Source organism: Stenotrophomonas sp. YJH_SMC_110 (genome assembly GCF_059369255.1).
This window is the reverse complement of sequence record NZ_JCAFSM010000009.1, coordinates 113,812-171,482: the sequence shown is the minus strand read 5'-3', so window position 1 is coordinate 171,482 and position 57,671 is coordinate 113,812. Positions and strand designations below refer to the sequence as shown.

General features: G+C 67.5%; 44 protein-coding genes (2 of these 44 only partly in view). 21 read left to right on the top strand and 23 right to left on the bottom strand.

Annotated features, from left to right (window positions below):
- The 3 genes in view from AC5P6H_RS16615 to AC5P6H_RS16605 are tightly spaced (at most 49 nt apart) and all read right to left on the bottom strand, a layout consistent with a single transcriptional unit that may run on beyond the window.
- Positions 1–424: the 5' portion of a YceI family protein gene (locus tag AC5P6H_RS16615; protein WP_014645483.1), read on the bottom strand. It extends 194 nt beyond the left edge of the window; the window shows 424 of its 618 coding nt (coding positions 1–424); the start codon lies at positions 422–424; the stop codon falls past the left edge of the window.
- Positions 425–428: 4 nt separating this feature from the next.
- Positions 429–905, bottom strand: coding sequence for a SixA phosphatase family protein (locus tag AC5P6H_RS16610; RefSeq protein WP_014035499.1), 477 nt, complete (start codon positions 903–905; stop codon positions 429–431).
- Positions 906–954: 49 nt separating this feature from the next.
- Positions 955–1,584, bottom strand: a complete 630-nt coding sequence (locus AC5P6H_RS16605; protein WP_005420986.1) for a nucleotide-binding protein — start codon at positions 1,582–1,584, stop codon at positions 955–957.
- 123 nt (positions 1,585–1,707) lie between these two features.
- Here AC5P6H_RS16605 and AC5P6H_RS16600 point away from each other — a divergent pair, with 123 nt between their 5' ends.
- Positions 1,708–3,192: an AAA family ATPase gene (locus tag AC5P6H_RS16600; RefSeq protein ID WP_014645482.1), complete on the top strand. Its 1,485-nt coding sequence runs from the start codon at positions 1,708–1,710 to the stop codon at positions 3,190–3,192.
- Positions 3,193–3,664: 472 nt separating this feature from the next.
- Here AC5P6H_RS16600 and AC5P6H_RS16595 read toward each other — a convergent pair whose 3' ends face one another.
- Positions 3,665–4,300, bottom strand: a complete 636-nt coding sequence (locus AC5P6H_RS16595) for a tetratricopeptide repeat protein (protein ID WP_049441698.1) — start codon at positions 4,298–4,300, stop codon at positions 3,665–3,667.
- 169 nt (positions 4,301–4,469) lie between these two features.
- Here AC5P6H_RS16595 and AC5P6H_RS16590 point away from each other — a divergent pair, with 169 nt between their 5' ends.
- Positions 4,470–8,156: an indolepyruvate ferredoxin oxidoreductase family protein gene (locus tag AC5P6H_RS16590; protein ID WP_495202895.1), complete on the top strand. Its 3,687-nt coding sequence runs from the start codon at positions 4,470–4,472 to the stop codon at positions 8,154–8,156.
- A gap of 73 nt (positions 8,157–8,229) precedes the next feature.
- Here AC5P6H_RS16590 and AC5P6H_RS16585 read toward each other — a convergent pair whose 3' ends face one another.
- Positions 8,230–8,844, bottom strand: a complete 615-nt coding sequence (locus tag AC5P6H_RS16585) for a DUF938 domain-containing protein (protein WP_111205516.1) — start codon at positions 8,842–8,844, stop codon at positions 8,230–8,232.
- 762 nt (positions 8,845–9,606) lie between these two features.
- Here AC5P6H_RS16585 and AC5P6H_RS16580 point away from each other — a divergent pair.
- The 9 genes from AC5P6H_RS16580 to AC5P6H_RS16540 are packed head-to-tail and all read left to right on the top strand — an operon-like array spanning position 9,607 to position 21,958.
- Positions 9,607–11,238: a TldD/PmbA family protein gene (locus AC5P6H_RS16580; protein ID WP_032957606.1), complete on the top strand. Its 1,632-nt coding sequence runs from the start codon at positions 9,607–9,609 to the stop codon at positions 11,236–11,238.
- 30 nt (positions 11,239–11,268) lie between these two features.
- Entirely contained in the window at positions 11,269–12,903 is a 1,635-nt protein-coding gene (locus tag AC5P6H_RS16575) for a TldD/PmbA family protein (RefSeq protein WP_329768355.1), read from the top strand.
- A gap of 21 nt (positions 12,904–12,924) precedes the next feature.
- Positions 12,925–14,259, top strand: coding sequence for a TldD/PmbA family protein (locus AC5P6H_RS16570; protein ID WP_014645476.1), 1,335 nt, complete (start codon positions 12,925–12,927; stop codon positions 14,257–14,259).
- Positions 14,259–14,966 carry a DUF4159 domain-containing protein gene (locus AC5P6H_RS16565; RefSeq protein ID WP_005411842.1) on the top strand — a complete coding sequence of 236 codons (708 nt, stop codon included), beginning with the start codon at positions 14,259–14,261 and terminating at the stop codon, positions 14,964–14,966. The genes AC5P6H_RS16570 and AC5P6H_RS16565 overlap by 1 nt, the downstream gene beginning before the upstream one ends.
- 16 nt (positions 14,967–14,982) lie before the next feature.
- Positions 14,983–15,966, top strand: coding sequence for an AAA family ATPase (locus tag AC5P6H_RS16560; RefSeq protein ID WP_014645475.1), 984 nt, complete (start codon positions 14,983–14,985; stop codon positions 15,964–15,966).
- 7 nt (positions 15,967–15,973) lie between these two features.
- Complete coding sequence (locus AC5P6H_RS16555) at positions 15,974–16,870, top strand: DUF58 domain-containing protein (RefSeq protein WP_495202894.1); 897 nt, start codon at positions 15,974–15,976, stop codon at positions 16,868–16,870.
- Positions 16,867–17,988, top strand: a complete 1,122-nt coding sequence (locus AC5P6H_RS16550; protein ID WP_049442516.1) for a BatA domain-containing protein — start codon at positions 16,867–16,869, stop codon at positions 17,986–17,988. Before AC5P6H_RS16555 ends, AC5P6H_RS16550 begins: the two co-directional genes overlap by 4 nt.
- On the top strand, positions 17,985–20,153 hold the full coding sequence (locus AC5P6H_RS16545) for a hypothetical protein (RefSeq protein WP_495202893.1): 2,169 nt from the start codon (positions 17,985–17,987) through the stop codon (positions 20,151–20,153). The genes AC5P6H_RS16550 and AC5P6H_RS16545 overlap by 4 nt, the downstream gene beginning before the upstream one ends.
- Positions 20,150–21,958 (top strand): hypothetical protein, encoded by a 1,809-nt coding sequence (locus AC5P6H_RS16540; protein WP_126411572.1) that lies wholly within the window; start codon positions 20,150–20,152, stop codon positions 21,956–21,958. Before AC5P6H_RS16545 ends, AC5P6H_RS16540 begins: the two co-directional genes overlap by 4 nt.
- Before the next feature lie 59 nt (positions 21,959–22,017).
- Here the strand turns inward: AC5P6H_RS16540 and AC5P6H_RS16535 are convergent, their stop codons facing one another.
- Together AC5P6H_RS16535 and AC5P6H_RS16530 are read right to left on the bottom strand one after the other, a co-directional pair.
- Positions 22,018–22,692, bottom strand: a complete 675-nt coding sequence (locus AC5P6H_RS16535; protein ID WP_014645470.1) for a hypothetical protein — start codon at positions 22,690–22,692, stop codon at positions 22,018–22,020.
- Positions 22,693–22,732: 40 nt separating this feature from the next.
- Entirely contained in the window at positions 22,733–23,251 is a 519-nt protein-coding gene (locus AC5P6H_RS16530; RefSeq protein ID WP_495202892.1) for a hypothetical protein, read from the bottom strand.
- A gap of 212 nt (positions 23,252–23,463) precedes the next feature.
- Between AC5P6H_RS16530 and AC5P6H_RS16525 the strand changes: the two genes are divergently transcribed.
- The 3 genes from AC5P6H_RS16525 (at position 23,464) to AC5P6H_RS16515 (ending at position 27,365) form a co-directional block, all read left to right on the top strand.
- A complete protein-coding gene (locus tag AC5P6H_RS16525) occupies positions 23,464–25,953 on the top strand; it encodes a DEAD/DEAH box helicase (protein WP_401727957.1) in 2,490 nt (829 codons plus the stop codon).
- Positions 25,950–26,972, top strand: coding sequence for a ribonuclease H-like domain-containing protein (locus AC5P6H_RS16520; protein WP_049404226.1), 1,023 nt, complete (start codon positions 25,950–25,952; stop codon positions 26,970–26,972). The genes AC5P6H_RS16525 and AC5P6H_RS16520 overlap by 4 nt, the downstream gene beginning before the upstream one ends.
- 78 nt (positions 26,973–27,050) lie before the next feature.
- A complete protein-coding gene (locus AC5P6H_RS16515) occupies positions 27,051–27,365 on the top strand; it encodes an I78 family peptidase inhibitor (RefSeq protein ID WP_495202891.1) in 315 nt (104 codons plus the stop codon).
- Between the two features lie 66 nt (positions 27,366–27,431).
- Here AC5P6H_RS16515 and AC5P6H_RS16510 read toward each other — a convergent pair whose 3' ends face one another.
- Positions 27,432–29,432, bottom strand: coding sequence for a M56 family metallopeptidase (locus AC5P6H_RS16510; protein ID WP_495202890.1), 2,001 nt, complete (start codon positions 29,430–29,432; stop codon positions 27,432–27,434).
- Between the two features lie 3 nt (positions 29,433–29,435).
- Positions 29,436–29,822 (bottom strand): BlaI/MecI/CopY family transcriptional regulator, encoded by a 387-nt coding sequence (locus AC5P6H_RS16505; protein WP_014645465.1) that lies wholly within the window; start codon positions 29,820–29,822, stop codon positions 29,436–29,438.
- Positions 29,823–30,013: 191 nt separating this feature from the next.
- Here AC5P6H_RS16505 and AC5P6H_RS16500 point away from each other — a divergent pair, with 191 nt between their 5' ends.
- Positions 30,014–31,081 (top strand): serine hydrolase domain-containing protein, encoded by a 1,068-nt coding sequence (locus tag AC5P6H_RS16500; protein WP_227864077.1) that lies wholly within the window; start codon positions 30,014–30,016, stop codon positions 31,079–31,081.
- Between the two features lie 110 nt (positions 31,082–31,191).
- Here the strand turns inward: AC5P6H_RS16500 and AC5P6H_RS16495 are convergent, their stop codons facing one another.
- The 4 genes from AC5P6H_RS16495 to AC5P6H_RS16480 form a co-directional block, all read right to left on the bottom strand.
- Positions 31,192–31,875, bottom strand: a complete 684-nt coding sequence (locus AC5P6H_RS16495) for an HlyD family secretion protein (RefSeq protein WP_495202889.1) — start codon at positions 31,873–31,875, stop codon at positions 31,192–31,194.
- Positions 31,872–32,435, bottom strand: a complete 564-nt coding sequence (locus AC5P6H_RS16490) for an HlyD family secretion protein (RefSeq protein WP_495202888.1) — start codon at positions 32,433–32,435, stop codon at positions 31,872–31,874. Before AC5P6H_RS16490 ends, AC5P6H_RS16495 begins: the two co-directional genes overlap by 4 nt.
- Positions 32,432–34,552, bottom strand: a complete 2,121-nt coding sequence (locus AC5P6H_RS16485) for a peptidase domain-containing ABC transporter (protein WP_495202887.1) — start codon at positions 34,550–34,552, stop codon at positions 32,432–32,434. Before AC5P6H_RS16485 ends, AC5P6H_RS16490 begins: the two co-directional genes overlap by 4 nt.
- Positions 34,553–35,436: 884 nt before the next feature.
- Positions 35,437–36,543, bottom strand: a complete 1,107-nt coding sequence (locus tag AC5P6H_RS16480) for an SDR family oxidoreductase (protein ID WP_014645462.1) — start codon at positions 36,541–36,543, stop codon at positions 35,437–35,439.
- A 217-nt stretch (positions 36,544–36,760) separates the two neighbouring features.
- On the opposite strand from AC5P6H_RS16480, the gene AC5P6H_RS16475 reads away from it, so the two are divergent.
- Positions 36,761–37,069, top strand: coding sequence for a hypothetical protein (locus AC5P6H_RS16475; RefSeq protein WP_111206355.1), 309 nt, complete (start codon positions 36,761–36,763; stop codon positions 37,067–37,069).
- Here the strand turns inward: AC5P6H_RS16475 and AC5P6H_RS16470 are convergent.
- Entirely contained in the window at positions 37,057–38,115 is a 1,059-nt protein-coding gene (locus tag AC5P6H_RS16470) for a DNA topoisomerase IB (RefSeq protein ID WP_014645460.1), read from the bottom strand. The genes AC5P6H_RS16475 and AC5P6H_RS16470 overlap by 13 nt on opposite strands.
- A 111-nt stretch (positions 38,116–38,226) precedes the next feature.
- Between AC5P6H_RS16470 and AC5P6H_RS16465 the strand changes: the two genes are divergently transcribed.
- From AC5P6H_RS16465 to AC5P6H_RS16455, 3 genes are all read left to right on the top strand, one after another.
- Positions 38,227–38,616: an I78 family peptidase inhibitor gene (locus tag AC5P6H_RS16465; protein ID WP_014035471.1), complete on the top strand. Its 390-nt coding sequence runs from the start codon at positions 38,227–38,229 to the stop codon at positions 38,614–38,616.
- Between the two features lie 174 nt (positions 38,617–38,790).
- Complete coding sequence (gene gltB, locus AC5P6H_RS16460; protein ID WP_075075920.1) at positions 38,791–43,245, top strand: glutamate synthase large subunit; 4,455 nt, start codon at positions 38,791–38,793, stop codon at positions 43,243–43,245.
- Between the two features lie 61 nt (positions 43,246–43,306).
- Positions 43,307–44,752, top strand: coding sequence for an FAD-dependent oxidoreductase (locus tag AC5P6H_RS16455; RefSeq protein WP_032962391.1), 1,446 nt, complete (start codon positions 43,307–43,309; stop codon positions 44,750–44,752).
- Here AC5P6H_RS16455 and AC5P6H_RS16450 read toward each other — a convergent pair.
- The gene (locus AC5P6H_RS16450) at positions 44,738–47,146 is read right to left on the bottom strand and encodes an ATP-binding protein (protein WP_053496117.1); all 2,409 of its coding nucleotides are present in this window, start codon (positions 47,144–47,146) and stop codon (positions 44,738–44,740) included. The two genes, AC5P6H_RS16455 and AC5P6H_RS16450, sit on opposite strands and share 15 nt — an antisense overlap.
- Before the next feature lie 166 nt (positions 47,147–47,312).
- Here AC5P6H_RS16450 and AC5P6H_RS16445 point away from each other — a divergent pair, with 166 nt between their 5' ends.
- Positions 47,313–48,179: a methylglyoxal synthase gene (locus AC5P6H_RS16445; protein ID WP_049404244.1), complete on the top strand. Its 867-nt coding sequence runs from the start codon at positions 47,313–47,315 to the stop codon at positions 48,177–48,179.
- Positions 48,180–48,500: 321 nt separating this feature from the next.
- On the opposite strand, the gene AC5P6H_RS16440 is transcribed toward AC5P6H_RS16445, so the two are convergent.
- The 3 genes from AC5P6H_RS16440 to ttcA are packed head-to-tail and all read right to left on the bottom strand — an operon-like array spanning position 48,501 to position 51,202.
- Positions 48,501–49,280 carry a M48 family metallopeptidase gene (locus AC5P6H_RS16440; RefSeq protein ID WP_032962385.1) on the bottom strand — a complete coding sequence of 260 codons (780 nt, stop codon included), beginning with the start codon at positions 49,278–49,280 and terminating at the stop codon, positions 48,501–48,503.
- A gap of 59 nt (positions 49,281–49,339) precedes the next feature.
- The gene (locus tag AC5P6H_RS16435) at positions 49,340–50,245 is read right to left on the bottom strand and encodes a recombination-associated protein RdgC (RefSeq protein WP_005411825.1); all 906 of its coding nucleotides are present in this window, start codon (positions 50,243–50,245) and stop codon (positions 49,340–49,342) included.
- Positions 50,246–50,281: 36 nt separating this feature from the next.
- Positions 50,282–51,202, bottom strand: coding sequence for a tRNA 2-thiocytidine(32) synthetase TtcA (gene ttcA, locus AC5P6H_RS16430; protein ID WP_197605510.1), 921 nt, complete (start codon positions 51,200–51,202; stop codon positions 50,282–50,284).
- A 91-nt stretch (positions 51,203–51,293) separates the two neighbouring features.
- Here ttcA and AC5P6H_RS16425 point away from each other — a divergent pair, with 91 nt between their 5' ends.
- Positions 51,294–51,497, top strand: a complete 204-nt coding sequence (locus AC5P6H_RS16425) for a YdcH family protein (RefSeq protein ID WP_032962381.1) — start codon at positions 51,294–51,296, stop codon at positions 51,495–51,497.
- Between the two features lie 87 nt (positions 51,498–51,584).
- Here AC5P6H_RS16425 and plsB read toward each other — a convergent pair whose 3' ends face one another.
- The 5 genes from plsB to AC5P6H_RS16400 form a co-directional block, all read right to left on the bottom strand.
- Entirely contained in the window at positions 51,585–54,221 is a 2,637-nt protein-coding gene (gene plsB, locus AC5P6H_RS16420) for a glycerol-3-phosphate 1-O-acyltransferase PlsB (RefSeq protein WP_032962379.1), read from the bottom strand.
- On the bottom strand, positions 54,221–55,174 hold the full coding sequence (locus AC5P6H_RS16415) for a hypothetical protein (RefSeq protein WP_014645453.1): 954 nt from the start codon (positions 55,172–55,174) through the stop codon (positions 54,221–54,223). The genes plsB and AC5P6H_RS16415 overlap by 1 nt, the downstream gene beginning before the upstream one ends.
- A gap of 316 nt (positions 55,175–55,490) precedes the next feature.
- Positions 55,491–56,312 (bottom strand): S1 family peptidase, encoded by an 822-nt coding sequence (locus tag AC5P6H_RS16410; RefSeq protein WP_032962376.1) that lies wholly within the window; start codon positions 56,310–56,312, stop codon positions 55,491–55,493.
- 218 nt (positions 56,313–56,530) lie between these two features.
- Positions 56,531–57,256: an orotidine-5'-phosphate decarboxylase gene (gene pyrF / locus AC5P6H_RS16405; protein ID WP_014645451.1), complete on the bottom strand. Its 726-nt coding sequence runs from the start codon at positions 57,254–57,256 to the stop codon at positions 56,531–56,533.
- On the bottom strand, positions 57,253–57,671 hold the 3' portion of the coding sequence (locus AC5P6H_RS16400) for a 5'-nucleotidase, lipoprotein e(P4) family (RefSeq protein ID WP_032962372.1). 505 nt of this gene lie beyond the right edge of the window; 419 of the gene's 924 nt are visible here — the last part of the coding sequence; its start codon lies beyond the right edge, outside the window — the gene reads right to left on this strand; its stop codon occupies positions 57,253–57,255. The genes pyrF and AC5P6H_RS16400 overlap by 4 nt, the downstream gene beginning before the upstream one ends.

The window sequence follows — 57,671 nt, the reverse complement described above, 5'->3', positions numbered from 1 at the left end:
GGGTCAGCCGGCCGTTGATGGCGCCGCCCTGCTCCACGGTCTCCGGCCAGTAGGGCAGCGAGTCGAACTCGACCACCGGATGGCGCCCGGCATCGAAGAACTCCTCGCCGCGCATCCAGCCGGTATAGCGCGCCTTGCCGGGGATCTCCACCGAGCGGGTGAACATCTTCAGGTGCACCTGGTGACGGCCGTCGGACAGGATCTCGATACGCCCCTCGAAGTGCGGGAACACGCCTTCGATGCGCTGGCCGAATCGGGTGCGCACCTCGAAGCCGATCCGCGAGCGCTGGGTATCCAGGCGCAATACCCGTGGCGCCTCGGCGGACACGGGCGGCAACGGGGTCGGTGGGGGCGCCGCGGCCCAGGCCGGGCCGAGCGCCAGCAACGCGGGCAGCAGGAAGCGGCTGCGCCGCGCCAGGCTCATCGGATCACGGCCACCAGAACGCGTTCAGGCTGGCCACGCCGGGTTCGATCGAGGCCTCGCGCGGGAAGCCAAGCACGGCCACGCCGCCCGGCGGCATGCCGCGATAGTCACTGCTGGTGCCGTCGGTCATCAGGGCCACCAGCTGCTCCAGGCCCGGGTTGTGGCCGACGATCAGCACCCGGTCCAGGTCACGACGCTCGTCCACCAGCGCCGCCAGGGTGCCCGGGGTGGCTTCGTAGATCCGGTCTTCCAGGCGCTTTTCGACATAGCCGATGGCCGTCATCACCGCTTCCAGGGTCTCGCGGGTACGTCGCGACGGCGAGCACAGCACGCAGTCGGGCAGCAGGTTGTTTTCCTTCAACCACTTGCCGGCGGCTTCGGCCTCGGCGAGCCCCACCGGCGACAGCGGCCGGTCGAGGTCGGCCTGGCCGGAAACGGCGGGTTCGGCATGGGCATGGCGCAGCAGGATCAGTTCACGCATCGCGGGTTTCCATGGAGAAGAGGATGCAGCAGGAGAAGTGAGGCAGGCATCAAAGCTTGAGCCAGGACAGCAGCGGCTCCCAGTCGGCCTGGTGTTCGCGCACCTGGGCGGAGCGATAGTCGAACAGGCTGCGGCCCAGGCCGGTCATGACCACGTAGCTCTGGCTGTCACGCAGCTGCGCGACCACCGGGTATGGCCATTCGGCCAGCATCTGCAGCGCCTGCTGCGAGGTCTGGGTCCAGGGTTTGGTGCGGTTGAGGACCAGCCCCACCGGCAGCTTGCGGCTGTGCACGCGCGGGTTCTGGGCCAGGCTGTTGAGGAAGCCGACGATGGCTTCGATATCCAGCGCCGAGGGCAGCACCGGCACCACCACGGCGTCGGCCGCGTCCAGGAAATGGGGGATATCGTCGGCCAGCGCACCGGCCGGTGCATCGATGATGACGGTATCGGTACCGTCGGGCAGCTTCTGCGCCCACTGCTTCTTCCGATACACATCGATGGGGAGCACCGCGCTTTCCAGCCCTGCACGCCGTTGTGCCCAGCGGGTGCTGGAGCCCTGCGGGTCGGCATCGGCGATCACCGTGGCCTTGCCCTGCAATGCCGCGTACGCGGCCAGGTGGGTGGCGACGGTGGTCTTGCCCACCCCGCCCTTGGAACCGGCCACCAGGATCGTCTTCATGCCAGCCTCGCTTCCGGGTACGTGCCCCGAGCGTACACCGGCGGTGGTGACGGGAGGTAGCACCGTGCTGAACCAGTGGCCATCGCCTTTGCTATCGTGGCGCCCCCGAAGGATCGAACCGGCATGAGCGAACTGCAGGACCTGAGCGCACTGATCCGCGCCAATACCCCCCTGATCGTGATCGAGACCCAGGATGAGGCCCGCATCGTCGAGCTGTTCCGGCAGACGCTGATGCACGTGTGGCGGGCCCTGCACCGCTGGTCCATCACCGAGGGCCTGCGTCGCATCGACCTGGACCGCGAGGACCCGCCGGTCGGCCCGCCCGATGCCAGCGCCGCCCTGCAGATGATCCGCCAGGCCGATCAGCGGGGTGTCTACCTGCTGCTCGATTTCCACCCCTACCTGGGGTATGCCAGCCACCAGCGCGCGCTGCGCGACCTGATCCAGCGCCGCCATAGCGAGCCGCATGTGCTGGTGCTGATCGGCGCCAAGGTCGAGCTGCCGGCCGAGCTGGAGGCCCTGGCGGTGCGCTTCAACCCGCGCCTGCCCGATGCCAACGCCCTGCTGAAGATGCTGCGCGAGGAGGCCGACGCCTATGCGCGCGAACACGGCGGCCGCCGTGTCGAGGTCGACAGCGAGGCGGTGAAGAAGATCCTGAAGAACCTGCAGGGCCTGAGCCTGGTCGATGCCCGCCGCATCGCCCGCCAGCTGATCTACGCCGATGGTGCGCTGCGCGACGACGACCTGCCGCAGCTGGCACGGCTGAAGTTCGAGCTGCTCAACCGCAGCGGCCACCTGTTCTTCGAGCATGACAGCGCGCGCTTCGGCGACGTGGCCGGTGCCAACCGGCTCAAGCGCTGGATCAGCCAGCGCCGGGTGGCCTTCATCGCCGGCTCGGCACCGGCCGGCCTGGATCCGCCGCGCGGCATGTTGCTGCTGGGCGTGCAGGGCTGCGGCAAATCGATGCTGGCCAAGGCCACCGCCGCCGGCTTCGGCGTACCGCTGCTGCGCCTGGACGTGGGCGCGCTGTACAACAAGTACCACGGCGAGACCGAGGCCAACCTGCGCCAGGCGCTGGCCTCGGCCGAGCAGCTGGCGCCCTGCGTGTTGTGGATGGACGAGATCGAGAAGGGCCTGGCCAGCGGTGGCGAGGACGGTGGCGTATCGCGCCGCGTGCTCGGCTACCTGCTGACCTGGATGGCCGAACGCAAGGCGCCGGTCTTCATCGTCGCCACCGCCAACCAGGTACACGAGTTGCCGGCCGAACTGCTGCGCAAGGGCCGCTTTGACGAGATCTTCTTCGTCGACCTGCCCACGCCTGAGGTGCGTGTGGAGCTGCTGCGGCTGCACCTGGGGCGACGCCAGCTCAACGGCGACGACTTCGCGCTGCCGGCGCTGGCGGCCGCGGCCAATGGTTTCTCCGGCGCCGAGATCGAGCAGGCGATCGTGGCCGGGCTGTATGCGGCGCACGCCGAAGGCCGGCCGTTGGATACCGAGCTGCTGATGAACGAGATCCGTGCGACGCGGCCGCTGTCGGTGCTGATGGCCGAGCAGGTAGAGGCATTGCGGGCATGGGCGTCGGGGCGGACGGTTTCCGCGGACGATTGAGGGGTTCCGGCGAACGGCGCAGCCCCTCGTGGCTGGTTGCTGAAAGCAACAGCTGCGGTTGGCGATCAGCCACGTGGAAGAAAGAAAAAGAGCAGAAGCAAAAGCAAAAGCGGTTGGCTGGCTGCTCTTGAGGCCCTGGGGTCAGATCCGTTTTCCAGAGGAAAACGGATCTGACCCCAGTTCGATTTCTATCCCTGGCAGATCTCATCCACGCATGGCATGGACCTACCGTGTCGACCAAGGTCGACACCTACCAACAGCCGCCGGAACCTGTCGAAGGCGGGGCACTGTGGGTTTGCGGGGTGTGAGCCGCATGGATGCGGCGACCAAGCCCCCATGGATGGGTTTACGGCGGCCCCGCAAACCCACAGTGCCCCGCCATCCCGCAGGAAGCCCGCTGTTGCTTCGGCTGCTGCAGTTGCTCCAGCCGTTGCCTCTGCGGGTGCCGGGTGCAACCCGGCCCCCCCCTCCCTCAGGGCCAGGCCGGCGGCGCGGCCGCCCAGGCCTGCTGCACTTCCGCCAGCGAGGCGCGCTCGTCGTCACGCCACAACGGCAACAACTGCGCAAAGCGGCTGCTGTCGCTCCATTGCGTCGGCTCGGTACGCACCGCTGCGGCATACCACTGCACCGCCTCCTGCTTCTGCCCGGCCCGCCACAGCGCCAGCGCATAGGTGGGTGGCAGCCAGCCCGGCTTGCTCAGCGAACCACCGGCAGCGGCCTGCCATTGCTCCAGGGCGGCTTCGGGCTGGCCCTGACGCAGCAGGTCCCAGCCGTAATTCCAGCGCACGCTACGGCCCAGGCTGCCCTGCACCGGCGCATCCTTCAGTGCTTCGCGATACAGCTGTTCACCCAGCTCGGTGCGGCCCTGCGCAATGGCCACCGACGCCAGCTGCACGGTGGCCTCCACGGTACGCCGGCCGCGCTCGCGCTGTTTGAGCAGCTGCGCCACCAGCGCATCCCCGTCGGACTGGACCACGATCATGGGCACGGCGGCCGCATCGCTGTCGAAGTAGAACTCCTGTGGTGCCGGCACCGCCGGCGCGGCCCACACGGGGGCCGTTCCCGAGACCAGCAACATGCTGCCCAGGATCTTTCCTGCAACTGACATCCCTTCTCCCCAGGCCGCAACCGCAGCCTCCCTCTCTCTCCCCGATCCTAACCCCAGCATGGCCGCCGGCGCGAGTGCCGGGGCGGTCGGGCCTCGCTGCTACAATTCGCGCCTTTCCCGCCGCGTGCCTGCACGCGGCCGGTGCCAGCCGATCCTGACCGGGCCAGCCATGACCAGTACCGCGCAACTCACTTCGCCCTCTTCCGCCGACCTGATCGACCGTGACTACACGCTCGACCACAAGTACACCCGCAACGAGGGGCGGATCTACCTGAGTGGCGTGCAGGCGCTGGTGAAACTGCCGTTGATGCAGCGGCTGCGCGACGCGCACGAAGGCATCGACAGCGCCGGTTTCGTCAGTGGCTACCGTGGCAGCCCGCTGGGCGGCTTCGACCTGGAGCTGTGGCGCGCGCGCAAACACCTCGACGCGGCCAAGGTGAAGTTCACCCCCGGCCTGAACGAGGACCTGGGCGCCACCATGGTGTGGGGCACCCAGCAGACCAACCTGTTCCCCGGCGCCAACGTGCAGGGCGTGTTCGGCATGTGGTACGGCAAGGGCCCGGGCGTGGACCGCTGCGGCGACGTGTTCAAGCACGCCAATGCCGCCGGCACCTCGCGCCATGGCGGCGTGCTGGCGCTGGCCGCCGATGACCACGCCTGCCGCAGTTCAACCCTGCCGCATGGCAGCGAGGACGAGTTCGTCAGCGCCATGATGCCGGTGCTGAACCCGGCCGGCGTGCAGGACATCCTGGACATGGGCCTGCTGGGCTGGGCGATGAGCCGCTACACCGGCCGCTGGGTCGGCTTCAAGACGATCGCCGAGACGGTGGAATCGTCGGCCTCGGTCGAGGTCGATCCGATGGCGCGCCGCATCGTGCTGCCGGAAGACTTCGAGATGCCGACCGGCGGCCTCAACATCCGCTGGCCGGACCCGCCGCTGGACCAGGAAATGCGCCTGCACCGCTATGCGGTGAAGGCTGCACAGGCGTTCGCCCGCGCCAATGGCATCGACAAGGTGGTGATGGATGCGCCGCGCGCGCGGCTGGGCATCGTCACCACCGGCAAGAGCTACCTGGACGTGCTGCAGGCGCTGGAATACCTGGGCCTGGATGAAACGGCGTGCGCCGACATCGGCATCCGCGTGTACAAGGTCGGCATGACCTGGCCGCTGGAGCCGCAGGGCATCGCGCGCTTCGCGCAGGGCCTGGAAGACATCATCGTGGTGGAGGAGAAGCGTGCCTTCATCGAGCGCCAGATGAAGGAACAGTTCTTCAACTGGCCGGCCAGCTGGGGCCAGCGCCCGTCCATCGTCGGCAAGTACGACGAGAGCGGTGAGTGGATCCTGCCGTCCACCGGTGAACTTACCCCGGCCACCATCGCCGGCGTGATCGGTCGCCGCATCCAGAAGTTCTTCAACAACGCATCGATCGAGCAGCGCCTGCAGTGGATGCAGGAGAAGGAAGCCGAACTTGCGTTGCCGCGCGCCAGTTTTCCGCGCGTGCCGCACTACTGCTCCGGCTGCCCGCACAACACGTCCACCAACGTGCCGGAAGGCTCGCGTGCGCTGGCCGGCATCGGTTGCCATTACATGGTGACCTGGATGGACCGCAGCACCGATACCTTCACCCACATGGGCGGCGAAGGCGTGACCTGGGCCGGGCAGGCGCCGTTTACCGATACCCCGCACGTGTTCCAGAACCTCGGCGACGGCACCTACTTCCACAGCGGTTCGCTGGCGATCCGCCAGGCGGTCGCTGCCGGCGTCAACATCACCTACAAGATCCTCTACAACGATGCGGTGGCGATGACCGGCGGCCAGCCGGTGGACGGTCCGCTGAGCGTGCCGGACATCGCAAAGCAGATGCGCGCCGAAGGCATCCACACCATCGTGGTGCTGTCGGACAACATCGGCAAGTGGACCGGCCAGCGCGAGCACTTCCCCAGCGACGTCGAGTTCCATGACCGCAGCGAGCTGGACGAAGTGCAGAAGCGCCTGCGCGAAGTGAAGGGTGTTTCGATCCTGATCTACGAACAGACCTGCGCCACCGAGAAGCGCCGCCGCCGCAAGCGCGGCAAGCTGGAAGACCCGCAGAAGCGGGTGCTGATCAATTCGCTGGTCTGCGAAGGCTGCGGCGACTGTGGCAAGAAGAGCTTCTGCGTGTCGGTGCTGCCGAAGGAAACCGAGTTCGGGCGCAAGCGCGAGATCGACCAGTCCAACTGCAACAAGGACTATTCCTGCGTGAACGGCTTCTGCCCGAGCTTCGTCACCGTGCACGGTGGCCAGCCGCGCAAGGGCAGCAAGCGCGATGCGTCCACGCTGCTGGACAACCTGCCGGCACCGACCCTTCGCGACAGCCTGGAACAGCCCTGGAACATCCTGATCACCGGCGTCGGCGGTACCGGCGTGGTGACCATCGGCGCGCTGCTGGGCATGGCCGGCCACCTGGAAGGCAAGGGCGCGACCGTGCTCGACCAGACCGGCCTGGCGCAGAAGGGCGGCGCGGTGACCACGCATATCCGCATTGCCCGTCGCCCTGAAGACATCCACGCCGTGCGTATCGCCGCCGGTGAGGCCGACCTGGTGCTGGGCTGCGACATGGTGGTGGTCAACGATTACTGGGCGCTTTCGAAGGTGCGTGCCGGCCGTTCGCAGGTGGTGCTGAACACCTACGAAGCGATGCCGGGCACCTTCACCACGCGCCCGGACATGCAGTTCCCCGCCGCCGACATCATCGCCGGCGTGCGCGTGGCACTGGGCGGCCAGGAACCACTGCTGCTCGATGCCACCCAGCTGGCCACCGCGCTGCTGGGCGATGCCATCGCCGCCAACCTGTTCATCCTCGGCTACGCCTGGCAGCAGGGCCTGGTGCCGCTGTCGTTCGACTCACTGATGCGCGCCATCGAGCTCAATGGCGCCGCCGTGGCGATGAACCAGCAGGCCTTTGCGTGGGGCCGCCTGGCCGTGGTCGATCCGCAGGCCGTGCAGCAGGCGGCCGGCCTGGTGCGCAACCGCCACACCGATGCCGAATCCACCCCGGGCCCGCTGCATCCGCTGCCACCAGGCGAGTGGGAGGGCAATGAATGGGGTGCCACTGCGGCACCGCGCAACACCGGCGACGAACGCGAACTGCGCGGCCTGCCCTCGCACGGTGGCGACGTGGCGTTCCTGCCGCTGGATGACGCCCGCCTGTCGCGCTCGCTGGATGAAATGATCGAGCGCCGCGCCGCGTTCCTGGTCGAGTACCAGGACACTGCCTACGCCAACCGCTACCGCAGCCTGGTCGAGCGCGTGCGCACCGCCGAAGCCGACCGCATCGGCGGCTCCACTGCGCTGACCGAGACCGTGGCCCGCTACCTGTTCAAGCTGATGGCCTACAAGGACGAGTACGAAGTGGCCCGCCTGTACACCAGCGGCGACTTCCAGCGCCGCCTGCAGCAGCAGTTCGAGGGCGACTACCGGCTGCGCTTCCACCTGGCGCCGCCGCTGTTCGCCAGGAAGGATGAGCAGGGCCGGTTGCTGAAGAAGGAATACGGCCCGTGGATGTTCAAGGCCTTCGGCCTGCTGGCCAGGCTGAAGTTCCTGCGTGGCGGCCGCTTCGACGTATTCGGGCGCACCGCGGAACGCCGCATGGAGCGCAAGCTGATCGGCGATTACGAGGCCACCGTGCAGGTACTGCTGGACGGCCTGGATGACGACCGCCTGGCCCTGGCGGTGGAGATTGCCAGCATCCCCGAGCACATCCGCGGCTTCGGCCACGTCAAGGAAGCGCATTTCGAGCAGGCCAAGGCGCGCGAAGCGGCCCTGCTGGCGCAGTGGCGCAATCCGAAGGCGCTGCATATCGTGCAGGTGGCTTGAAGGGAGTGCCGGCCGCTGGCCAGCATTCATCCCGGCAATCGGTTGCCGGCCAGCGGCCGGCACTACCGATGGTTTACCCCAACCGCCACAGCAGCAGGCGGTTGTTGGCCGGCATCGCTACATCCCCCAGGCGGGTGAATCCGTGGTCGGCGGCCAGCGCCTGCACCGCTTCGCTATCGCGGATGCCGCTGCGCGGGTCGCGCGCCTTCAGCCAGGCATCGAACTGCGCGTTGCTGTCGCTGCTGTAGCGGCCGCCGTAGTTGAACGGGCCGTACGCGGCCAGCAGCGCGCCGCGACGCAGCACCGATGGCAGCGCGGCGAACAACGCCTGCACGTGCGCCCAACTCATGATGTGCAGCGTGTTGGCGCTGAACGCGGCGTCGAACGTGCTGCTCTGTGGCAGGCTGAGCCCAGGCGCCGGTGGCAGTTCCACCTGCAGCGCCACCGCCGGCAGCAGGTTCAGCAGCGCCGCTTCCGCGCGCCAGGCCTCGATGCCGGGCAGATGGTCCGGATGGTCGCTGGGCTGCCAGCGCAGCCAGGGCCAACGCTCGGCGAAGAAGGCCGCGTGCTGGCCGGTGCCGCTGCCGATTTCCAGCACCCGATGGCGGTCGCCCATCCACGGGTCGAGTGCGGCGGCGATCGGTTCGCGGTTGCGCTCGCAGGCTTCTGAATGCGGCTTGCTCGACATCAGGACGGTGTCCGGGCGGGGTCGGCCCCATTGTGCACGAGGGGGGTGTTCCGAGCAGGGCTGCGCCCTGCACCTGCTTCAAGCCACAGCAACGGCAACAGCCAAAGCAACAGCAACAGCGGGCTTCCTGAGGGATGGCGGGGTGGAGTGGCAGGGGACGCCGTAAATCCGTCCATGGAGGCTCGGTCGCGCCATCCATGGCGCTCACGCCCCTGCCACCGGACCCACCCCGCCTTCGACAGTTGGCCGCGATCTGTCGGAAACATCTTGGGGTCAGATCCGTTTTCCGCAGGAAAACGGATCTGACCCCGAATTTCATTCGATATCTGACAGATGTGTCGACCAAGGTCGACACCTACCAGCAGCGCACGGAATCTGTCAGAGGCGGGGCGGTGTGGGTGGGCAGGACCGTTGGCGCCATGGATGGCGCCATCGAGCCCCCATGGGTGAGGGCGCTTTGCTTGCGAAGCACTGCTTCGCAAGCGCCCGAACGCACAGCCGCCAGCGGCTGGGCCGGACCCCGGAGGGGGGTTAACGGCGTGTCCTGCCCACCCACACCGCGCCGCCATCCCTCAGCAAGCCCGCTGTTGCTGTGGCTGTTGCTCCGGCTCTGAGCAGGTGCAGGGCTGCAAGCCCTGCCGAAACACCCCCAACCATGACTGCAGTCACTTGCCCGGATGCCCCGCGCTGGCGAAAGTCGAGTGGTTGACGTGATCGGCTCGGCCCGTTGCCGGCCGCACGCAAGCGAGAGAGAGAAACGCTGTGCAACGACGTGAGTTCCTGGCTTTTTCCGGTCTGGGCCTGGCGGGCCTGCTGCTGCCGCATTCCCGTGCCATCGCCGCCGAGCAACTGCTCGCCCCGGTCGACACCCTCCAGCGCAGGCGCCTGGCGGACGTGGCGCTGGCCACCGCACGCACGGCCAAGGCCAGCTACTGCGATGTGCGCATCGGCCGCTACCTCAACCAGTCGGTCATCACCCGCGAGCATCAGGTCGGCAACGTGACCAACCGCGAATCGTCCGGCGTGGGCGTGCGGGTGATCGTCAACGGGGCCTGGGGCTTCGCTGCCACCCACCAGCAGACCGAGGCCGCCGTACGCGCTGCGGTCGAGCAGGCGGCCGCGATCGCCCGCGCCAACGCCAGCATCCAGACCCGGCCGGTGCAGCTGGCGCCGACGCCGCCGGTCGGGGAGGTGCGCTGGCAGACCCCCGTCCGCAGGAACGCGATGGCGGTGCCGATCCAGGACAAGGTCGAACTGCTGCTGGCCCTCAATGCCGCCGCGCTGGATGCGGGCGCCGACTACATCAATTCCACCCTGTTCCTGGTCAACGAACAGAAGTACTTCGCCTCCAGCGATGGCTCGTTCATCGACCAGGACATCCATCGCATCTGGCTGCCGTTCACCGCCACCGCCATCGACAAGGCCAGCGGCAGGTTCCGCACCCGCGCCGGCCTGTCCTCGCCGATGGGCATGGGCTATGAGTTCCTCGATGGCGATGCGCGCGGCAAGGTGCACCTGCCCGGTGGCATCACCGCTTACCGCGATTCCTACGACCCGGTCGAGGACGCCATTGCGGCCGCCCGCCACGCGCGCGAGAAACTGAAGGCGCCGTCGGTGAAGCCCGGCAAGTACGACCTGGTGCTGGACCCGTCCAACCTGTTCCTGACCATCCACGAGAACGTCGGCCACCCGCTGGAGCTGGACCGCGTGCTCGGCTACGAAGCCAACTACGCCGGCACCAGCTTCGCCACGCTGGACAAGCGCGATGCGGGTTTCCGCTGGGGCAGCGACATCGTCACCTTCTTCGCCGACAAGACCCAGCCGGGCAGCCTCGGTGCGGTCGGCTACGACGACGAGGGCGTCAAGACCCAGCGCTGGGACCTGGTGCGCGACGGCATCCTGGTCGATTACCAGGCCACCCGCGATGAAGCCCATATCCTCGGCCGCGATGCATCGCATGGCTGCAGCTACGCCGATTCCTGGTCCAGCGTGCAGTTCCAGCGCATGGCCAATGTCTCGCTGGCGCCGGGCAAGCAGCCGCTCAGCGTCGAGGACATGATCAAGGACGTGGAGAACGGTATCTACATCCACGGCCGGGGGTCGTACTCGATCGACCAGCAGCGCTACAACGCGCAGTTCGGTGGCCAGCTGTACTACCAGATCAAGGACGGAAAGATCGCCGGCATGGTCGAGGATGCGGCCTACCAGATCCGCACGCCGGAATTCTGGAATGCCTGCACGGCCATCTGCGATGAACGCGATTTCCGCCTGGGCGGTTCGTTCTTCGACGGCAAGGGCCAGCCCGGCCAGGTCTCGGCGGTCTCGCACGGTTCGTCCACCACCCGCTTCAACGGCATCAACATCATCAACACCGCGCGCAGTCTCGGCGCTTGAGCCACCCATCCTTCGACATGGAGAGCAGCCTTGCAAAGACGTGACTTCCTGGCCCTGACCGGGCTTACCGCGGGCGGGCTGATCGTGCCCTCCTTCTTCGGCAAGGTGATCGCCGCCGAGCAGCTGCAGTCCAGCCTCGACCCGGCATTGAAGAAGCGCCTGGCCGACGCGGCGCTGCAGGCGGCGCGCAGCGCCGGTGCCACCTACTGCGACGTGCGCATCGGCCGCTACCTGCGGCAGTTCGTGATCACCCGCGAGGACAAGGTGCAGAACGTGGTGAACACCGAGTCCACCGGCGTGGGCATCCGCGTGATCGTCAACGGCGCCTGGGGCTTTGCCGCCACCAACGCACTGGGTACCGCCGACGTGGCCAGGGCCGCGCAGCAGGCGGCGGCCATCGCCAAGGCCAATGCCGGCGTGCAGACCGCACCGGTGCAGCTGGCCAAGGCGCCGGGCGTGGGTGAGGTGAGCTGGCGCACGCCGATCCGCAAGAATGCGATGGAGGTGCCGATCAAGGACAAGGTCGGCCTGCTGCTGGACGTCAACGCTGCCGCAATGGGCGCTGGTGCCAGCTTCGTCAACTCGATGCTGTTCCTGGTCAACGAGCAGAAGTACTTTGCTTCCACCGATGGTTCCTATATCGACCAGGACGTGCACCGCATCTGGGCGCCGATGACGGTCACCGCCATCGACAAGAGCAGCGGCAAGTTCCGCACCCGTTCGGGCCTGTCCTCGCCGATGGGCCTGGGCTACGAGTACCTGGACGGCGCCGCCGCCGGCAAGGTGGTCAGCCCGAATGGCGTGGTCAACTACAGTTCTTCCTACGACATGAAGGAAGACGCCATCGCCGCCGCCCGGCAGGCGCAGGAAAAGCTGAAGGCCCCGTCGGTGAAGCCGGGCAAGTACGATCTGGTGCTCGATCCGTCGCATACCTGGCTGACCATCCACGAGTCGATCGGCCACCCGCTGGAACTGGACCGCGTGCTCGGCTACGAAGCCAACTACGCCGGCACCAGCTTCGCCACCCTGGACAAGCGTGAACAGCATTTCCAGTACGGCAGCGAGCTGGTCAACATCTTCGCCGACAAGACCCAGCCCGGCAGCCTCGGCGCGGTGGCATACGACGATGAAGGCGTGAAGTGCAAGCGCTGGGACCTGATCAGCAACGGCAAGCTGGTGGACTACCAGACCATCCGCGACCAGGCCCACATCCTCGGCAAGACCGAGTCCGACGGCTGCTGCTATGCCGACTCGTGGTCCAGCGTGCAGTTCCAGCGCATGGCCAACGTGTCGATGGCACCGGGCAAGACGCCGCTGAGCGTGCCGGACCTGATCAGGGACGTGGAGAACGGCATCTACATCATCGGTGATGGTTCGTTCTCGATCGACCAGCAGCGCTACAACGCGCAGTTCGGCGGCCAGCTGTTCTACGAGATCAAGAACGGCCAGATCACCCGCATGCTGGAAGACGTGGCTTACCAGATCCGCACGCCGGAGTTCTGGAACGCCTGCACCGCCGTGGCCGACGAACGCGACTACCGCCTGGGCGGTTCGTTCTTCGACGGCAAGGGCCAGCCGGGACAGGTCTCGGCAGTCTCGCACGGCTCGTCCACTGCGCGCTTCAACGGCATCAACGTCATCAACACCGCACGCAGCCTCGGCTGACCGGTCAGGAGCCCTTACACCATGAGTATCTTCACCGAAGCCCAGGCCAAGGCCATCCTCGACAAGGTCATCGCCCTGTCCAAGGCCGACGAGTGCACCGCCGTGCTGGCCGGCGCGATCAGCGGCAACATCCGCTTCGCGCTGAACAATGTCTCCACCAGTGGCATCGTCGACAACACCGAACTGGCAGTCACCGTCGCCTTCGGCAAGCGCGTCGGCACCGCCTCGATCAACGAGTTCGACGATGCCGCGCTGGAACGCGTGGTGCGCCGTGCCGAAGACCTGGCCCGCCTGGCCCCGGAGAACCCGGAGTTCATGCCGGCCATCGGCAAGCAGAGCTACCGCGCCAGCCCCACCTTCAGCGAATCCACTGCTGCCATCGATCCGGCGTTCCGTGCCAAGGTCGCCGCCGATTCGATCGCCCCGTGCCGTGGTCACGGCCTGATCGCCGCCGGCTTCCTCGAGGACGGCCAGGGCTTCCAGGCCACCGCCAACAGCAACGGCAACTTCGCCTACCAGCGCACCACCAACTTCGATTACACCTGCACCGTGCGCACTGAAGATGGCCGCGGCTCGGGCTGGGTCGGCCGCAACCTGAAGGATGCGGCCGACTTCAAGGCCGACCAGGACATCCGCATCGCCATGCGCAAGGCCACCGAGTCGGCCGAAGCCAAGGCGCTGGAACCGGGCAAGTACACGGTGATCCTGGAGCCGGCCGCAGCGGCAGGCCTGATCAGCTTCATGATGAACTTCTTCAGTGCGCGCTCGGCCGATGAAGGCCGCAGCTTCCTGTCGAAGAAGGGTGGTGGCAACAAGCTGGGCGAGCAGGTCTACGACCCGCGCGTGACCATGATCGCCGATCCGTGGCATCCGGACGCACCGGTGCTGCCGTGGGACAACGAAGGCCTGCCGCGCGAGCGCATGGCCATCATCGAGAACGGCAAGATCGCCAACCTGGACTACTCGCGCTTCTGGGCGCAGAAGCAGGGCAAGACCGCCAAGGCCTCGCCGGGCAACCTGCTGATGAGCGGTGGCGACAAAAGCACCGCCGAGCTGGTGCGTGGCACCCAGAAGGGCATCCTGGTCACGCGTACCTGGTACATCCGCATGGTCGATCCGCAGACGGTGCTGCTGACCGGCCTCACCCGCGACGGCACCTTCTACATCGAGAACGGCCAGATCAAGCACCCGGTGAAGAACTTCCGCTTCAACGAGTCGCCGGTGATCATGCTCAACAACATCGAAGAGCTGGGCAAGCCGGTGCGTGTGGCCGGTGATGAGTCCAGCTACGTGATGATGATCCCGCCGATGAAGCTGCGCGATTTCACCTTCACCTCGCTGTCCGACGCCGTCTGATGGATCGCCGGGCCTGCCTGCGCTGGTTGGCCGCTGCCGCTTCGGCGGCGGCGCTGCCGGCCTGGGCACAGGCAGGCCCGCGCAGTTCGCGCTACGACTTCTGGTTCACCCGCCTGCAGTACGACTCCGGTGACTGGGACGTGGACGCGCGCATGCCGTCCAACCTGATCACCTCGCTGATCGACTACACCTCGCTGCGCGTGGACCCGCAGGAGCACGTGGTGGCACTGGCCGACCCGCGCATGCTGGAAGCGCCGTTCTGCTACCTGGCCGGCCACACGCTGGTGGAGTTCAATGCCGCCGAGCGGCAGAACTTCGTGCGCTATGTGCGCAATGGCGGCTTCGTCTTCGTCGACGACTGCAACCACGATATCGATGGGCTGTTCGCCACCTCGTTCGAGGCACAGATGGGCCGCCTGTTTGGTCCCAGGGCACTGCAGAAGCTGCCCAACAGCCACCCGCTGTACCGCAGCTTCTTCCGTTTCCCCGATGGCCCGCCGGCCACCAGCTTCGAACTCAATGGCTGGGGCGACGACCTGGTGCACGACTACCTGAAGGGCATCGAGGTCGATGGCCGCCTGGGGCTGCTCTACAGCAACAAGGACTACGGCTGCGAGTGGGACTACGACTGGCGCAACAAGCGTTTCCTGGCCGAAGACAACACCCGCTTCGGCGTCAACATCGTGATGTACGCGTTGAACAATTGATAGGACCTGCACGCCCATGACTTCCCCCGACCTCGATTCCCTGTTGCCACGCCTGGATGCGCTGCGCGCCGCGCTTGCACGCGCCGTGGTGGGCCAGCACACCGTGGTCGAGCAGCTGCTGATCGGCCTGCTGGCCGGCGGCCACTGCCTGCTGGAAGGCGCGCCCGGGCTCGGCAAGACCCTGCTGGTGCGCTCGCTCGGGCAGGCGCTGGAACTGCAGTTCCGGCGCGTGCAGTTCACCCCCGACCTGATGCCCAGCGACATCCTCGGCACCGAACTGCTGGAGGAAGACCACGGCACCGGCCATCGCCATTTCCGTTTCCAGCAGGGCCCGATCTTCACCCACCTGCTGTTGGCAGACGAACTCAACCGCACCCCGCCCAAGACCCAGGCCGCACTGCTGGAAGCGATGCAGGAACGCACGGTCAGCTACGCCGGCACCACCTACGCACTGCCGGCGCCGTTCTTCGTGCTGGCCACACAGAACCCGATCGAGCAGGCGGGCACTTACCCACTGCCGGAAGCGCAGCTGGACCGCTTCCTGCTGCACGTGCTGGTGGATTACCCCAGCGAGGACGAGGAGCGGCAGATCCTGGAACAGACCACCGGCGGCGCCACCGACGCGGTGCCGAAGGTGATGGATGCAGAGGCGGTGATCGCGCTGCAGGCCGCCGTACGCCAGGTGCACGTCAGCCCGGATGTGCTGGCCTGGATCACCCGCCTGGTGCGCGCCAGCCGCCCAGGCGAAGGCGCACCCGCCGCGATCAACCAGTGGGTGAAGTGGGGCGCGGGCCCGCGCGCCGGACAGTCGCTGGTGCTGGCGGCAAAAGCGCGCGCATTGCTGCAGGGCCGCTTTGCCGCCACCCGCGAGGATGTGCAGGCGCTGGCCGCGCCGGTGATGCGCCATCGCCTGCTGCTGTCGTTCGCCGCCGAGGCCGAGCAGAAGCGTGCCGACGACGTGGTCGCCGCCCTGCTGCAGGCCGTGCCGTTCCCGGGTTGAGCCACCCGTGAACGCCGGTACCCCGCTGACCTTGCCACCGGAACTGCGTGCGCGCCTGCGCACGCTCCGCGTGCGGCCACGCCTGGCCAGTGGCGCCAGTGGCATCGGCCAGCACGCCAGCCGCAGCCGCGGTGCCGGCCTCGAATTCGCCCAGTACCGTGCCTACGAACCAGGCGATGAGCTGCGCCAGATCGACTGGAAGCTGTATGCACGCTCGGACCGCTTCTTCGTGCGCGAATCCGAACGCGAAAGCCCGATCACGGTCTGGCTGCTGCTTGATGCCACCGCCTCGGCCGGCCAGGCCGATCGCGCGGCACCGCAGCGCACCCGCCTGGACCACATGCGCGGTGTGGCCGCCTGCGTGGTGGAACTGGCCCTGCAGCAGGGCGACCGTTTCGGCCTGCTGGCGATCAATGGCGATGGACTGCAGTTGGTGCCCGCAGCTAACGGCGCACGCCAGCGTGATCGCGTGCACCTGCAACTGCATGCGCTGCAGGCGCGTGGCGGCTGGCCTGTGGCCGATCGCCTGCGCCCGCTGTGGGAGCGCGTGCGCCCGGGCGACCTGCTGCTGGCGATCGGCGACGGTTTTGACGAGGCCGGCATTGTGCTGCTGGAACAACTGGCCAGCGCACGCCGCGAAGTGGCACTGCTGCAGATCCTCACCGCCGACGAGCGTGACTTCCCGTTCGGCGCAGGCCATCGCTTCCGCGATCCGGAGACCGGCGAGGAACTGCTGGGCGATGGCGCGGCGATCCGCACCGACTACCTGCAACGCTTCGCTGACACACGCAACGCATTGCAGTCGCGCCTGCAGGCCAGCGGCATCGCCAGTGCCACTGGCTGGCTCGACCAGCCGCTGGACCAACCACTGCAGGCACTGTTTGGCCGCAGGGGCGGCGCATGACCCTGCTGTTCCCGTTGGGCCTGGCCGCGCTCGCTGCAGGGTTGCTGCCGCTGCTGATCCACCTCGCCCGCCGCCATCCGTACACACCGCTGGATTTCGCCGCGCTGCGCTGGCTGCGTGCACAGATCCGGCCGCGCCAGCGCATCCGCTTCGATGACTGGCCGTTGCTGCTGGTGCGCCTGCTGTTGCTTGCCGCGTTGGCCTTGCTGCTGGCACGACCTGCATTGACCGGGCCTGCGCCAGCCCCCACTGCGTGGACGGTCGTAGCCCCAGGGCTGGACGCGACCGCACTACGCGGCACCGCCGAAGCGGGCAACTGGCATTGGCTGGCGCCCGGCTTCCCGGCCATTGATCAAGTGCCACCCGCGTCCACGGCTTCCCTGCCCAGCCTGCTGCGCGAACTGGACGCACAGCTGCCTGCGGGCACCGCATTGACCGTGCACGTTCCCGATCCCCTGCCCGGCCTGGACGGCGCACGCCTGCAGCTGTCGCGCGAGGTGCAGTGGCGTCCGCAGCCGATACCGGTGAGTGAGCAACCGAGTGCCGCAACGTTGCCGCGCCTGCGCGTGCACAGCGATGCTTCGGCCGCCGTCCAGCACTGGTTGAATGCACTGCAGCGCGCGTGGGGCAGGCAGGCGCCGCTCGCGCCTCTGGTGGCGGATGCGCTGCCCGAACGCGGCGAGATCGGCGTGTGGAGCCGCACTGGCGCACTGCCGGCGAACTGGCAGGCGTGGCTGCAGGACGGCGGACGTGTAGTGACTGCCGGCAAGCCTGCCGCCGAGGCCAGCATCCTGCTGCGCAACACCGAGGGCTCCCCGCTGCTGTGGCAGCAACGCATCGGCCACGGTGTCCTGCTGTCTCTGCCCGGCGACTGGGATGCCTCAGGCAACGCTGCGCTGCGCGATCCGCAGTTGCCACGCGCGCTGCTGCTGGCTCTGCAGCCGCATCCGCTGCCACGCCTCGGCGATGCCCAGGACCAGGCCCCCCGCCAGGCAGCACTGCCTGCGGCAACGCCGCCGCTGCGCAAGCTCACCCCGTGGTTGCTGCTGGCCATCGTGCTGCTGTTCGCGCAGGAACGCTGGATGGCCAGCAGTCATCGACGCAGGGGGCCCGCATGAACACCCTGCAGCTCGCCTGGCAGCACGCGCGCCGCCGCCGTGCGCTCGTCACCCTGCTGCTGGGCCTGCCGTGGGCGCTGGCCGCAACGGTGCTGGCGCTGCGCCTGGCGGGCTTCGATATCGCCTGCGTGATCGGCACCATCGGCCTGCTTGCCTGCGCAGCGCTCGCCACGGCACGCTCCCGCCAGCTGGACCCGCAGTGGTTGCAGCGCCAGCTCGATGGCAGCGGCGCCAGTGAGGACAGTGCCGACCTGCTGTTTGCCGATGCGCTTACCCTCAATCCGCTGCAGCAGCGCCAGCGCGCGCATGTGCTGGCCACGCTGGAACGCGCGATGCCGGAACTGCGTCCGCGCTGGCCGCGTGGAGCATTGGCGCTGTGCTGGATCGCAGGCCTGGCCATCGTTGCGCTGGCATTCGGCTGGCCACGTTCCAGCCCCGGCTCCGCGCCGGCCCGTGCGTCGGCGCCTGGCAGCACGGCTGCCGCGGGCCCACTGCACCTGCAGTCCACCCGCATGCGCATCGACGCGCCGGCCTATACCGGCCAGGCCACGCTCACCCAGAACGCACTGGATGCCAAGATCGCCGCCGACAGCCGGCTGTCGTGGTCGTTGCGCTTCGATCGCGCACCGGACAAGGCATGGCTGCAGTTCCACGATGGTCGCCGGTTGCCGCTGAACGAACACGATGGCCAGTGGCAGGCACAGGATGTGGCGCGCACGCCGGTGCTGTACCGCGTGGTGAGCGAGCCGGCGTTGGCCGGAACCGACCTGCATCGTCTGGACGTGGTCGCCGACCGCGCGCCCGGCGTACGCGTGCTGGAGCCGGCCGCCAGCCTGGTGCTGGGCACGCCCGGGCAACGCCAGTGGTCGTTGCGCTTCGAGGCCACCGACGACTATGGCGTAGCCGCGCAGGCAACGCTGTCGATCACCACCACCCAGGGCAGCGGTGAGAACATCACCTTCGTGAAACGCAGCGTGACGCTTGCCGGCAGCGGCGAAGCCACCGCGCGGCGTTTCGCCCACACGCTTGATCTGGCTGCGCTGGGCGCGCAACCGGGCAACGATGTCATCGCCCAGCTGGAAGTGCGCGACAACCACGCGCCAACGCCGCAGACCGGGCGCAGCAGCAGCGTGATCCTGCGCCTGCCCAGCGCCGAGGTTGCACTCGGTGCCGAACTGGAAGGCCGCATCAAGAAGACCCTGCCGGCCTATTTCCGCAGCCAGCGGCAGATCATCATCGATGCCGAAGCGCTGATCCGGCAGCGACGCAGCCTCGCCGCCGAGGACTTCGTGAAACGCAGCGATGCGATCGGTGTCGACCAGCGCATCCTGCGCCTGCGCTATGGCCAGTTCCTGGGCGAAGAAAGCGAAGGTGCACCGAAGCCACCGCCGACCAGCGACCTGCCCACCAGCGATGCGCCGACCGCAGACAGCCACGACGACGAACACGATCACGACCATGGCGCCGAGGCCGGTGCGCACGACGCGCATGGCCACGACCACGGCGGTAAGGCGTCCAATGCCGATGCGCCACCGGTGTTCGGCAGCGCCACCGATGTGCTGTCGGAGTACGGCCACACCCACGACCATGCCGAGGCCGCGACCCTGCTCGACCCACAGACCCGCGCCACGCTGAAGGCCGCGCTGGACCAGATGTGGTCGGCCGAAGGCGAGCTGCGCCAGGGCCGTCCGGAGCAGGCACTGCCGTTCGCCTACAAGGCACTGGGGTTCATCAAGCAGGTGCAGCAGGCCGAACGCATCTATCTGGCGCGGGTGGGGCCGGAGCTGCCGCCGATCGATGAAGGCCGTCGGCTGGGCGGCGATCGCGCCGGGCTGGCCAGTCGCGAACTGCCGCTGGCCGCACGCACGCCGCCCGACCCGGCCATCGTCGAAGCCTGGCAACGCCTCGGCGATGACACGGCCCCTCCCGATCTCGATGCACTCGCCACCTGGCAGCAGCGCAACGCCGCCTATCTGCCCGATGCGCTGGACCTGGCCGCGGCCATCGAGCAGCTGCGCATCGAACCCGGCTGCCGCGACTGCCGCCAGCGCCTGCGCGCACAGGTATGGCGCGCGCTGCAGCGACCCCTGCCGCAGGCAATGCGGCGCAACGCCGCCGATGCGATGGGGCAGCGGTACCTTGATGCGCTGGAGGTGCAGCCATGAACGCCTCCGCTGTGAACCTGTGGATTGCGCTGGCACTCGTCCTGATCGTGGTCATCGCCAGCGTGCGCGAGCTGCGTGGCAATGCCGCGCGTCGTGGCCGCCAGTGGATCGTGATTGCGCTGCAGCTGATCGCTGCCACGCTGCTGTACTTCTGCCTGGTCCCGCCCACCGGCCAGCAACCCGCGGTCGGCCTGGTCGTGCTGGGAATCGATGCCGACAAGGCCGGCGCGTTGCCGGCCAGCCCAGGCCCGCGGCTGCTGTTGCCTGAGGCTGCCGATGTGCCTGGGGGCCAGCGCGTGCCGGACCTGGCCACGGCGCTGCGCCAGCATCCGGCTTCCACGCTGACGCTGGTCGGTGCCGGCCTGGTCGCGCGTGACCGCGACGCGGTACTGCCACGCGACGTGCGCTGGCAGCCGGTAGCTCCGACGCGCGGGTGGATCGCGCTGCAGCCACCCGCCGACACCGCGCCCGGCGCACGCTTCGACGTGCATGCACAGGCGCGCGGCGTCGCCAAGGCCAAGGCGGAACTGCTTGACCCCGCCGACAGCGTGGTCGATCGCGTGGACGTTGCCGAGGACGGTCACGTGCAGCTCAGCGGCATCGCCCGCGCCGAGGGCCGCAGCGTGTTCCAGCTGCGCCTGCTCGATGCCGGCGGTCATGTGGTGGACAGCGCGCCGGTACCGCAGCAGACCCTGCCGGCGGCACCGCTGCGCATGCTGGTGCGTGCCAGTGCGCCGGGCCCGGAGCTGAAGTACCTGCGCCGCTGGGCCGCCGATACCGGCATCCGCGTGCAGGTACAGGCCGATACCGGGGCAGGTGTCAGCGTGGGGGATGGCGCGGTCGCGCTGGATGCAGCGTCACTCGCGCGCAGCGATCTGTTGCTGCTGGACGAGCGCAGCCTGACCGCATTGAGTGCCGGCCAGCTGGCTGCCGTGCGGCAGGCGTTGCGTGACGGCCTTGGCGTTCTGTTGCGCAGTGCAGGCGCACCTGCAGCCGGCGCGCGCCAGCGCCTCCGCGATCTGGGCCTGCCAGTGCAGGGCGATGGCAGCAGCCACGCCCTCGAACTTCCCGGCGATGGCGACAGCGCGGTCCTCGCCGCACGACGCGGCCCGCTCGCCGCCGGAACGCTGCCGACCGGCTACGGCGAGGAGGCTGACCGCAGCTCGCACAGTGCGCCCCTGCCCGCGCTGGAAGCACTGGCGCTGCAGGCGCCAGGCAGCAACGCCCTGCTGCGGGATGGGTCGGGCAAGGCCGTCGGCGGCTGGCGCGCGGTCGGCAAGGGCCGCATCGGCCTGCTGCCGATCACCGACAGCTGGCGCTGGGTGTTGGCCGGACGCGATGATCGCCACGGTGAACTCTGGAGCAGCGTCGTCGCCACGCTGGCGCGCGCGCAGGGCAGCGGTGATGCGCTGTGGTCGCCGCAGACGCTCGGCTGGGCGGGCGAACGGCAGGCGCTGTGCGGCGTGCAGGCGCCACTGCAGGTCTTCAACGCGCGCGGAGACAGCGTGCCCCTGATCGTTGACGGCGCAACGTCGACCCTGCGCTGCGCCGGCTGGTGGCCGCGCGAGGCGGGTTGGCAGCGCCTGCAGCACGGCGACACCACGGTCTGGCGCTATGTGTTCGACCCGAAGGCCGCACCTGCACTGCACCAGCAGGCGATGATCGATGCAACCACGCGGGCGTTGGCCGTCAGCGGGCCGACGAACACGGCGATGATGCAGCCCGTGCCGGGCTCGCGCTGGCCCTGGTGGCTGGCGTTCACGGTGTGCGCTTCGCTGCTGTGGTGGCTGGAGCGGCGGCGCTGACCCTGGGTCGGATCCCTTTCGCCCACGACAGGGCTCTGACCCCCTCCGTCATGCGTCCTTCAGCGTTTCCCCGCGCGCCGGTACACGCCGTTGAAGCGCACGTTCATGCCACCGCATTCGCTGTTGTCGGCCACGATCAGCACCTCGCCCAGCGAGTGCACGCGCACCCGGCACGTGTCCTCGACGAACTCGACATCAGCACCACGCGGCGTCGCGCGCGCTTCCACCTGGCCCATGTTCGGGCCATACGGGCGCTGTTCCGGCGTGGGGTTGGCAGAAGGCCAGTAGGCGTCGCCATCCACATGCAGTTGTCCACCCTGCACGGTGATGCGCAGGCCGTTGTCGCCGTCTTTCCAGTGGCCCACCCAGTCCTGCAGCGTTGGCACGGCCACCGGCAACGGCTGCAGCTTGCTGCGGTCCACCCAGCCGGCGCTGCCACCCACCTTGTTCGGGAAGAACGCACAGCGGTAGCGGCCAAGGTCGCGACCGGTCACCACCGTATCGCCGTTGACCACATAGCTGCGCTGGCGGCAGGCCGGTTCGCCCTTGGCAGGGCACCCGTCCATGTCGCCGAGCAGATACAGGCGCGGTGCGTCGACCACCCGCGCCAGCGCGAACCGGCTCTGTTCGGAGGGGAACGCGCCATTGCGGCACGCGCCATCACCGGCGATGCCGGCAGCAAAGGCAGACGCGGGCAGCAATGCAGCCAGCAGGCAGAACGAACGCAGGAACATGGCAGCGCTATCGGTTGAGGAACCGGCAGGATATACCGGCCTACTTCACCGGCGGTGCATCACCGGCATCCTGCTGCTGGGAGAACCGCAGCGCACGCTGCCGCTGTTCGGCACTGAGCTCAGGCGGTGGCCGGGCGATGGCGGACTGGATCTGGTCGGGGCCACCGGTGAGCTTGTTCAGGCCCCGGCCCGCCGCCAGCACGCCCTTGACCACGCCCATCATGATGTAGCCGCCGCCCATGCTGACCTGCTCCGGTGACGGTGGCTCGCTCCAGTCGCGGCTGAAGCGGTTGTCGCCGAACTTCACCGGGTTCTTGAAGCGGTACAGGTCCAGCGGCTCGTCGTCGGGCTTGAGTGCACGCACCTCGCCGAGGGTGGTGACGTTGTCCTGCGGCAGGGCGGTGGAGATCGGCGCGGTGGCTGCTGCCGGGGCACTAGCAGGGGGAACGGGTGCAGGATCGGGCACCGATACCGGCGCGGCCTGCTGCGCCTGCGCGATGCCGGCCAGCAGCATGCCGGCCAGGAGTGCTCCCTGCGTTCCACGTCGTGCCACAGCCATCCGCCCTGTTGGTTGCGTCCAGCGCCCAAGGATACGGATGCCGGCTTCAGATTTCGTTGCTGCACTGGCAGCTGTTCAGCCAGGGGAGATGCGGCGGCGCCACGGGACGCGAGCACTGAACGGTTCACGCCCTCCGTGTGCGATGTCTCACATCCTGAGACGTGGATGTGGTGCCATGTGACCCCTCGCAATCCGTCCCGGCTCCACTTTCCATGGCTTACGAACTCGCCAAGCGCACCGCCGATGCCGAGCAGAAGCTCGCCACCCGCGATGGCCTGCCCGCCCGTGACGGCGCCCTGCTCAGCGCGCGCCTGCAGCGCCGCTACCAGGACCGCATCACCGGCAGCTTTGCCATTCCCGGCCGCGAGGGCCGCTATGCCCCCATTCCCGATGCGGTACCGTCGGCCCTGGCCGCGGCCCTGAAGGCACGCGGCATCGAGCAGCTCTACAGCCACCAGGCCGAGGCCTGGGAGGCCAGCCAGCGTGGTGAGCACGTGGCCATCGTCACCCCCACCGCCAGCGGCAAGTCGCTGTGCTACACCCTGCCCGTGGTCAGCGCGGCGATGCAGGACAAGGCCAAGGCGCTGTACCTGTTCCCGACCAAGGCGCTGGCACAGGACCAGGTGGCCGAGCTGCTGGAACTCAACCGTGCCGGCGATCTGGGCGTCAAGGCCTTCACCTTCGATGGCGATACCCCGGGTGATGCGCGCCAGGCGATCCGCCTGCATGGCGACATCGTGGTGTCCAACCCGGACATGCTGCACCAGGCGATCCTGCCGCATCACACCAAGTGGGCGCAGTTCTTCGAGAACCTGCGCTACATCGTCATCGACGAAGTACACACCTACCGCGGCGTGTTCGGCAGCCACGTCACCAACGTGCTGCGCCGGCTCAAGCGCATCTGCGCGTTCTACGGCGTGCAACCGCAGTTCATCCTGTGCTCGGCCACCATCGGCAATCCGCAGGCGCATGCCGAGGCGTTGATCGAGGCACCGGTCACCGCGATCACCGAATCCGGTGCGCCCAGCGGACCGAAACAGGTACTGCTGTGGAACCCGCCGGTGATCAATCCGGACCTGGGCCTGCGCGCCTCGGCACGCTCGCAGAGCAACCGCATCGCGCGCATCGCGATCAAGTCCGGGCTGAAGACCCTGGTGTTCGCGCAGACCCGGTTGATGGTCGAAGTGCTGACCAAGTACCTGAAGGACATCTTCGACCACGACCCGCGCAAGCCGCCGCGCATCCGCGCCTACCGTGGCGGCTACCTGCCCACCGAGCGCCGCGAGACCGAGCGTGCGATGCGCGCCGGCAACATCGACGGCATCGTCAGCACGTCGGCGCTGGAACTGGGCGTGGATATCGGCAGCCTGGACGTGGTCATTCTCAACGGCTATCCCGGCAGCGTGGCCGCCACCTGGCAGCGCTTCGGCCGCGCCGGTCGCCGCCAGCAGCCGGCGCTGGGGGTGATGGTGGCCAGCTCGCAGCCGCTGGACCAGTACGTGGTGCGGCATCCGGACTTCTTCGCCGAGGCCTCGCCCGAACATGCACGCATTGCACCTGACCAGCCGCTGATCCTGTTCGACCACATCCGCTGCGCAGCCTTCGAACTGCCGTTCCGGGTTGGCGATGGCTTCGGCCCGATCGATCCGGAAGTGTTCCTGGAAGCGCTGGCCGAAACCGAAGTCATCCACCGCGAAGGCGAGCGCTGGGAATGGATCGCCGACAGCTATCCGGCCAACGCGGTGAGCCTGCGCGCGGTGGCCGACGGCAACTTCGTGGTGGTCGACCGCAGCGACGGCCGCCAGCAGATCATCGCCGAGGTCGATTATTCCGCCGCCGCACTCACCCTGTACGAAGGCGCCATCCACATGGTGCAGTCCACGCCCTACCAGGTGGAGACGCTGGACTGGGACGGCCGCAAGGCCTATGTCACCCGCACGCATGTGGATTACTACACCGACAGCATCGACTTCACCAAGCTCAAGGTGCTGGACCGTTTCGACGGTGGCGTGGCCGGCCGTGGCGATTCGCACCATGGCGAAGTGCACGTGGTGCGTCGCGTGGCCGGCTACAAGAAGATCCGCTATTACACCCACGAGAACATCGGCTATGGGCCGGTGAACCTGCCCGACCAGGAACTGCACACCACTGCGGTGTGGTGGCAGCTGCCGCAGGCGCTGCTGCTGCGCGCGTTCGCCAGCAAGCAGGATGCGCTGGATGGCTTCCTTGGCGCCGCGTATGCCCTGCACATCGTCGCCACCGTGGCGGTGATGGCCGATGCGCGCGATCTGCAGAAGTCAGTCGGCAACGGCGATGGTGCCTGGTTCGCGATCGCCGACCAGAGCGGCCGTGGCCAGCTGCGCGGCAGCGAAGGCGACCCTGGCGCGGTGGAGCTGCTGCAGGAGTTCGTGCCGACCGTTTATCTGTACGACAACTTTCCTGGCGGCGTTGGCCTGAGCGAGCCGCTGTGGCAGCGCCAGGCCGAGCTGGTGCAGCGCGCGCGCGAACTGGTGCAGCGTTGCGACTGCAAGGCCGGTTGCCCGGCCTGTGTCGGCCCGGTGCTGGCTGCACAGGAGGAAGATGAAACCTCGCCGCGCGCGCTGGCGCTGCGCGTGCTCGACCTGTTCGACGCAGAAGCCTGCCAGCACGTGCGCGACCTGGTGGTGACCACGCGCGAGCCGATGGAGCTGCTGGCACCGTGAGCCTGAGCCTGGACAAGCTGCGCCTGCTGCGGAAGCAGGCCGGCGACCCGAAAGCAGTCACGCCGGTGGCACCCGAGCCGCCCCCCCCGGCGCCGGCCCCGGTAGCCGCCAACGATGCACAGCAGCCACCGGCAGAGCGCTCGGTGTTCGCCTGGGTCGAACAGGAAATCCGCCACAAGCCGACCGGCGCTGCCGCGCCTGTGACGGCCGCCGCACCGTTGCGTCGACCGGAAGTGGGCAGCCTGCACCGCCTGCTCGGCCTGCGCTCGCGTGGTGGAGCCGCACCGGCACGCGCCAGTGCCCAGGATCGCCAGCTCCCCGGCGAGGAAATCGCGCCGGGGCTGTTCCTGATCGAGTCGCTGCAGCCGCAACCGATTCCCGCAGAACCGCTTTCCCTGGCTTTCGCCAGGCGCGAGCACGAGCACGTCGCCGCGCGCGACCTGCTGTTCTTCGATACCGAGACCACCGGCTTGGCCGGCGGCACTGGCACCCGCGCCTTCATGATCGGCGCCGCCGACTGGCACGTGTGCCCGCAGCGTGGCGAAGGCCTGCGCATCCGCCAGTTGCTGATGTCGACGATGGCCGCCGAGGACGCGATGCTGGCCACCTTCGCCCGCTGGCTGCAGCCGTCCACCGTGTTCTGCAGCTACAACGGGCGCAGCTACGATGCGCCGCTGCTGAAGACGCGCTACCGGCTGGCCCGCCAGCGTTGCCCGATCAGCGCGCTGGATCACGTCGACCTGCTCTACCCGACCCGCCGCCGCTATCGCGGCACGTGGGAGAACTGCAAGCTGTCCACCATTGAGCGCCAGCTGCTGCGCGTGGTGCGCGAGGATGACCTGCCTGGCTCCGAAGCCCCGGGCGCATGGCTGCGTTTCCTGCGCGGCGGCGATGCAGTGAACCTGCGTCGGGTGGCCGACCACAACCATCAGGACGTGGTCACCCTGGCCCTGCTACTGCAGCGACTGGTGCGCGAGGAGCAGCGCGAGCGCGAAACACTGGCGCTGGTCGGGCAGTAATGGCCAAGGGCCGCGTTGACATGCCCTGACGGTGGCAGCGGTGACACTGCCGCCACCATCCACGCCTGGAGTCCGACGATGCGCCTCAATCCGCTTGCCCTGCTCGCCATCCTGCCGCTGGCCGCCTGCAGCCACGCCGGCAGCAGCACCACCCACGATGCCGCACCGGCACCGGTGGCCGATGCCGCCCGCGAATGCAGGCCGGAAGCGCTGGAAGCCTTCACCGGCAAGACCGCCGACGAGGCCACCATCAAGAAACTGGTCGCCGATAGCGGTGCCCGCAACGCGCGCGTGGTCAAGCCGGGCATGGAGGTAACCATGGACTTCCGCCAGGACCGCGTGACGGTGCAGGTGGACGGTCAGAACCGGATCGAGCGCGCCAGCTGCGGTTGATCAACCCAGTGGGTGCCGGCCACTGGCCGGCACCCCACATTGCCGGCCAGCGGCCGGCACTACCAGTCAGAGTCGCTCGGCCTTGCCGCTGGCCAGTGCGTGTGCGATCACCTGCTGCGCCTGCCGCGACGCCTGCTCATGCACGCGTGCCTGACGCTCACCCAACGCAGCCTGCCGGCTGCCCAGCGCCGCCTGGCGGCTGGCCAGTTCAGACTGCTGGCTGGCCAGGCGCTGCATGCCGCGGGTGTGGGTGGCCCGCGCGGTTTCGTTGTCCACTTCCTGCATCGCACGACGTGCCTCTGCAGCAGCCTCACGTGCAGCCTCACGTGCAATGGCCGCATCGTTGGTCGCGCCCCGCGCCGCCTTCGCCGCTTCTGCCGCCGCTTCGCGGTTGATGTCATGCGCGGCCACCGCGCTGCGCGCAGCCTCGGCAGCGGCCAGTGCCATGCGGCGCGCCTCCTCGCCCTGCAGGCGGCCCATCTCGCCCATCTGCCTGCCGAGTTCGCCCTGCTGGCGACCCAGCGCACTCTGTTGGCGGCCCAGTTCGCTCTGCTGGCGGCCCAGATCCGCCGCGCCGCTGTAGGCACGCTGCAGGCTCTGGATCATCATCGGGTCTCGCACCACGTAGCGCTTGTCGCCCTTGCGGAACCACAGCGCCGGGCCCTTGCCGAGCTGTCTGCGGGCCACCGTCACGTCGTCCATGCCGCCGTTGGCGAAGGTCGAATCGCCATCTACCAGCACGAAGGCCTCCGGCGGCGATTTGCCCAGGTCCAGGCGGCCGTAGGTGGTGATGGAAGTGGTGCGGGAGGTCGTGTGTTCACTGTGCATGCCGGTATCGACATCGACATCCGCATCCACGTCGACCGCCACATCCGCATCGTCCGGACCTGACAACGCCTCGACATCAGCCGGCTCGGCGGGCGGCGCGGGCGCCACCGGCACGGCCGGAACGCGCGCGGACGAAGGCGGTGCGGGCGGCGCTTTCGGAGCCTTCGGCGGCGGCGGCGGCACGACCTTCGGCGCCGCAGGAGGCGCGGGCGGTGCCGGCGGCACCGGCGCTGCGACCAGCCGCATCGGCGCCACGCCCACCACCAGCACCACCGCAGTCAACGCCATCGCCAGGATGCGCGGGCAGGACCGGCGCGACTGCAGCGAGAGCAGGCGGCGCTTGAGGCTGGTGGTATCCGGTGCGGCACTGGCCACGCCCAGATGCGGCTGCGGTGCCACGCCCAGCTGCAGCAGCAGACGGCCATAGGCCTGGCGGCTGGCACCGTGCTGGCCAACCACCGCTGCATCCACCGCTTCCTCGCGCGCCTGTGCATATTCACGCACCGACAGGCGCAGCAGCGGGTGGAAGAAGAACAGGTGCTGGGCCAGTGCAGGCAGCAGGCCCCATTGCAGGTCACGCCGCTGCAGGTGCTGCAGTTCGTGGGTCAGGGCCAGGTCCAGCGCGTCGCCCTGCAGGGCGTTGTCGCCCGCCGGCAGCAGCAGCACCGGGCGGAACGGCCCGACCAGCTGCGGTGCGTCAACCTGCGTGCTCATCCACAACCGCGGCGCAGGACGCACGCCGTGCGCATCGGAGGCCAGCTGCAGGGCCTGCACCAGCGCCTCGTCCTCGCAGGGATAGGCCGCTGCCAGCAGCGCGCGGCAGCGACGCCACTCACCGAAGGTACGCAGGGCCATCAGCAGCACGCCGGACATCCACAGCGTGGCCAGTGCGACGGCCCACCATGCCACCGCCGGCACATCCGCGGCGGGCATCGGCATTGCGGCCAGCAGCTGTGCCGAGGCCTCCGGGGCCAGCGGGTAGACCATGTCGGCGGCCACATCGGTCGCGCTCATCGCCACCGCCTGCGGCGCCGGCAGCCAGGCCAGCTGCAACGGCTGGCTCCAGAACAGGCCGAGCACAGCCTGCAGCGAGACCAGCCACCACAGGCGGCAGCGGGTCGCCGCCGACAGCGACGGCAGCGCGCGGCATACGCCATACACCAGGGCCACCAGCAGCACGGTCTGCAGGCTGGTCCAGCCCAGCCGTTCCAACATCGGGATCAGCATCGTGGTGTCCATGGCTCAGCCCTCGTGGCGGCGCGATTGGAGTTGGGCAACCAGCGCTTCCAGTTCGGCCAGCTCGTTGTCGCTGACCTGCTGGCGCTGCGACAGGTAGGCCACGAACGGCGACACCGAGCCCTGCAGGGTGTTGTCGACGAACTGCGCCACCGCGCCCTGCAGCACGCTCTGCGGGCCACGCGTGGCCTGGTAGCGGTAGACACCGTCCTGCTGCTGGCGCTGAAGATACCCCTTCGCCCGCAGTCGCTCCATCATCGTCAGCACGGTGGAGCGGGCCAGCCCACGGGCCTCCCCATAGCCACTGGCGACCTCGCCGACCGTGGCCGGCGCATGTTCATCGATGTACTGCAGCAGGGCCAGCTCCTGGTCCCCGATCGTCTTGCCACGCATGACACCACTCCCTTGACTACACGTGTCGCCACTGTCTGCGTGACGACAACTGTAGTCAACCCCCCGGAAGTCATGGGCCGACGAACGGTAGGCACCACCGCGCCCTTAAACCTTTGACGCGCCGTCTGCATCCGATCCGCAACGTCCCAGTGGAATGCCGCATGTTCCGTCCCACGCTCCGAGTGCTGCTCATGCTCATCAGTGCACTGCCCTTCGCTGCCATCTCTGCCAGCCACGACCCGGCCAACGACCAGACCCGCCGCCTGATCCGCCAGGTCATGCTGGAACAGCGCATCCCCGGCTTGCAGGTCGCCGTGGTCAAGCAGGGACAGATCGTGCTGTCAGAGGCCTATGGCCTGGCCAACGTCGAGAATGGCGTGCCTGCCACGCGCGACACCCGCTTCCCGCTCAATTCGGCCACCAAGGCGTTCACCGGCGTGGCCGCCGCACAGTTGGCACAGCGGGGGCAGCTGGATCTGGACGCGCCGGCGTCGCGCTACCTGGATGATCTTCCACCTGCGTGGAAAGACGTACGCGTGCGCCAGTTGCTGGCGCATACCTCAGGCCTTCCGGACATCCTCGATGCGAACGGACTGCTTGGCGGTGGTTCCGAGGCACAGGCATGGGCGGCAGTCACCGCGCGCCCTGTCGAAGCGGCCCCCGGGCAGCGTTTTGCCTACAACCAGACCAACTACGTGCTGCTGGCCAGGATCATCGCGCAGCTATCCGGCATGCCCTACGAGCGCTTCCTGGCCACCGGCCAGTTCAGCAGTGCACGCATGGCGCGCACCACCTTCGGCGACAGCTATGACCTGATTCCGGATGTGGCGACGATGTACAGCCTGGCCCCGCGTGCCACCGACGCGGCGGATGCGCCGTCGCGCCTGTCGCACTGGTTCTATGACATACCGCCTTCGCTGTGGGCCGGTGGCGGCATCCTCACCACCGCCGACGACACCGCGCGCTGGCTGGTCGCGCTGACCGAAGGCCGCCTGCTGCAGGACCCGGCCCGGCAGCGCATGTGGACCGTCGAGCGCCTGGCCGACGGTCGCGCCGGTGCCTGGGCCGGCGGCTGGCCGGTGCTGAACGCCTCACCCGACCTGCAGGTGGCCGGCATCGGCGGGGCACGCTCAGCCTTCGTGGTCTATCCCGAGCGCGGCGTGGCGGTAGTGGTGCTGACCAACCTGGTCGGTGCCAATCCGCAGCAGTTCATTCCGCGCATTGCCGACTTCTATGCGACTGCTGAAACAGCGCTCTGACGCGGCAGGCAGCTGCAACACTGCGAGGGGTAGCGCATGCCGCTCCTGCAGTATCTCCATCTATGTTGGCGGCAATGAGCGCACCGTGTCCGCGATGTGCGCATCATCAACTATCTCGTAAATTTCCCCGTGACAGAGTAGAGCGGCTCGAGCAACCACTCATAGAGCTTTCGGCGCTCTCCCATAATATCTGCTTCAAGCTGCATACCTGGACGCAGTGGCTCCCGGTTTCCATATGCCAGAACATCCTGGTGGTCCAGCGAAACGAAGACACGATACAGGGACTGATCTGGACCGTGGCTCTCCTTACTTTTCATCATTGCGCTTCTGGAGATGCGAATTACGGTGCCCTCATGAGTACCGAACTTTTGGTAGGGATATGCTTGGTACCTCAGCAAAACTCGATCACCCACTTTTACGAAGCCTATCGCGGAACTCGGGACAAGCAACTGCGCTCTTAGCTCGGACCCTTCGGGTAGCAAGCTAAGAATCGCCTGACCTGGCTGTACGGCCTGTCCGGCCTCGACCAACCGGTTCGCGACAAGTCCGGCTACGGGAGCCCGAAGAAGGAGTTCGCCATCGGCCTCCATCCGAATAGTTTCCTGGCTCAGTGCCGCCAAGTCCCGCTCAGACGTGGCCTTAGTCGACAGCCTCTGCTGAGGAATCTCCGCAAGGCGCTGCTCCAGTTCAGCCAGACTCCTACGAATTGACGTCGCTTGGCGTTGGAGCGCCTGCTGTGCGTTCACCATCTCAAGTGTCGATTGCTCTTGCTGGTTGATCTGAACGAGACTCACATAACGCTGATCCTCCACGCTTCATAGCGAGCTACGGTTTCGCGACCGATCCTTACCTGCTCGCCGCGTGTCTGGATCTCAGACTCAATCTGGGCTAGCTCTCGCAACATCGCGCTGCGCTGCGCTTTGGCGCCGTCCTGCTGGGCTGCAAACTGCCTGTCCTGAAACTCGCTGATCGCGCTTACGCTTGCAATTCGGCTCCTCTGGGCATCGAGCAAGGTAGACACAGAATCGCGACCGGAGGACGTGACTCTTGGAACATTCACTGTCAGCAGTCCATCTTGAACACAAACATGGTCGCCCTCTTCCACATTCAACCTTGACACGACACCTGCAGAGGGAGCGACGACTGTGGACAGCCCGAGATCTGGCACAAGTTCACCCAGTACCCGCGACCTGCGCGAGTACTCGCCCAGGTACAGGAAGCTGACAATTGTCGAGGCAGCTATCGCTGCGAAGAGCCCCAGAATCCAGAATCGAACAGGTTGCGCGAGAGATATCGCCCCGAGCCAGCTGCGCCGCTGTGCGTCTACTGCCTCCTTTCGGAACAAATCGCTCATGGAACAGTGACCTTTTCACGCTGTTCTCCGTTCGCCAAAGGACCCGAAGGGCTTCGCTTCAGTTCCGGAGCAATCGTCCCCGCATGCATAACGAGGACTCGATCGGCACTAGCGATCGTCTCAGGACGATGAGCGATGATCACTCGGGTGAGGTCAAGCTTCCGCACCGCGTTGCTGACAAGCCTCTCTCGATCCACGTCCAGATGGCTGGTCGCCTCGTCAAGAAAGAGAAAACGAGGCTTACGATACAAGGCTCTAGCGAGGATTACCCTCTGCCTTTGGCCTCCCGACAAGGAGGTTCCCATGTCTCCGATCAGGCTGTTATACCCCATTGGCATCGCAGAGATATCGTCGTGGACTGCAGCTAGGCGAGCTGCCTCACGCACTCGATCTTCGTCCCAGTCCTGATCCTCGAAGGCAATATTTTCACTCACACTTCCCGCGAAGAGCTGATCATCCTGCATTACAGCTCCGATCACTCGGCGATAGGCATCCATGTCGAGCTTGGAAAGCGGCACGCCCCCGACTCGAACCTCTCCTTCGGAGGGTTGCAGAAGGCCAAGCAGAATCTTCAGTAATGTTGTCTTTCCGCAACCCGAGGGACCGATGATGGCCACCGATTCGCCGGGCTCAATCGCCAGGGTACAGTTCCTGAGTACCCACGGCTCACCAGGAGCATAGCGAAAGCCAAGACCATCGGCCTCGATACGCAGATCATCAGGGGGCAGACCACCTGACCTTAAAGAAGGGCTCTCCGGCTCCGTGAGAACAATGTCAGAAAGCCGCTCACCATGTAAGTGAAGCATGCGGAGTTCCACCCACTTGTCGATCAAGGCGCCCACGCGCTGTGAGAACTGATCCTTGTACGCAAGGTAGGCGATCAGCATACCCACTGAGAACACGCTCTCCATTGCGAGAAGCGCTCCAATCCAGATGACCGCGATGCGTTCCAGACCGAACACAAATTGGCTTGCGCCACTGAAACCCAGGCCAAACTTCGAAAGCCAGATGTCTCGGTTGATGGCATCGTTCAAAAGGTTGAAGTAGCCAGCTTGGCGAATCGACTCGCGGCCCGCGACCTTCACTGACTGAACGCCGCGGATTGACTCAAGCAGATGACTCTGCTGTTTTGCCCCCGCGATCAACTGCGCCTCGGTTCCTTGCCGAAGGGGACTAAACGCAACCGCGCGTGCAATGGCATACAGGACAACGGCTACCAGGGTGACGAGAGCGAGCTTCCAGCTGTACAGCAGCATCATTCCAAACGTCACTATCATCATGAGGCCGTCGATCAGCGCTTCAACGAAACTTGTCGTCAGTGTTCGCTGGATGGCCTGGACACTACCCATCCGCGAGGTGACGTCACCCAGATGACGTTTCTCAAAGTAATCCAAGGGCAAGTGCATGAGATGTCGGAAGACATTGCCGGTCCACTGCAGGCTCAATCGGTTTGATAGATAAATTAACGCTCTGCCTCGAATCTGTCCGATACATACCTGCAGTACAAGTGCTAGACCAAAGCCGAGGCCAAGTACCGTCAGAAGGTCCCTATCGGAAGCGACCAGTGCCTGATCAACTGTCCATTGCATGAAGAATGGCGCTATCAGAACGAATATTTGAAGAGCCACTGAGAACAAGAGCAACAAGCCAAGGGATCGCCACAAACCTTCGATCTTTCCGGTCAATTTCTTCAGCGAGACTGCGGCTGGAGGCGGCGTGACCTGGAACTCTGCGGTTGGATGGAGCTCAAGAGCGATGCCCGTAAAGTGCCGCGAGACCTCTTCGAAGGATAGCTTGCGCTTGCCAAATGCTGGGTCCAGGACAGTGATGCTGCTTCGATGGAGCTTCTCAATCACCACGAAGTGATTAAGGTCCCAATGCGCGATGCAGGGCAGTTGCAGCTGGCTCAGATGCTCCATGTCCAAGCTCAACGGGCGACAACGAAAGCCAAGCTTTGCCCCAACGTCAATGATGTGAGCCAGCGTAGCGCCTTTGAGCGAGAGCGGATACCGGCGACGAAGCTCCCGAAGCCCGGCCTTGTTGCCATGGTGCGCCGCGACCATGGCCAAGCATGCAAGACCACACTCAGCCACCTCAGACTGTATAGGGGCGTCCATGCGTCGCCCTCCTAGTCGTGAAAATATTTCATCGATTGCGTTCTCAATTGCGGTGGAGCTCCAGACTAAGCGGACGCCCACTGCAGAATGCTTTCAATAGCTTTGAGAATAGGCTGTAAATTTCGCCACCTTGACTCCAAAGGAACCACAGCAATGCAATCGCACCAAGAACATGAGCGTCCCGCCTCTTGACTCTGAAAACATAGAACTTGCCCCGCTCACCCCCACCTTTTGAATCATCTGATTGCACAAGTGGCTCCACGACGAAAAATGGAAGATGCCGGGTAGAAGCACCCGGCATCCAAGGTAATAGGAAGCAACTAGACTATGACGTCAGTGGAAGAATCGGGAGAGGCCGCGTACTCCTTCATCGCGCCCCAAGCACTACCTAGAGCTGAACCCACCATCCTTCCCCAGTTCCAGGTCTGCCAATCTCCGCCTGAAATTTCTCCGATTTCATCGCAATGTAGCTCTCGAAATTCCGTCATTTACTTTGGCTCCATATGGTTGGTTCCGTTGAACCCGTCCATGACGCCGCCTACAAAGTCCGGATTTCATTTCGTTCGTAGTAGACAAACGCGGCCACAGCGGCCCAAGGCAGCCATCCTCCTGAGATGCTATCGACCTGATCTGCAGAAATCTCTTTCATGGAATGCTCCTTATCCTTGATGAAGGGACCATCTTCTTTAACGAATACAACCAACACGGCGGTAGTTCAGGACTCCGCATTCACGCCGCAGGTCAACGATGTGCTTGAATTTGCATTCACATCCATGAGGAAAGTTGCAAATCGCCTGGCACTTAGTAGGCAGGCAATGACACTAGCCTCACGTGAGAATATTGGGTTGGCGATCCCGTCTTGGGTGGACCCGAACAGGTTCCCCCTACCCCCGCGGCCCACCCATCACCGGCAGGATCGCCCCGCTGATGTAGCTTGCACAGACCGGCGAGGCCAGGAACACATACGCCGGTGACAGCTCTTCAGGCTGTGCAGGCCGGCCCATGTCGCTGTCCTTTCCGAACTCGGCGACATCCCCGGCCTGCTTGTCGGCCGGGTTCAGCGGCGTCCATACCGGCCCCGGCGCCACGCAGTTGACCCGGATGCCGCGCGGCAGCAGCTGGCTGGCCAGGGCCTTGGTGAACGCATGGATCGCGCCCTTGGTGGCCGAGTAGTCGATCAGCGCCTTGCTGCCGAAGAGTCCGGTTTCCGAGCCGGTGTTGATGATGCTGGCGCCCTCGCCCAGATGCGGCAGTACCGCACGCGCCATCTGGATGTAGCCGCCGATGTTGGTCTGCAGCGTCTCCTGCAGGTGCGCGTCTTCCAGATCCTCCAGCCGCTCGCAGTGCAGCTGGAACGCGGCGTTGTTGACCAGGATGTCGATGCCACCGAAGGCCTTGGCCACCTGCTTGACCGCCTTGTTGCAGAAGCGCGGGTCGCGCACGTCACCGGCGATCACCACACAGCGGCCACCTTCGCGCTCCACGTGCTGGCGGGTGATGTCGGCATCTTCGGCCTCGTCCAGGTGCAGGACCGCCACATCGGCGCCTTCGCGTGCGAACAGCACGGCCACAGCACGGCCGATGCCGGAATCACCGCCAGTGACGATCGCGCGCATGCCCTGCAGCTTGCCGCTGCCGGTGTAGTCCGGCGCGAGGAAGCGCGGCGCCAGCTCCAGTTCGTGTTCGTGCCCCGGCTTTGCCAGCTGCTGGGCCGGCATGGCCTCCGGCTGGCGGCGTGCGCCGGCCTGGGTCGCGGTCTTTTTCGTGGCCTTCTTGGCCGCGCGGGCGTCCTTGGCCTTTTCCTGATCCTGCAGGCGCCGCTGCCGGGCGGCAACGCGGGCGGCGCGGGGATCACCAGCCGCCGCCTTGCGGGTTGCGGTCTTCACCACCCGCGGGCGAGCGGGGTCGGCAGCGGTCTGGGTCGCGGTGCTGCCCTTGCGCACCTTGGGTGAGGCTTTGCGGCGGGCGGGGGTCTTTCGGGTGGTGGCCATGCAGGTCTCCTCGGGGGGGAATGGGATCGGCGGCCAGCGGCCGGCACTACCGGGCGCATGCGCCGCAGTACCGGGGGCGGCATCCGCCGCGACTGCAGTGTCTCCACCCAGGCTGTTGGCGGGGGTGAGCGCACCGTGTCCACGATGTGCACGGTGTTCATTCCGCCACCACGTGCGCCGTCGCACGCTGCACGCAACCACACCAAGGAACCCTTCCATGAAGCATGCCATCGCCACCGCCGCCGTCTGTCTCGCCCTCGCCGCCTGCAGCAGCACGCCGGTGGCCCAGGTGCAGCCGATCGACGGCATGATTTCCGGCCAGTGCCACAGCGACAGGGTGCGTGGTGCGCTCGGCCTGGCCGCCTCCGCCGCAACCGTCGAGCGCGCGCGCGTGGACAGCGACAGCCTGCACGTGCAGGTGCTGCGCCATGACGGCCCGCGCGTGCCGCCGGCACACGAAGGCGGTGACCGCCTGACCATCGAGAAGGGCCGCACCAACAACATCACCGCGATCTATTGCGGCTGACGTCTGCGGCTGAGCCGGCGAGCCCTGCGCAGCACGCGCAGGGTGGCCTGCTCCCACTGGCGCGGCCCACGCAGGCCGGCCAGTTCCGCCAGTTCACCGCGCTCCCAGCCGGCGAACACGCAGGGGTCGATGTAGGCCTTGCGGCACACCGCAGGCGTATTGCCCAACTGGGTCGCTACCTTGCACACCACCTCACGCTGTACCTTGGCCAGCGCACGCTGGCTGGCCGGTTCGGGCAACTCGGTGGCCGCGAACGCTTGCACCGCGGCCAGGGTGCCGCCCCAGGTGCGGAAATCCTTGGCGGTGAATTCCTCGCCCATCACCTCGCGCAGGTAATCGTTGACCGCACCGGAGTCGACCGGCTGGATGGCACCGTCGTCGTCGCGATACTGGAACAACGCCTGGCCCGGCAACTGCTGCACGCCGCGCACCAGCGTGCCCAGCCGGCGGTCACCTACCGTCACTTCGTGCAGCTGCCCGGATTTGCCGCGGAAGCGCATCCGTACGCGCCCGCCGCGCAGCAGGTCGAGGTGCCGGTTGCGCAGCGTGGTCAGGCCAAAGGATCTGTTTTCCTTGGCATAGGACTCATTGCCTACCCGCACCAGGGTGTCGGCCAGCAGCGCGACCACGACCGCCAGCACCTTTTCGCGGGGGAAGCCGCTGTGCTTGAGATCGCGGCTGAGCCGGCGCCGCAGCGCGGGCAGTGCTTCACCAAAGGCGATCACCCGGTCGAACTTGCCGGCGTCGCGCACTGCGGCCCAATCGGCGTGGTAGCGATACTGCTTGCGCCCGCGGGCATCGCGGCCGGTGGCCTGCAGATGGCCATTGGCGTGGGCGCAGATCCATACGGCGGTATAGGCCGGTGGGATCGCCAGCGCGCGGATGCGCTGCAGGGTGGCGGCATCGCGCACCGCATGGCCATCGGCATCGCGGTAGCTGAAGCCCTTGCCGGCGCGGCGCCGGCTGATGCCCGGCTGGGTGTCATCGACATAGCGCAGGCCCGCAGCGCGCGCGGCCTGTCGTTCGGGGGTAGAGGGGGTCGGCATGCGTGCAGTGTCGCTGCCGCGCTGCCGCGATCCTGTCGATAACACAAGACAAACACGTGAGGATCGGTTCGCCGCTATGCTCGGGCTTTCACAATCCCTTCCGGAGTCATGATGTCGTTCCCGATTCGCGCCCGTTCGCTCTCCGCCCTGCTGCTGCCGGCCGTGCTGGCCCTGACCGCCTGCCAGGCACCGGCGCTGGATGAACAGGATTCGGCCACGGCCCATGCCCAGCAGGCTGCCGAAGCCGCCAAGGCACCGGCCGACGAAGCCGGCAAGGCCACCGAGGCACCGCCGGTCGGCACCTGCGATGCCAGCCAGGTGCAGAGCCTGGTCGGCCAGGCCTACGCCGACGCGCTGGGCAAGCAGGCGCAGGAAGATGCCGGTGCCCACCAGCTGCGCGTCATGAAGCCCAACGACGTGGCCACGATGGAATTCCTCGGCGACCGCCTGAACATCGAAGTGGACGACAAGGGCCTGGTCAGCGGCGTGCGCTGCGGCTGAGGCCGACCCCGCGCCGGCACGGGGTTGCCGGCGCGTTCTGTTGCACCTGCAACCGTGTATTGCGGCGCTGCAGCAACCTGTGATCTAGTCGAGGCATCCGGTGGCCTCACGATGCGCTCCAGGGAATGAGCGGGGACGAGTGTCGCCGCCAACCCTATACGCATCGAGGTAGAGATGGCCCCCCGCAACCGCCAAGGGCTTTACGACCCGCGCTCCGAGCGCGATGCCTGTGGATTTGGCATGGTCGCCCAGCTCGACGATCAACCTTCGCGCCTGTTGGTTGATACCGCCATCGCCGCGCTTTCACGCATGACCCACCGTGGCGGCGTCGCCGCCGATGGCCTGACCGGCGATGGCTGTGGCCTGCTGCTGCGCCGCCCCGATGCATTCCTGAAACTGCTGGCCAGCGAAGCCGGCATCACCACCGCCGCGCGCTTCGCTGCCGGCCTGGTGTTCCTGCCGCACGACAGCGAGGCCGCCGACGCCTGCCGTACCCAGCTGCAGGCGCAGGTGGAAGCGGTCGGCTGCAAGGTCGCCGGCTGGCGCGAGGTACCCACCGATGACAGCGTCTGCGGCCAGCTGGCGCGCGATACCCTGCCGCGCATCGAACAGGTGTTCGTCGATGCCGGTGTCGGCCAGGACGATGCCGGCTTCGCGCTGGCGCTGTTCCTGGCCCGTCGCCGCAGCGAACAGCAGCTGCGCGATCACGCTGATTTCTACGTCACCACCCTCACCCCCGATGCGATCAGCTACAAGGGCATGGTGCTGCCGGACAAGCTCAGCCGCTTCTATCCGGACCTGCAGCGGCGCGAACTGGCCTCCAGCGCGATCGTGTTCCACCAGCGCTTCTCGACCAACACGCTGCCGCGCTGGCCGCTTGCCCACCCGTTCCGGATGCTCGCCCACAATGGCGAGATCAACACCATCGAAGGCAACCGCCGCTGGGCCCAGGCGCGCAGCAAGGTGTGGAAGACGCCGCGCTTCGACATCGCCGAATTCGACCCGGTGATCTCCATGCACGGCTCGGACTCGCAGAGCCTGGACAACATGCTGGAACTGATGGTCGCCGGTGGCATGGAGCTGATCCAGGCGCTGCGCATCCTGGTGCCGCCGGCCACCCAGTCGCTGGAGTTCAAGGACCCGGACCTGGCCGCGTTCTACGAGTTCCACGGCCTGAACAGCGAGCCGTGGGATGGCCCGGCCGGCATCGTTGCCTGCGACAGCCGCTACGCCGTCTGCACCCTCGACCGCAACGGCCTGCGCCCGGCACGCTGGATGCTGACCGCCGACCGCCACTTCCTGGTTGCCTCTGAAGCGGGCGTGTGGGAAGTGCCCACCGAGCGGGTGGTGCGCAAGGGCAAGCTCGGCCCCGGCGAAATGATCGCGATCGACCTCAAGCGCGGCGACCTGCTCGACTCCGATGCGGTCGACCGCATCAACCGCGGCCGCGCGCCCTACAAGCAGTGGCTGCAGCAGGGCGTGACCTACCTGCAGACCGAACTGATCGACCCGTCGCTGGTGGAAGAGCCGTTCGACGAAGCCACCCTGCGCAGCTACCACAAGCTGTACCAGCTCAGCAGCGAGGAAGTGGAGCAGGTGCTGCGGCCGCTGGCCGAGACCGAGCAGGAAGCCACCGGCTCGATGGGCGACGACACGCCGATGGCGGTGCTGAGCCAGCGCAGCCGCCCGCTGTACGACTATTTCCGCCAGGCCTTCGCGCAGGTCACCAACCCGCCGATCGATCCGCTGCGCGAAGACTGCGCGATGTCCCTGTCCACCCAGCTCGGCAAGGAGACCAACATCTTCCATGCCGGTCCGGAGACGGTGAACCACGTCATCCTCAATTCGCCGGTGCTCAGCCAGCGCAAGCTGCGCCAGCTGCTGAAGATGGACCAGTACGCGCAGGCCAACCGTCTGCTCGACCTGTCCTACAGCGAAGACGAGGGCCTGCGTGCCGGCATCGAGCGCATCTGCGCCGAGGCCGAACAGGCCGCGCGCGAAGGCATGGTGATGCTGCTGCTGTCCGACCGCTACCCGGTGGCCGGGCGGCCGATGGTGCATGCGCTGCTGGCCACCAGCGCCATCCACCACCACCTCTCGCGGCTGGGCCTGCGCTGCGACGTGAATCTCATCGTCGAGACCGGCACCGCGCGCGACCCGCATCACATGGCCTGCCTGCTCGGCTTCGGCGCCACGGCGGTGTATCCGTACCTGGCCTACCAGACCCTGTTCGACCTGGGCCGCCGCGGCATCCTCAAGCTCAGCAAGGGCGGTGAGCAGTCGCAGATCGGCCGCCGCTACCGCAAGGGCGTCTACAAGGGGCTGTCGAAGATCATCTCGAAGATGGGCATCTGTACCGTGGCCAGCTACCGCGGCGCGCAGCTGTTCGAGATCATCGGCCTGGAACCGGAGGTCGTCGATCTGTGCTTCCCGGATACCGCTTCGCGCATCGGTGGCGCGGGTTTCGCGCGCTTGGATGCCGACGCGCGCGAGCTGTGCGCGCAGGCGTGGGACGCGCAGCAGGACGTGGATGTCGGCGGCCTGCTGAAGTACGTGCACGGCGGCGAGTACCACATGTACAACCCGGACGTGGTCACCACCCTGCAGCGCGCGGCGCGCAGCGGCGATCCGCGTGCCTGGCAGCAGTACTGCGATGCGGTGCATGCGCGCCCGCCCTCGGCACTGCGTGACCTGCTGGAACTGGTCCCTGCCGCCACGCCCGCACCGCTCGATGAAGTGGCCCCGGCCAGCGAACTGTTCCCGCGCTTCGATACCGCGGCGATCAGCCTGGGGGCACTGTCGCCTGAGGCGCACGAGGCGCTGGCGATTGCGATGAATCGCCTGGGGGGCCGCAGCAATTCCGGCGAAGGCGGTGAAGACCCCGCACGCTATGGCACCGCCAGGCGCAGCAAGATCAAGCAGGTGGCCTCCGGGCGCTTCGGCGTGACCGCCGAGTACCTGGTCAATGCCGAGGTGCTGCAGATCAAGGTCGCGCAGGGTGCCAAGCCCGGCGAGGGTGGCCAGCTGCCCGGGCACAAGGTCAACGAACTGATCGCGCGGCTGCGCTATGCGCGCCCGGGCATCGGTCTGATTTCGCCGCCGCCGCATCACGACATCTATTCGATCGAGGACCTGGCGCAGCTGATCTACGACCTCAAGCAGGTCAACCCGACCGCGCTGGTGTCGGTGAAGCTGGTCAGCCATGCCGGCGTCGGAACGATTGCGGCGGGCGTGGTCAAGGCCGGTGCGGACCTGATCACCATCTCCGGCCATGATGGCGGCACCGGTGCCTCGCCGGTCAGCTCGATCCGCTATGCCGGCGTGCCGTGGGAGCTGGGCGTGGCCGAGGCGCACCAGGCGCTGCTCGCCAACGACCTGCGCGGCCGTACCCTGCTGCAGACCGATGGCGGCCTGAAGACCGGGCTGGACGTGGTCAAGGCCGCATTGCTGGGCGCCGACAGCTTCGGCTTCGGTACCGCGCCGATGATCGTGCTGGGCTGCAAGTACCTGCGCATCTGCCACCTCAACAACTGTGCCACCGGCGTGGCCACCCAGGACGAGCGCCTGCGCGAGAACCACTTCACCGGGCAGCCCGAGCGCGTGGAGAACTTCTTCCGGCTGCTGGCCGAAGAAGTGCGTGGCTGGCTGTCCTACCTGGGCGCGCGTTCGCTGGAAGAGATCGTCGGCCGTACCGACCTGCTGCGCCAGATCGAATCCGCGCCGCGCGACGGCGTGCGCGTGGACCTGTCGCGCCTGCTGGCCGACAGCCGCTACGAGGGCAGCCACTGCGCCGCGCAGCGCCTGTACGAATCGCCGGACAGCCTGGCCACGCAGATGGATGGCCTGCTGGCCCCGGCCATCGAGCACAAGCGCGGCGGCGAGCATCGCTTCCTGATCCACAACACCGACCGCAGCATCGGTACCCGCCTGGCAGGTGCGGTGGCACGCGCGCACGGCAACCAGGGCATGGCCGAGGCACCGCTGGAACTGCGCTTCCGTGGCAGCGCCGGGCAGAGCTTCGGCGCCTTCAATGTCGGTGGCCTGCACCTGGAAGTGGAAGGCGAAGCCAACGATTACGTCGGCAAGGGCATGGCTGGCGGCCGGCTGGTGGTGCGGCCGCCGCGTGGCGCGCGCTTCGAGGCACGCAGCACCGCCATCATCGGCAACACCTGCCTGTACGGTGCCACCGGCGGTGAGCTGTTCGCTGCCGGCCGCGCCGGCGAGCGCTTCGCGGTGCGCAATTCCGGCGCACTGGCCGTGGTCGAAGGTGCCGGTGACCACTGCTGCGAGTACATGACCGATGGCGTGGTGCTGGTGCTGGGCAAGGTCGGGCTGAACTTCGGCGCCGGCTTCACCGGCGGCCTGGCCTACGTACTGGACGTGGACCGTGATTTCGTCGACCGCTACAACCACGAGCTGATCGACATCCATCGCGTGTCCGCCGAAGGCTTCGAGAACTACCGCCAGCACCTGCACCGCCTGATCGGCCGCCATCGCGAGCTGACCGGCAGCATCTGGGCACAACAGATCCTGGACGAGTTCCGCGATTACATCGGCAAGTTCTGGCTGGTCAAACCCAAGGCCGCCAGCATCGAGTCGCTGACCGAAACCCTGCGACGCGCCGCGTGATGTTTTCCGGTAGTGCCGGCCGCTGGCCGGCAACGTTCCCCCCCGCATTCCAGAGCCCGCCATGAGCCGCAAGCACGCCTTCCAGTTCCTCGACCTGCCCCGCACCATGCCGCAGCGCATCCCGGTGGAACTGCGCACGTCCGGCGACTGGGGCGAGCTGTACGGAAAGTTCGGCAAGGAGGACGCCCAGTACCAGGCGGGCCGCTGCCTGGACTGCGGCAACCCGTACTGCAGCTGGAAGTGCCCGGTGCACAACGCCATTCCGCAGTGGCTGCAGCTGGTGCAGGAGAACCGCATCCACGAAGCCGCCACGCTGTGCCACAGCACCAACCCGCTGCCGGAGGTGTGCGGCCGGGTCTGCCCGCAGGATCGCCTGTGCGAGGGCAGCTGCACGCTGGAAGAGTTCGGTGCGGTCACCATCGGTGCGGTGGAGAAATACATCGTCGATACCGCGCTGGCCAGCGGCTGGCGCCCTGACCTGGGCGCGGTGCAGCCGACCGGCCGCAGCGTTGCGGTGATCGGGGCCGGTCCCGCGGGCCTGGCCTGCGCCGACCGCCTGGCCCGCGCCGGCATTGCCGCGGTGGTCTATGACCGCTACGAGCAGATCGGCGGCCTGCTGCAGTTCGGCATTCCCAGCTTCAAGCTGGACAAGGACGTGATCCACCGGCGCCGCGACGTGCTGGAGGGCATGGGCGTGCAGTTCCGCCTCGGCGTGGAGATCGGCCGCGACCTCAGCGTGCAGCAGCTGCTGGACACCCACGATGCGGTGTTCATCGGTACCGGCGCCTACCGCTACACCGATGGTGGCCTCGACGGCCAGGACCTGAAGGGCGTGCTGCCGGCGCTGCCGTTCCTGGTGCAGAACAGCCGCATCGTCGGCGGCGATGACCCGAAGGGCCGGCCGATTGCCGGCTGGGAAGACACCATCGCCCTGCCCGACCTCAACGGCAAGCGGGTGGTGGTGCTCGGTGGTGGCGATACCGGCATGGACTGCGTGCGCAGCGCGGTGCGCCTCGGCGCGGCCAAGGTCACCTGCGCCTACCGGCGCGACGAAGCCAACATGCCCGGCAGCGCTCGCGAAGTGGCCAATGCGCGCGAAGAGGGCGTGCGCTTCCTGTTCAACCGCCAACCGCTGTCGATCGAAGCCGGCGCCGACGATGAAGTGATCGGCGTGACCGTGGTCGAAACCCGGCTGGGCGAACCCGATGCCAATGGCCGCCAGAACGCCGTGCCGATCGAAGGCAGTGAATCCCTGCTGGAAGCGGACGTGGTGATCATCGCCTTCGGCTTCTCGCCGAGCGTGCCGGCGTGGCTGGCGGACCTGGGGGTGGAAGGCCAGCCCAACGGCCGCATCGTCGCCGGGGGCAAGGACCGCCTGCCGTTCCAGACCGCGCATCCACGCCTGTTCGCCGGTGGCGACGCGGTACGCGGTGCAGACCTGGTGGTGACCGCCGTGGCCGAAGGCCGCGATGCCGCTGCCAGCATCGTCCGCCTACTGGCGCACTGAGTCCGGCAACAGCAGCTCCTCCAGCAGCGCGCGCAGTTCGCACGGCGCCACCGGCTTGGCCAGGAAATGGTCGATGCCCGCATCACGGCAGGCCTCGCGTGTGCGTTCCAGCACACTGGCAGTCAGCGCGACGATCGGCACCTGCGCACGGATGGCACAGGTATCGCCACGGATCGCCCGTGCCAGCGCGAAGCCGTCCATGTGCGGCATATGGCAGTCGGTGATGACCAGATCAAAGGGCTGCGCCTGCCAGGCCTCCCATGCCTGCTGGCCGTCGTCGCAGGCGTGTACCTGCAGCCCCAGCTCGCGCAGGCGCTGCACCAGCAACTGCAGGTTGGTCGGATGGTCTTCAACAACCAGTGCCCGCGCCGGCGGCAGCGGCCGTTGCACGGCCGTCGTGAGCACCGGTACCACCGTCGGTGCCGCACAGGCCGCCAGCACGAGTTCCAGCCATACGGTGGTTCCCTTGCCCGGCGCGCTGCGCAGGTGCAGCTGGCCCCCCATCGATGCCGCCAGCTCGCGGCAGATCGACAGGCCCAGCCCACTGCCACCAAAGCGGCGCGTGGTCGAGGTCTCGGCCTGCTCGTAGGCAGCGAATACCGCCTGTTGCCGCTCCATGCTGATGCCCACGCCCGTATCGGTCACCTGCAGGCGCAACCGCTGCCCGCCATCGCGCTGCTGCAGCACATGGGCCTGCAGCACCACGCTTCCCTGCAGAGTGAACTTGAGTGCATTACCGGCCAGGTTGAACAGGACCTGGCGCAGGCGCAGCCCATCGGCCAGCGACCACTGCTGCAGCATGGGGTCGATCTCGCTGTGCAGGTGCAGGCCGCGGCTGGCCGCGACGGGCATCAACAGCTGCTGCACCGCGCGCACCAGCGCCGCAAGATCGGTCGGCCGCAGCTGCAGTGGCGCTGGCTGCAGGCGCTGGCTGTGCAGCACATCGTCCAGGATCTGCCGCAGCATCTGCGCGGCATCACCCACGGTGGTCAGCACCTGCCGCTGGCCCGCATCCAGGTCACTGGCAGCCAATCGCTCCAGCATGCCCAGCAGGGTACTCATCGGCGTGCGGATCTGGTGGCTCATGGTCGCCAGGAAATGGCTCTTGGCCAGCGCCGCCTGCTCGGCCGCGCGGCGCGCCTCGGCCAGCGCTACTGCACGCGCCTGTGCTTCACTGACATCCAACCAGTAGCCGCTCCACTCCACGCTGCTGTCATCGCACTGCAGCGGTCGTCCCTGTGAGCGGACCCAGCGCCAGCCCTGCGCCGACCGGGTGCGGAACGTAACGTCGATGGGACCGCGCACCAGCGCGGCCGCTTCGATGCACGCCATCACCCGGCTGCGGTCGTCGGCATGCACCGCGGCCAGCAGTTGCAGATGGTCGATCCGCGCAGTCTCCACGCTTACGCCGAACAACGCCTGCACGTCACCGGCGATCTGCGCCAGGCTGTAGTGGCCGGTTGCCGAACGGCGGGCCTGGTAGACCACCGCCGGCAGGTTCGCGGTGACGTCGTGCAACCGCTGCTCCAGCACGCGGCGGCGCACGCTCTCGCGATGCACGCGCCAGTAGCCGAAGGCATGCAGCAGCACGAGCGCGAGCAGGATCAGCGACGCCGGCACCAGCCAGCGCAGCGCCGAACCGGTGAGCCGCGCGCGTGGCCGGTCCGGCAGCCAGGCGCTGCGGCTCGACGCGCGACGTGCATCGCTCTCCTGCAGGAGCCGCTGGTCGAAAGCAGCGACCACCTCGGCACAGGCCGGCACGGCCGCGAGTACCAGTGCATCGCCGAAGCCTGCGGGTGCCGCGATCACCACAGCATCACCTGGCTCCGCGCGGAGCGCGGCCTCCAGTTCAGCGAGATTGGCGACCACGGCGTCGACCAGCCCGGCACGCAGCAGTGACAGCGCGTGGTCCAGCGGCGCAGGGGCCAGCAGCTGCGCCCCCGGGGCCTGCTCGGCCAGCAATGGCTCCAGCGGCAGCCGGTCCGGGCTGGCCACGCTGCGGCCACGCAGGCCCTCCAGCCCCAGCACCGCAGCGGCGCCCTCGCGCCGCACGATCACCTGCGGCACCTCCAGGTAGGCCCTGCTGGCCACCCAGCCTGTCGGCAGCTGTGCGCGCGGCCAGCCCAGCAGCACCTGGGTGCCGGCCGGCAGTGCTCCCTCGGTAAGTACCGTCGCAGGCAACGGCTTCGCATGCTGCGCCGCCTGCATGCCCAGCAGCGGCAGGTAATCCGCGGCCAGTCCCGCAACCTCGCCCTGCTGGCTGTATGACAGGGGCGGCCGGTCGGAGCGCCATGCCACCTGCAGGGGGCCCGTACAACCGGATGCAGCGGCGATGCCGGGCAGCAACAGCGATGCCATGACGGCGGCGACGGCGCGGCGGCCGGCGACATTCACGGTAGACGTCCTCATTTCGCGGGCAGGAACCACGGCCGCGCAGCGGTACCGCTGCCAGCCACGCTAGCGAGGCAGGCTTCCGCGACAATGAGAAAAATTGGAAAAGCATCCGCATCGGCGAATGCCGACATACACTGCCGCTTCTACCCGTCCTACGGAGCGCTCGATGCGTATCGGCCTGGCCGCCAACCGTCTCCATCACCACGATGCGCGCGCGGCGCTGTTCCGCTGGCTGCGTGCCAGCGAGGCAGGCCTGCGCGAACTGGGGGCGTCACTGCATGCGGTCGGGCGCACCCACGATGCGATCGAACGGCAGGGATTCCTGGCCGGCTACGGCGGCCTGCACCGGTATCCCTACGGCCGCGAGGGAGGCCTGATGAAGCTGGTGGCCGAAGTGGTCGGCATGGGGCCGGAGCGGACACTGGACGGTGCGATCTACCTGATCGACCCGGTCGATCCGTCCTCGGTGTTTCCGGAAGCAACCGCGCTCAAGCGGCAGTGTGTGATCCACGGCAAGCCGTTCATTTCGACCGTGGCCACTGCACGCGACTGGATCGAGGTGGAGCGCATCCACGCCGGGCTGGCTGCCGACACCGGTGCCGACGACCTGCATGCCTTCCAGGGGCAGACGCTGGCGCTGATCGCGCATGATGCGATGAAGCCGGCGATGCTGGCCTTCGCTGACGAGTACTTCGATGTGCTGGCCCGGTTTGGCCAACGCGTTGCGACGGGCACCACCGGGCAGCGCTTGAACGAGCTGGCCTGGAGCCGGGGTTGGCCCAGCGATACGCCGTGGGTGACGCGTTACCAGAGTGGCCCGATGGGCGGCGATGCACAGATTGCCGACCGGGTGCTGGAGGGGCGCTGCCAGCGCGCGATCTTCTTCGAGGACCCGCATGTGGCACGCCAGCACGAGGCCGATATCCAGCTGCTGGAGCGCGCGGTGACGACGGTGACCGACCAGGCGGTGTGCATCACGGCGCCGCGGGTGGCGGCACGCTGGGCGGCAGCGGCGGCGTTGCGGGCGGGGTGAGGGTTTCGGCCAACGGCTGAGCCCCTCGTGGTGGGTCGTTCAAATCAGAAGCCGTGCTCGGCCGGGCGGGGTGGATTGCGCAGGGGTCGCTGCAAGTACGTCCTTTGTAAGCTCGGTCGCCGCATCCATGCGGCTCACGCCCCTGCGCAACCCACCCCGCCCGGCCACGGACAGTTTCCTGTGTGCCCATCACGGAAGGAAGAAGGAAGAGCAGGAGCGGGTCGCGCGCTGCGCGCGCTTTTGTAGAGCCGAGCCATGCTCGGCTGCTGTCGATCGCGAGGGCTGGATATCCGCGCCACGCGCGTCAGCCGAGCATCGGCTCTACAGCAGCTGGCGAAGCATCGCCTTCAGCCTGCGCCCTTCCAGCTGGAAGTAGTCGCGCTGCTCGCGCCACGCGGGGAAACGTTGTTCCACTTCGTGCCAGAACGCGGGCGAATGATTCGGCTGGATCAGGTGGCAGAGTTCGTGCACCAGCACATACTCGAATGCTTCAGGGCGCCCCAGCACCAGTGCCAGGTCCAGTGCCATGCTGCCATCCGGCGCCAGCGAGCCCCACTGCGAAGACATCACCTTCAGCCGCAGGCGGCTGGGTGCACGTGGCAGGGTGGGCAGGTACTTCGGCAGCCAGCGGCCGACATCGGCGCGGGTCTGTGCTTCGTAGAACTCGCGCAGCAGGCGGCGCAGGGTGGCATCGCCGGCACGGGTCGGCCACTGCACGCAGGCGCCGTGTTCGTCGATCTCCAGCCGCGCATAGCGGCCTTCCTGCCAGCGCAGCGGCAACAGGTCGCCGCGCAGTGGCAGCACGCCGTCCTCGCCCGGCTGCAACGGGGCGGGCAGGCCCTGGCTCTGGTACTGGCGCAGCTGCAGCGCCAACCAGTCGCGGTGCTGTTCCAGGAATCGCTCGCCCATCACCAGGCTGGCCCGCGGCGGCAGCGTCAACCGTGCGCCGCGCTCGTCCACGCTCAGCTTGATCCGGCGCGCGCGCGGATCGCGCACGCGCAGCACCTCGATCTCGGCATCCTCCAGGCGCAGGCGAACGGTGTCGCGCTGCACGGTAGCGGGCGGGGTCGGGCTGATCAGGCGGCGCAGCAGACGGCTCATGCGCCCAGCATAGCGCTGCTTCGGGCCGCCGGATGACCGGCGGCCCACAGGGTGCCTGTTCAGTCAGCCTTGCTGAGCTTGAACGCTTCTTCCAGCAACAGGAACAGGCGGCGGATCTCGGCGCTCTGCAGGGCGAAGCGGGCGTCGAACTCGGCGCGGCGGCCGTCTTCGTCGGCATGCTCCAGCTGGTCCAGTGCGCCGTCGAGGAACTTCAGCTTGCGCACGATCAGGTCGTCGCCGATCACGAAGGACAGGTTGTCCTCGAAGATCAGCGCCAGCTTGGTCACCTGCTTGCCGGCGTCCAGATGCTTGTCGATCTCGTCGCAGCGCAGTTCCTGGTGCTGGCACTTGACCACGGCGCCGCCTTCCACCGGATCCTTCATCTCGCACTCTTCGCCCAGGCTCAGCCCGGTCGGCAGCGGCTCGCCGGCGATCCAGCCGGTCAGGATCGAACGCGGTGCGACTTCGGCGTTCAGCGGCATCGCCGGGAAGCTGCCGAGCAGGCCGCGGATGTCGGACATGAAGTACTCGCCGGTCTTGCGGCTGGAGGTATCCACCGCCACGTAGCCGTGCTGCAGGTCGATGAAGGCATCATTGCGCGAGGACTTCACGAAGGCGCGCGGCAGCAGTTCATGCAGCAGGTCGTCCTTCATCCGCTTGCGCTCGCGGCCACCCGGGCGGCGGCCTTCCTTCTCCTCGATCTCCTCCAGCTTGCGCTCGAGCAGGTCGTTGACCACCGCCGCCGGCAGGATCTTGTCCTCGCCGCCCACGGTCAGCCACAGGTGTTCGGCGATGCGGTGGGAGAGCAGTTCCTTCTCCTCGCGGCCGAACGGCGAGATGAAGCCGCGCGAATTCATTTCCAGCGCGCCGACCGGCTTCAGCAGGGCGTGCGGCAGCAGGGTGTCGACTTCGGAAAAATCGGTGGTGGTCGGGAAACGGAAGAACGTCAGGTTGCGAAAGAACATGGAATTCCGGATGGCGAAGAGGAAGGGCGCCCGACCTTAAACGGTGGGCGTCTCGGGATCTGCGTCGGCGTCGGCCGGGGAGCCGGCCAGCCAGGCATGGGCGTCGGGCAGCGGCGCGTCGTCGCGACGGCCCAGCGCCATGAAGTCGAACAGGGTGGTGTCGGCCAGCTGCGAGGGCCGGACTTCACCCATGGCGCGCGCGATCTGCTCGATGCGGCCCGGGTGGTCCTTTTCCCATTGCTTCAGCATCAGGCCGACCTGGCGGCGCTGCAGGTTCTCCTGGCTGCCGCACAGGTTGCAGGGAATGATCGGGAACCGGCGTGCCTGCGCGTACTCGACGATGTCACTCTCGCGCACGTAGGCCAGCGGCCGGATCACCACGTGCCTGCCGTCGTCGCTGCGCAGCTTCGGCGGCATGCCCGACAGCTTGGCGTGGTGGAACAGGTTCATGAAGAACGTGGCCACCATGTCGTCGCGGTGGTGGCCCAGCGCGATCTTGGTGAAGCCGTGGGTCTCGGCGTAGTTGTACAGCGCGCCACGACGCAGGCGCGAGCACAGCGAACACATGGTCTTGCCTTCCGGGATGACCCGGCTGACCACCGAATAGGTGTCCTGCTCGATGATGTGGTACGGCACGCCCAGGCCTGCCAGGTATTCCGGCAGCACCTGCTCGGGGAAGTCCGGCTGCTTCTGGTCCAGGTTCACCGCCACCAGTTCGAACGGCACCGGCGCCTTCTTCTGCAGCTGCAGCAGCACGTCCAGCAGGGTGTAGCTGTCCTTGCCACCGGACAGGCACACCATGACCTTGTCGCCGGCCTCGATCATGCCGAAGTCGGCAATCGCCTCGCCGACCTGGCGGCGCAGGCGCTTGGCCAGCTTGTGCTGCTCGCGCTCGGCCACGCGCGGATCGCGGGCGGCGCGCGGTGGGGGATCGGGAAGGGAAATCACGGCACTCATGGGTTCCATTCTAACGGCTCGGAGCCGCCCCGGCCGGGGATCGGGATTCCCCTCTCCCGGCGGTCATCATCGCTGTGTATGCTCGGAGGCTGTGGACACCTACAGCCCCGCCGAGATCGTCGAGCGCCTCGTCGCCCTGCGCGCCGAGCACCGCCTGCTGGATGAACAGATCACCCGCATGGCCGCCAACGGCGAGGACGAGCTGGAGTCCAAGCGCCTGAAGCGGCGCAAGCTGCAGCTGAAGGACTGCATCGCCAGGCTGGAAAGCCTGCAGATTCCCGACGAGCCGGCCTAAAGACCGTCCTGGTGGGTGCCAACCTTGGTTGGCACGGCTGGGAGGTGTGGACCAAGGTCCACACCCACCGCATGGCCGGCGCTGCCTTCAATCCTGCGGCGCAGGCTCGTCCGGGCGGGCCGCTTCCGGGCTGACCCGTTCGATGGTGTGGCGCAGCTCACGGCCCAGGATGAACTTGGCATCCTTGGCCCAGGCATCCAGGCGCTCGTCGAACAGCAGCTTGCTGTTCTCGTCCGGCCACACCAGGCGCAGTTCGCGCAGCTTCTGGATGAAGCCACGGAACAGGGACTTGTCGAAGAACTCCGGCGCGGCCGGCGCATAGAGCAGGCTCAGCCGCTGCGCGGCCTGCTGGCACAGGCTTTCCAGCTCGGCAGCGCCGAGCACGCCGGGGCCGTTCTTCACCAGCACCGAGATGGCAATGTAATAGCGCTCGAACGCCTGCTGCAGCGAATGGCCGATCGCGCGCAGGCGGAACACCTCGTCGGTCTGCCCGGTGTTGCGCGCCAGGATGCCGCCGTCGTCATCGTTGACGTTCTGCAGCAGGCCCTCGCGCACGAACACATCGATGGTCCGGTCGATGCGCTGGGCGAACTCGTCCTCGCTCCACGGCAGGAACAGCTCGGCCTGGAGGAACGGGTACACCGTACGGCCCAGCTGGACCAGGCCGGTGCGGCTCATGCGGCGGTTGTTCTGGAAGCAGCAGGCCACCCACGACGAGGCGGTGAACAGGTGCACCACGTTGTTGCGGAAGTAGCTCAGCAGCACTGCGGTGTCGCCACTGACGCTGAGCACATCGCCCAGCGGGTGCTTGATGCGGGTGAGGACGTTGATTTCCTCGGCGTGGGCGATGATCCGCTCCGGCGAGTGCGGCGTCACCGTCACCCGGTCCGAGTACGGCATCTCGACCAGCAGGGTCTTGCACAGTTCGATCTGCGCGATCAGGTCGGCCTCGCCCATCGCGTGCTTCGGCGTGGACAGCAGGGCCAGCGCCAGCAGGTTGATCGGGTTGACGTCGGCGGCGCCATTGATGCGCACCTGGATGCGTTCGGCCAGCGTGTCCACCGTGGTCGACAGCCAGGCCGGCTTTTCGTCCTCGGACACCGCCTCGCCCTTCCACTCCGGCGCCTTCTCGGCCAGCACGTCGTTCAGCGCGATCGGCTCGCCGAAGTTCACCACCACCTGGCCGTAGTTCTGCTTGAGCACCTTGGGGATGCCCCACAGCAGCGACCAGATCGATTCCTTCTCCTTCGGCCGGCCGGACAGTTCGTCCAGGTAGCTGCCGCCTTCCATCAGCTTCTCGTAGCCGATGTAGATGGGCTGGAACAGCACCGGCTTGCGCGGCTGGCGCAGGAACGCGCGCAGCGTCATCGAGATCATGCCGCCCTTGGGCTGCAGCAGCCGGCCGGTACGCGAGCGGCCGCCTTCGACGAAGTACTCCAGCGAGTAGCCGCCGGCCACCAGCTGCGCGACGTATTCGCTGAGCACCGCCGAGTACAGCGCGTTGCCACGGATCGAGCGGCGGATGAAGAATGCACCGCCCTTGCGCAGCAGGGTGCCGACCACCGGCAGGTTCAGGTTGATGCCGGCCACGATGTGCGGCGGCACGATGCCACGGTCGTACAGCAGGTAGGACAGCAGCAGGTAGTCCATGTGGCTGCGGTGGCTGGGCACGTAGACCACTTCGTGCCCCGGCGCGGCGGCCTTGAACTTGTCCAGGTGGTGCACCAGCACGCCCGCATAGATGCGGTTCCACACGTGGCTGAGCATGAAGCTGGCCGAGCGCACTACCGGGCTGGAATAGTCCGCAGCGATTTCCCAGGCGTAGGCGTGTGCCTTCTTCCAGGCATCGGCCGGCTTTGAGTTGTCGCGCTTGGCCTGTGCGGCGATCGCTTCGCGTACCGGCTCGGCGGCCAGCACCTGGTCCACCAGCAGGCGCCGGGTCGACAGGTCGGGGCCGATCACCGATTCACGGATGCGACGGAAGTGCGTACGCAGCACGCGCTGCAGCTTGCGCACCGTGCGCTCCGGCTCCAGGCCTTCATCCACGGTGTTGCGCAGGGAGATCGGCGGGGCGAAGCGGACGATGGTGCTGCGGCCGTTGAGCAGCACCGCCAGCAGGCGACGGAAGCGGCCGACCAGTGCCCAGTTTTCCGAGAACAGCACCGCGAACCAACCGCTCTGCTTGTCCGGGGCGCGGCCGACGAAGATCGACACCGGCACCAGGTGCACGTCCAGGTCATCGCGCACGCGGTGCGCCTGCAGGACCTTGGCCAGCGAGTCGGAGTGGGTCTTGGCGCCGCGCTGCTCGGGAATCAGCGAGTTGCTGGAGCTGCGCCGCGACAGCGCCAGGTAGGCGCGCTTGCGGCCGGTCGGGTCACCGGCCAGCGGCACCAGCGGCGACGGCAGGCCGGCCTGGCGGCAGGCCTTGTCCAGGATCAGCGCGTTGGACAGGCCGTAGTCTTCCAGCACGTACATGACCGGGCGGCCATCGTTGTACTGGCCCGGGTCTTCCGGTTCGATCTTCAGCGACAGCCACGGCTCGACCAGGCGGCCGAGCAGGCGAGCCCACAGCGGGCGGCGGCCGGCCGGACGCGCGTGCGCGGGCGGCGGTACCGGGTTCGGGCCGGTACCGGTCGAGGGGGACGCCGGCACCGTATCGGCGGGCGTCGACTGGGATTCTTCGCCGGGGAACGGCAGCGGGTTCTGTTTCGACATCGGCGCCATTATGGCTTAGGCGGCGGCGTTGCCGCTTCCCCACCTTCGGCGGGGGCTTCAGCGGCTGCCGGCGACGCAGCCGCGCGGGCCGCGTCGGCCTTGCGCAGCAGCGCGTCGGTGTCGGCCAGGGTACGGGTCAGGTACCAGTGGCCCTCGCGCCGGCTCAGTGGCAGCTGCAGGCTCATCTCGCGGCCGGCCAGGTCGTAGTGCAGGCGTACCAGCGCATTGTCGCCTTCCACCGAGAGCAGCTCGCCCCGTACGCTGCGAAGCGCGTCATCCACGCCCAGCCCGTAGCTGCCAAGCACCGCCTTGAGGGTGTGGATGAACGGCGCCAGCTGCTGCAGGCTGCCCTCCATGCCAGCCGCCTGCAGGCCAGCCTCGTCATCGAAGCCGACCTTGCCGGCCGCGCCGACCAGCGCGGCGATGGTGCTGCGTGCACGGGCGCGGTCACTGATCGGCGCGCCCTGCGCCCAGACAGCAAGGGTTTCGACCAGGGCGATGTAATGGGCCTGCTGGCCGGGCGTGTAGCCCTTCTGATGGCGCAGGTACTGCACCCCGAAATTGCCCATCGACTGCGCGGCCTGGCGCACGGCGCTGGCCTGGCCGGCCAGCTGGCGGTCGAAGCTGCGCTGCAGTTCGGTGCTGGCATCGGGCTTGCGCAGCGCGGCCAGCATCGGCAGCAGCTGGTCCCCCAGCGGCAGCTCGGTCAGCGGCCACTGGCTGTGTCCCTCCGCCCAGGCCTGCTGCAGCCGCTGATACTGGCCTGGCGGTACCGACAGCTTTGCGTAGCCGACCAGATCATCTTCGGCCAGGCGCAACGCCATCGCCTGCACCGCAGCCACCGGCTCGGCCGCCGGCCTGGCCGGATCGTTCACAGACTCGCGGCATGCCGCAACGGCCAGCAGCAGCATCGCCGCCAGCCCCCATCCACGCGCAGACCTTCCTCGCACCGCCACGCTCATGCACTCGGACTCCCCGGACCGGCCCGCATCTTGCGGCCTGCGACGTGACAGCGGCAAGCCGGGCGGTCACGTTTCCAACCAAGGGGGTCAGATCCCTTCTGCCGGCAGGCAGAAGGGATCTGACCCCAGAACCACCAGCGGGATAAAAAAAGAGCCCGGATCACGGGGATCACAGGCTCTTCAAACCGGCACGGGGCCGGAGGACAGTGTTGTGGCACATGTCCGGTCCGAGGACCGGATGGCGGCGATCCTACGCTGCCCTTCAAGTTAAGGCAACACTTCACGTAATGCCGTATATGTATTTGATTTTATTGAATCAATCGTGCTGCCAGACGGATTCAATGAAATCTACGGCGTGTTTTTCGGCGATTCGGGCATAAATCCCCGGATAGCCGGCCAGCGCGCAGCCCTCGCCCCAGCTGACGATGCCGAACTGGGTCCAGCCCTCACGCAGGCGCAGCAGCAGCGGCCCGCCGGAGTCCCCCTGGCAGCTGTCGATGCCCTCGCGGCCGGCGCAGATCACCTTGCCGCGCGACAGTTCCCCGCCGTAAGCCTGCTGGCATTCATCGAATGCCACGAACGGCACCTGCACGGTCTGCAGCTGGGTCGGGTAGACCCGGCCATCGCCGATGTCGGTGTCGCCCCAGCCGATCACGGTGAATTCGCGGCCCGGCTTGAGATAACTGGCGTCGGGCCGCAGCCGCAGCGCCACCGGCTGTGCACCGTCCAGGGGGGCGTTGAGCTGGATCAGGGCCACGTCGTGCTCCAGCGAGTTGCCGCTGTTGAATGCCGGATGGACGTGGATCGCCTTGACGTTGGAGGCGCGGGGCGAGGCTTCGGTGGACAGGGCCGCGGCGTTGCCGACGACGGCGATGCCGCCCGGCGCTTCCCCCTGCATGCAGTGCGCGGCGGTCAGCACCCACGAAGGCGAGATGAGGGTGCCCCCGCAGAAGTGGCGGTCATGATCCGAATCACCGTCGAAGATGCCCTGGATGCTGACCATGAACGGGTACTCGCCAGCCGGCGCTGCTTCACCGCCGATGATGCGCGGTGCTTCGCGCACCTGTGGCGCAGCGAAGGCGGGTACGGCGGACGCGGCCAACAACAGGCCGATGAACAAAGAGGTGCTGCGATACATATCCCTGTACTCCTCTATCAATGGTTGGAACCGGCGCGGCCGCGGTCCGTGCCGGTGCATCGATTGGGAAGCAGGGATGAAGCCTGCAGCGCGAACGCGCGCACAGTTTCGGTGCAATGCGCTGCCTGCGACAGTCGCAGGTCAACAATTGCGAACGCCATCCCGCATGGATCGGAATGGCGTTCGTGGTGCCGGCGTGACCGGCGTCAGCGGTGGGCTCAGCGTGCAGCCAGAGCCGACGCGATTTCCTGCTGGATTGCCTGCGCAGCGGCCTGCGGATCAGCCGCCAGGCGGATCGGGCGTCCGACCACGATGGCGTCGGCGCCATCGGCGAAGGCCTGGGCCACGCCAACGGTGCGCTTCTGGTCATCGCCGACCGGACCACCGGGACGGATACCCGGACAGACGATCGAGAACCCGCTACCGGTCGCGGCACGGATCGGTGCAGCCTCCTGGCCCGAGGCGATCACGCCATCGACGCCCGCTGCCTGGGCGGCCAACGCGCGTTCGACCACCACGTCCACCGGCTCGCGGTCGACGCCCATCTGCGCCAGATCGGCGCGCCCCATCGAGGTCAGCACGGTCACCGCCAGCAGGCGCATGTCGCTGCTGTTGGCGGCCGCGCAGGCCTCCATCATCGCCGGGTGCCAGCCATGGATGGTGGCGTAGCTGACCGGCCACTGCGACAGGCGCTTGATCACCGCTGCAGCGGTCGCCGGGATGTCGAAGAACTTCAGGTCGACGAACACGCGCTTGTCGCGGCGGGCCAGCTCGTCCAGCACCTGGAAGTACTCGCCGGAGGCGAGCAGTTCCATGCCGATCTTGTAGAACGCCACGCTGTCACCAAGGCGATCGACCCAGTCCAGTGCCTGCACGCGATCAGGTACGTCCAGCGCGAAGATCAGGCGCTCATCGGCGCGCAACGGCAGCGGTGCGCGGCTCACGGGGCGTAGTCCAGGGCGGCGCGCTTGGCGTCGTGGCGGGCCTGGCGCGACTGACTGTAGTCGTTGTTGAACTGCGCCGGCTCGAAGCCGCCGTAGGTCGGGTTCGGCAGCATCCACCAGCGCTCGCCGAACCAGTCGTGGTACTGCTGCAGCAGCGCGTCACGGCCGTCGTTGGTGTTGGCGGTCACTTCGACGAAGTCACCCAGCTGGTCGCCGAACTGCATCAGCACGCGGTACTTCTGCCCTGCCAGGCGGCGGCGGCAGTTCTTCTCGCTGCCGGCCTGCTCGCAGCCCGGCACCACCGTGCCCAGGCCAAGGAACACGCTGTCGTCGGCCACCGGCAGGCCCTGCTCGCGCAGGTTGGCCAGGGTCGCGTCCTTCAGGTGCACGGCGCGGTTGGAGATGTAGAGCAGGG

Coding starts and splice junctions, on each gene's coding strand:
- AC5P6H_RS16535 (WP_014645470.1), bottom strand. CDS start 22,692: ATGTTCCTGCGTTCGTTCTGCCTGCTGGCTGCATTGCTGCCCGCGTCT.
- AC5P6H_RS16560 (WP_014645475.1), top strand. CDS start 14,983: ATGACTTCCCCCGACCTCGATTCCCTGTTGCCACGCCTGGATGCGCTG.
- AC5P6H_RS16585 (WP_111205516.1), bottom strand. CDS start 8,844: ATGTCGAGCAAGCCGCATTCAGAAGCCTGCGAGCGCAACCGCGAACCG.
- AC5P6H_RS16565 (WP_005411842.1), top strand. CDS start 14,259: ATGGATCGCCGGGCCTGCCTGCGCTGGTTGGCCGCTGCCGCTTCGGCG.
- AC5P6H_RS16540 (WP_126411572.1), top strand. CDS start 20,150: ATGAACGCCTCCGCTGTGAACCTGTGGATTGCGCTGGCACTCGTCCTG.
- AC5P6H_RS16475 (WP_111206355.1), top strand. CDS start 36,761: ATGAAGCATGCCATCGCCACCGCCGCCGTCTGTCTCGCCCTCGCCGCC.
- AC5P6H_RS16490 (WP_495202888.1), bottom strand. CDS start 32,435: ATGAGCGATTTGTTCCGAAAGGAGGCAGTAGACGCACAGCGGCGCAGC.
- AC5P6H_RS16470 (WP_014645460.1), bottom strand. CDS start 38,115: ATGCCGACCCCCTCTACCCCCGAACGACAGGCCGCGCGCGCTGCGGGC.
- AC5P6H_RS16530 (WP_495202892.1), bottom strand. CDS start 23,251: ATGGCTGTGGCACGACGTGGAACGCAGGGAGCACTCCTGGCCGGCATG.
- AC5P6H_RS16505 (WP_014645465.1), bottom strand. CDS start 29,822: ATGCGTGGCAAGACGATCGGGGACCAGGAGCTGGCCCTGCTGCAGTAC.
- AC5P6H_RS16485 (WP_495202887.1), bottom strand. CDS start 34,552: ATGGACGCCCCTATACAGTCTGAGGTGGCTGAGTGTGGTCTTGCATGC.
- gltB (WP_075075920.1), top strand. CDS start 38,791: ATGGCCCCCCGCAACCGCCAAGGGCTTTACGACCCGCGCTCCGAGCGC.
- AC5P6H_RS16570 (WP_014645476.1), top strand. CDS start 12,925: ATGAGTATCTTCACCGAAGCCCAGGCCAAGGCCATCCTCGACAAGGTC.
- AC5P6H_RS16595 (WP_049441698.1), bottom strand. CDS start 4,300: ATGTCAGTTGCAGGAAAGATCCTGGGCAGCATGTTGCTGGTCTCGGGA.
- AC5P6H_RS16480 (WP_014645462.1), bottom strand. CDS start 36,543: ATGGCCACCACCCGAAAGACCCCCGCCCGCCGCAAAGCCTCACCCAAG.
- AC5P6H_RS16605 (WP_005420986.1), bottom strand. CDS start 1,584: ATGAAGACGATCCTGGTGGCCGGTTCCAAGGGCGGGGTGGGCAAGACC.
- AC5P6H_RS16440 (WP_032962385.1), bottom strand. CDS start 49,280: ATGAGCCGTCTGCTGCGCCGCCTGATCAGCCCGACCCCGCCCGCTACC.
- AC5P6H_RS16550 (WP_049442516.1), top strand. CDS start 16,867: ATGACCCTGCTGTTCCCGTTGGGCCTGGCCGCGCTCGCTGCAGGGTTG.
- AC5P6H_RS16415 (WP_014645453.1), bottom strand. CDS start 55,174: ATGAGCGTGGCGGTGCGAGGAAGGTCTGCGCGTGGATGGGGGCTGGCG.
- AC5P6H_RS16465 (WP_014035471.1), top strand. CDS start 38,227: ATGTCGTTCCCGATTCGCGCCCGTTCGCTCTCCGCCCTGCTGCTGCCG.
- AC5P6H_RS16545 (WP_495202893.1), top strand. CDS start 17,985: ATGAACACCCTGCAGCTCGCCTGGCAGCACGCGCGCCGCCGCCGTGCG.
- plsB (WP_032962379.1), bottom strand. CDS start 54,221: ATGGCGCCGATGTCGAAACAGAACCCGCTGCCGTTCCCCGGCGAAGAA.
- ttcA (WP_197605510.1), bottom strand. CDS start 51,202: ATGAGTGCCGTGATTTCCCTTCCCGATCCCCCACCGCGCGCCGCCCGC.
- AC5P6H_RS16515 (WP_495202891.1), top strand. CDS start 27,051: ATGCGCCTCAATCCGCTTGCCCTGCTCGCCATCCTGCCGCTGGCCGCC.
- AC5P6H_RS16455 (WP_032962391.1), top strand. CDS start 43,307: ATGAGCCGCAAGCACGCCTTCCAGTTCCTCGACCTGCCCCGCACCATG.
- AC5P6H_RS16610 (WP_014035499.1), bottom strand. CDS start 905: ATGCGTGAACTGATCCTGCTGCGCCATGCCCATGCCGAACCCGCCGTT.
- AC5P6H_RS16510 (WP_495202890.1), bottom strand. CDS start 29,432: ATGGACACCACGATGCTGATCCCGATGTTGGAACGGCTGGGCTGGACC.
- AC5P6H_RS16525 (WP_401727957.1), top strand. CDS start 23,464: ATGGCTTACGAACTCGCCAAGCGCACCGCCGATGCCGAGCAGAAGCTC.
- AC5P6H_RS16600 (WP_014645482.1), top strand. CDS start 1,708: ATGAGCGAACTGCAGGACCTGAGCGCACTGATCCGCGCCAATACCCCC.
- AC5P6H_RS16445 (WP_049404244.1), top strand. CDS start 47,313: ATGCGTATCGGCCTGGCCGCCAACCGTCTCCATCACCACGATGCGCGC.
- AC5P6H_RS16590 (WP_495202895.1), top strand. CDS start 4,470: ATGACCAGTACCGCGCAACTCACTTCGCCCTCTTCCGCCGACCTGATC.
- AC5P6H_RS16435 (WP_005411825.1), bottom strand. CDS start 50,245: ATGTTCTTTCGCAACCTGACGTTCTTCCGTTTCCCGACCACCACCGAT.
- AC5P6H_RS16410 (WP_032962376.1), bottom strand. CDS start 56,312: ATGTATCGCAGCACCTCTTTGTTCATCGGCCTGTTGTTGGCCGCGTCC.
- AC5P6H_RS16500 (WP_227864077.1), top strand. CDS start 30,014: ATGCTCATCAGTGCACTGCCCTTCGCTGCCATCTCTGCCAGCCACGAC.